This is a genomic window from Desulfoplanes formicivorans (assembly GCF_001748225.1).
GTDB classification, from domain to species: domain Bacteria; phylum Desulfobacterota; class Desulfovibrionia; order Desulfovibrionales; family Desulfomicrobiaceae; genus Desulfoplanes; species Desulfoplanes formicivorans.
Map to the genome: position 1 here is coordinate 1 of NZ_BDFE01000020.1, position 56,778 is coordinate 56,778.

Here is a 56,778-nt window from a genome sequence, read left to right on the forward strand (position 1 = left end):
TTAATTTCGATAATATATACTAAATTTTGTATATTTTGTAAATAGTATAGGTAGTAATTTTTCGTTATTGTAGAGAGTTTTTGCAGTCAAATCTTCAAAGGAGATTTGATCAAAATAATGAAATAAATAGCGGGTTAGAATAATATTTCTTTTCGGTCTAAGGCATGCTACCCGTTGGTTTAATGCCGCAGGCAAGTCATTATTTGAGAGCATTGCCACTCTGCCACAGTTGCCTGTTAATGACATCACTAAGTCATTAGCTTTCAGCAAGTATCGTTCGATTTCTGAGTACAATTCTAAAGGGTAGAATTTGATATTCTTTTCTGAAATTTTACCTTTTTGAACATCAGATATTCGAATTACTCTTATGCCTTCATTGCAGTACATTGAGCTCTTGAATGCGTAGCCATTACGTATGTGTACAACTTCTCGTAAAGGTGTCCACTCCACCTCCACCCCATCCAGCAGTTTTTCCAGAAAGCAGTTGTTGCTCATGCTTTTACCCCCTGCTCGCCTTCAATCTCGGCCACGATGGCATCAATGTCTGCGCGAAGCTGGTCGATGCGGCTGACTGTGGCTTTGAGCTCCGCATTCAACTTGTCGATATCAATGACTTCACGGGTGTCTTTGGCTTTCACATAGCTGCTGACAGAAAGGTTGTAGTTGTTGTCGGCGATCTGTTCATGGGGCACGGACTTGGCAAAGTAGTCGATGTTTTCCTTGCTGTCGAACACGGCCATGATTTTATCGATATGTTCATCCAGCAGCACATTGTTGTTGGTCTCTTTTTTAAAGAGTTCGCTGGCGTCGATAAACTGGGTGTAGGTGTCGGGCTTGTGTTTGGAGAGCACCAGGATATTCACGGCGATGGTGGTGCCGAAAAACAGGTTGGGCGCCAGGGAAATCACCGTTTCTACATAGTTGTTGTCCACCAGATACTGGCGGATTTTTTTTTCTGCTCCGCGTCGGTAGAAGATGCCCGGGAAGCAGACAATGGCGGCGCGTCCTTTGCCGGAAAGGTAACTGAGTGCATGGAGCACAAAGGCAAAGTCGGCCTTGGATTTGGGAGGGAGCACACCTGCCGGGGCAAAGCGATCATCGTTAATCAGGGTGGGATCATCTTTGCCGATCCATTTTACCGAATATGGCGGGTTGGAGACAATGGCATCAAAGGGCTTGTCATCCAGAAAATGCGGGTTGGTCAGGGTATCACCCAGCTGGATATTGAACTTGTCGTAGTTGATGTTGTGCAAAAACATGTTCATCCGCGCCAGGTTGTAGGTGGTGTGATTGATCTCCTGACCAAAGAAACCATCTTCAATGATATGGGCGTCAAAGTGTTTTTTGGCCTGTAGCAGCAGTGATCCTGAGCCGCAGGCCGGGTCATAAATTTTGTTAACGGTTTTCTGTTTGTGCATGGCCAGCCGGGCAATGAGCCTGGAAACATGCTGGGGAGTAAAAATTCACCCCCGGATTTACCCGCATTGGCTGCGTAGTTGGAGATGAGGAACTCGTAGGCATCGCCAAAAAGGTCTATGTGGTTGCCATGGAAATCACCAAAATCCAGCCCGGCCACCCCTTTGAGTACCGCGGCCAGGCGTCTGTTTTTGTCCGCCACGGTGTTGCCCAGGCGATTGCTGGTGGTATCAAAATCGGCAAACAGGCCTTTGATATCATTTTCGGACGGATAGCCGCCGGCAGACGCCTCGATAGCGGTAAAGATTTCGGCTAAATCGGTGTTCAGGCTTTCATTGGTGTTGGCATTTTTGACGACGTTGGCAAACAGCTGGCTGGGGTAGATGAAGTATCCCTTTGTTTTAACGGCGTCGTCTTTAATTTCAGGGGTGATGACGCTGTCGGGCAGTTCAGCGTAATGAATACTTTCATCATCTGCTTCCATGTAACTGGCAAAGTTTTCGCTGATAAATCGGTAAAACAGGGTGCCAAGGACGTATTGTTTGAAATCCCAGCCGTCCACGGCGCCGCGTACATCGTTGGCAATGGCCCAGATCTGGCGCTGCAGGGCGGAACGTTGTTGTGAGCTTGTCATGTGATTTTCTCGCTTTAATTCGATTGGATATGTCATTCAGGTGATCCTGCGGCTGCTACATTTTGTAGCCAGGATCAGTTGCAAAAAAAATCTGGGGATCTCTCAAAAAACTTTTTGGGGATAAACGAGTCTGACTTGTCTCGTCAAACAGTCATTACCCTTGGTGCTGATTTTGACTGACTTCATTGGCCTTGTCTGTTGCAGGATCAATGTTCAGGTATGACCTTGGAGCAGGTGAAGGCGTTGATCGGTCATGTCATCGAACCATGGAAATGACTGAGCGGTATGCTCATTTTGAGCAGCTTCAGGGCTTCGGTGGATTGAAGGAACTTGCAATCCGTTATGAGCGTGGCGAAAGCCACATCCGGAGTGGACTTTAGGATTAAAGGCTAGAAATAGGTTAGAAATAGGCTAGATTTTTTTGAAAGGAAACATGCGTCTATCCTCTCGCTGTTATAGGTTAAAATGTTGGTTGAAATTTTGAAAAGGAATTTCTAGCCCGGTTGGTTGTCAGAATAGTGGATTAACTTCAACTCCTCAAGTCTGTAGCAGGATCACTTCCGAAAAACTCTTGAACAAAATGGCTGCACTCAAAGCATGAGCCGCAAGGGGAACTGCTGGGACAACGCGGTCGCAGAATCATTCCTTTATACCCTGAAAACTCAATTCATCCGGCATCATACATTTCAACCCAAAGAGAGGCCGAATTGGCCATCTTCCAATATATTGAAGCCTATTACAATCGCAGACGACGACACTCCGCAACGGGTGGATGTCGCCATTTGAATACGAAAACCGTCAGGTCACACAGCGAGTGGCTTAACAGGGTCTCCACTAAACTGTTGCAGGATCACCCTCTTTGAGATTTTTTTGAGAAAAAATCGGCAAAAAAAAATGATTTTACGATAATTCCGAGAGGATGATTTCCGCCGAGGCTATCCTCGATTTACTCTTGTCCGCCATATTTTTTTTGATTCCCTTAATTTTTGGTAAACCCCTCTCCCAGGATACCCCCCCCTCAACTTCGACATCGTAGCCGACAACTCTCAGATATTCTTCCGCATCCAACACGCATATTCTTCCGCATGCTAAAAATGCGGAAGAATATGCCCGCTCGATCTACTTGATGAAAATTTTGGATAAACCTGATCATTTTATCCACACATCAACGTATCATTTCTGAGAGCGGGCACAGGGTATCCCTACAACAGGTTTACCCTATGGATGGAAATCCATTTTACAGGCAATCCATATGGAACGATGGAGACATAGATTCATCATGAGATTGCCAATTCCCTTCGGGCCTTGCATTTTGAGATCTATATATTATACTACTAATAGATCTTAAATTTGAGGATATCGATATGGAATTAAAAGAGGCTGTTTCATATGCAAAAAAAATAGTTCGTGATATTGGTATAAAAGACGTAGAGGATAAAACAAAAGATGAGTATCTGAAGATTTTTAAGAGAATAATAACCGACCCAGATAAAATTTTATATGAAGGATCAAAAGGCTACTATTATAAAAAAAAGGCTGCTCTCAGATTTTCAATTGTTCATTATATTCAGATGTGCATCAAAAAGATTAACTCAAAATCTCTGGATCAAGTAGATGCTAACAAGATTTGGGATGAGTTAAGATATTTTATCGATCTCTATAAAAAGCATGCCATAAATACGGGGGTCAGTCCCGTGACGACTAAGAATCCGGGCAAATCAAAAAGGAAATCTTTGCGCAAGATGCCGTATAATTGGCGGGAGATCATGTGGGAACGGTGTGATAATTATGACTATAAGGGTGCTTTGGCCATCCTGCAGTTAACAGGTGCTAGGCCCAGCGAGATCGAGCGAGGAGTGATTGTGGCCGGTGATGAGTCTTCGGATTTTCTCGAAATCACTATTCGGGGATCGAAGCAAGGTAAGGCAAAGCGGAACGGGCAGGCCACGCGCACTATTAAAATTGAAATGCGGACCCGTGTCAGCCACGGCTCAGCAAAGAATTACCTGCTAAGTCAGGTAGCATATGAAGGTCATTTGTTTGTTCAGGTCAATGCGAAACGCCTCAACGACTATGTACGAAGACTCTCTCAAAAGATCTGGCCCCGCAAGAAAAATCATATCTCTCCATATAGCTACAGGCATCAACTTTCAGCGGATTTGAAAGGAGAGGGATGCCTGCCTCCCAAAATTTCGATGATCCTTGGACACCGATCCATCCTTTCCAAGAAAAAATATGGGATTTCAGCCCAAGCTAGGGGGAACAGTCATATCGCAGATGTCACTTGTAGCAGCCCTCTACGCGATCCTCAGCCATCGAGATTGCCGTGGGATCGGCTAGCTTCGACTAAAGGTGCTGACGCTCGGTACCCGATGCTCTGATCCTGCTATAGCCTTTTGACGCAGATCATTCTTCATCAAACAAATCTTTGATTTTGACACCCAATCCTTGCGCGATAATCGCTAGGGTCTCCAATTTGCATTTTTTGATATTCTCTCCCCGTGCCCTTTCAATAATTTTTGTCGAGAGTTTGGTTTTCTCGGCTAATTTGGCAAAGGAAACGCCTTGGCGTTCCATGATGTCCCGAACATTGCTCTTAGGTGCAGGGGTATTCTCCCTAACTTCGTAAATAGACATGGTTGGCTCCCGGATATTTGTGAAACCGGGATGATACCGAAAATTTCTTGACCCTGCATATTGTAATATATTACTATAATAAAAAATGAAGAAAAAGGAGGTGAAGAAGATGAAACTGGACTTGGAAGCCAAGACAAAAGCAGTAGGCGAAGTCTTTTTGGGTACGGGTACCCTCGAGGTCATTGGCCTGAAATATGGTATCAGCTCAAGCTATCTTTCAACTCTGGCATCGCGGGCCAAGCGTACGATGCTCAGGAAGGGAATTGGTGAGGTTGATATGATTGAGCAAAACGAAAAGGGGGATCGTCTTAGTGCTGTGGTTAAGGAAAAAATTTCTGACTTGGAGGAGATTAAAGATAAAATATCAACCATAGGGGCGGAACTCGCAGAGCATTTGGAATAGATCAGCGTATAGGAGGAAGTGAAGGCAAAACGGTCCTCAGCCTGGCAAGGCTTGAGGATCGTTTTGTTTGGGAGAAGTGTCGAGATTCAAATATGTTTCGCGGAAGCACGGTCGCTTTCCAGGTCCTCTGCAGGGATGGTTCTTGGCCTTGGTAGCAATGGTCACGAATGCTTGAGTCCGATTGTTGTAAATGACAACCAATAAAAATGGTCAGAAAGGGGATTTTATGAAAGGGTTGTAGTTTTGAAAACGCTGGGTCAAAAAAATAAAATTATGAGTATACCATAAATTTTTGAACAAAAAAAATCCGGCTTTTTGGGGTATTTTTGAATCAAAAATGGTTCATAAACAAAATAAACCAGCTTGAAAATGCATCATAAGATATTGATTATATTTCAAAAATATCTTTTTTGCAATAAATGCTATTCTTACATTTTTTTATTTTTTTTCTTCAAAAAAAGGGGATTGCGGAGATCCTTGCATGTATGTCGATAGAGCATCTTCGAAGCATTTATGTCGATTAGAGCAAGTTTTTATTGCTGATAAATATAATATCTTGGTAAGCAAAAACAATATTTTTCAATATTAGGTTATTTAAAAACAAAACTCTATAATGGTTTAAAACGCAACCATGGAGTTTTGTATGAGTGTAAAAGAGGAAATATTTGAAACCAACCCGTATGAAATTGAACTTGATCGACCGTTTTATAGCATGAAGCAGTTGGCAGATCTTTTTTCTGTCCATCGTTCGACGATTTCGAGGCTTCTTAGTGATGGCACATTGCCATATTTTTTGGTAAGGGGAACCAAGCGAGTCGCCAGACGGGACATCGCCCTGTTCATTGACAGACAAATAGCGAAGACTGGTTCTCAGAAAAGCTCGACTAAGGAGAACGGCCAATGGCAACAGTTCTGATTAGCGAGCGTGTGAACAAAAATAATAAATCGTTTGTGGTGTATTTTCGCGATCCACTTAGTGGAAAACGTAAGTATTACAAGACATTCAAGATGAGAAAGGATGCCGCAGCCGAAGCTGCCCGTTTGCGGGTGATGCTTGATGGCAGGGAATATGCGGAGCTGGCAAAAATTCAGAAACGCCATACTCCGCTTACGTTCAACGAAGTGGCTGACCTCTGTCGGAAGGAGTGGGATCGCCGGGTTGCCACAGGCGAACTTTCATCGGTTACGGGTGAAGACTATAAAATCGCGCTGAGGCAATTGTGCAGGACGTTCGGAGATAATCTGCTCATGGACATAACTCGGGAGATGATTTTGGAGTATCGTGCCCAGGTGGCCATGGATCTGTCCGTGATCACATCTAACCGACGTTTGTTCATTTTCAAACAAGTACTCAAGCGTGCTTATGCCGAGTCCGCTGTGGTGGAAGATGTTGCGGCTCCGATTAACTATCTGAGCGAAAAGAAGCACGAGCGAAACAAATATCTGAAACCGGAAAAACTCGATGAACTTTTGAAGGCCTGCTGTAAAACCAAAGCCAAGCATTATCTGGTATCAATGATTTTGCTGGGGGCCGAACACGGATGCTCCAAGCAGGAAGTTTTGGATCTAAAGTGGAAAGACATTGATTTCGATACCGATACGATCCGTTTTTTCAGAACGAAGAATGGCATGGAACGCACCATGTGGCTTATGCCGAGAACGAAGTATGCGCTCCTGCATTGGAAAAAACATGTGGAATACGCCCGGCATCGGCGGAAGATTGTTCCCAAGGATGATTCCTGGGTTTATGGGCATCTGGATGGAACCCCCCGGTCGAACTTCAGAAGTGCATGGGAGAAAGTTCGTTTGCTGGCAGGGTTGAAAGGATTTCATTTTCACGACCTCAGGCATACGTTTGCCAGTAATCTGCTCACGTCGGGCGGAGATCTCAAGGACGTGAAAGTTTTGCTCGGACATCGGGATATTAGGAGTACTGACAGATATGCTCATCTTTCGGGCCTGCGGAAACAGGATCGGCAGGTGAAGCTGGCAGGGCACTATGGCCAATGGATGCCTTCCTCAGAAAACAAGGGGGGACTGAGTGATTTTGGTACATAATTGGTACATGAACGCAAAAAAGGCCACTTTCTTGCGAAAGTGACCTTTTGATAAAGCCTTGGGGTTTAAAGCTTTTTTTGGTCGGGATGAGAGGATTTGAACCTCCGACCCCTTGAACCCCATTCAAGTGCGCTCCCAAACTGCGCTACATCCCGACACAGGTGGCTCTTTTATGGATCTGCCCTCTGGTTGTCAAATGGTTTTTTGCAAAACCTGCAATTTTTTTTTCAATTCCATGATGCGAGCAAAGGATCGCGCTATCCGGTCCCGGGAAATTTGTCCGGAGGTGACCAGATTGTTCATGACCTGAATGGCTTTGGCCGTGATGTCCGGATCGTATTCCAGGTTGTTGCCAAAGACGAGGATGTCCGCCCCGGCCTTGAGGGCATGATAAATGGCCTGTTTGAGGCCGTACTCGTTGGCGATGGCGCCCATCTGCATGTCGTCGGTCAGGATCACCCCGTCAAAACCCATATCCCGGCGCAAAAGATCGGTTATGGTTGCCCGGGACAGGGTGGCCGGAAACCGGGCGTCCAGCTGACGGTTGAAAATATGCGCGGTCATGATGGCGTCGCATGTTCCCTTGCTGACCAGTTGTCGGTAGGGGATGAGTTCCTGGGGTGACCATGTGGAAGAGACATCAGTGAAGCCCTGGTGGGAGTCGCTCCTGGCGCTTCCATGGCCGGGAAAGTGTTTGAGGCAGGAAAGAACTCCATACTCGTGCAGGCCCGTGATAAATGCCTCGGCATGGGCAACCACCTGGTGCGGATCGGATGAAAAACTCCGGCCAAGGTTGCCGATGGCCGGAGAACAGGGATTGACGTTCACGTCCACCACCGGGGCAAGATCCCAGTTGATGCCCACGTCTTTCAGGGTTTTTCCCGTTAGTTCACCGGCTTTCCGGGTTCTTTCCGGATCATGATCGCGCCCGAGGTCTTGGGCGCTGGGCAGGGCAGGGAAGCCGTATGCGGGCTTGAGCCTGGCCACACGTCCTCCTTCCTGATCAACCGCCACCAAAAGAGGAATGCTTGCATGATGCTTGAGCGTGCTGACCAGCTTTTGGACCTGTTGGAACGAGGCTATGTTGCGTCCGCTCTGGTGCAGGTTGACGTCGTAATCAAATAAAATGACCGAGCCCAGATGGCGGTCTTTGATATCCCGGACGATGGGCGAGTTTTCGTCCACATTTTGGTCTCTGAACCCCACCATGAGCATCTGGCCCATCATGGTATCAAGATCAGGGGTTCTGGTTCCTGTTGCCGTGGCCTGTCTGGAACAGGCCGGGCAAAGAGACAGGACCAAGGCCAGCATGATGGGAAAAAGATGATTTTGCATGGTTATGAATGGGATATGAAGGAGAAGGCGCACACGGCTCATTGAGATGCATGACGAAAATGTCTTTTATCCCAACGAGGCAACGTACCAGGCCGCGGTTGTGTCCAGCCCCTGGCGCACGCTGTGGGTTGGCTCATACCCGAGAAGGGTCCGGGCCCTGGTGATATCGGCCAGAGAGTGGCGCACATCGCCGGGTCTGAAATCCCTGTACACGGGATCGGCAATGGTCAGATCAGGGCGCAGGTGGGCAACCCGGTCCCTGATGAGGGTAAAGAGTTCGTTCAGGGTTGTGCGTTCTCCAAAGGCCACGTTGTAGACCTGACCGGCTGCGTCGGGATGGTCTGCCGTGGCCGCAAGGATGTTGGCCTGAACACAATTGTCGATGTAGCAGAAATCACGAGATGTCTCGCCGTCGCCGTTGATGTACACAGGCTTGTTGGCCAGCATGCTGGCAAACCATTTGGGCATGACCGCGGCATAGGCGCCGTTGGGGTCCTGACGGCGCCCAAAAATGTTGAAATAGCGCAGGCCAATGGCCTTGAAGCCATACGTTCTGGCAAACACGTCGGCGTAGAGTTCATTGACGTACTTGGTCACGGCATAGGGGGAGAGCGGACGGCCGATGCGATCTTCGACCTTGGGCAGTCCGGGGTGGTCGCCGTAGGTGGAACTTGAGGCCGCATACACAAATCGTTTGATGCCGGCGTCGCGGGCCGCCACAAGCATGTTCAGAAATCCGGAAATATTGTTGGCATTGGTGGTTATCGGATCCTGGATGGACCGGGGCACTGATCCCAGGGCAGCCTGGTGAAGAACGTAGTCCGCATTGGCACAGACCTGCCTGCAGGTGTCCACATCCCGGATATCTCCCGTGACAAGGGAAAAACGGGCCCATTGATCCGCAGTAACCAGGTTGCGGACATCTTCGAGATTGTGGTGGTGGCCGGTGGAAAAATTGTCCAGTCCCACGACCTGTTGATCAAGTTTGAGCAGGCTTTCAAGAAGGTTGGAACCGATGAAGCCGGCAACGCCGGTGATGACCCAGGTTCGGGGATCGCGGGTAAGGTGGTTTGTGATGGTTGAATAATGGCTCATGAAAGAAGGGGTTTGGGTTGGACCAGAGGAAATACTCATCCTCTGGCGTTGGAGAAGTCGTTTATTTTCCAGGAAAACTTTTCCTGGGCCTTGTGCAGGGCAAAGGTTTCAACCTCCTGCTGCCATGTACAGAAATTGTCCACCAGGGTATCGGCCATGTCCGAAAGCACGAACCCCTTGCGCCCGGCAACCTTGACCAGCAAGGGCTTGCCCAGGACTTCTTCGGTGGCCTTGATTTTCCCCCAGGCCGCCCTGTAGGACATGCCCAGTTCCTTGGCCGCCTTGTTCAGGGAGCCGAGTTCCTTGACCTTTTGCAAAAGAAGCACGCGCCCCATACCGAAGAACATGCCTTTGGGAGTCTCGAACCAGAGATGGGTTCTCATTGTGGTGGTAATCATGGTGGGCATTCCTCCTGGAAACGGATCTGTTCGCACTAGCGGGTGCAAGCTGGCATCCCTGCAGCTCAAATATGTAACCAGAATGGGAGAGTCGGTCAATGAAGGAGGCCTTGTTCCTCGTCTTGTACCCTGTGGATGAAATCAGAGCTTGACCCCGTGGCACGCGTCCATCAAAATATATTCTTTGGTGTGGACGATTGTTGCGGTTCGCGGATTGAGTATGAGGAACGGTGCATGGTTGTTGTGAATCCCCTTTTTTCCCTTTGTGTGCCGGCCCTGGATGCGGGCACCGAGAACGAGTTGTCATGATGCGGCGGGTGTGGGTCCGTTTGGGGCGCAGCCTCCGCTTTGCCTACTTGAAGATCCTGCGCATCAAGGCGCCTCCCCATTCCATTGGGTTGGGCATGGCCGTTGGCGTGTTTGTGGGCTGTCTTCCTGTTATCCCCTTTCAGACGGTCATTGCCGTGGCCTTGGCCTTTGTCCTGCGTTGCAGCAAGATTGCTGCGGCGTTGGGTACGTGGATTTCCAATCCCGCCAATGTGGTTTTTATCTATTATTTCCTCTACCAGATAGGCCGGCTGATTGTGCCCGGGGAGGTCCAGGGGTTTGATCCCGGACAGTTGGCCCTGGCCGACATGCTCACCTCGGGCTGGCATCTGGTCATGGTCATGAGCGTGGGCGGTCTGGTGATCGGTGTGCCTGCCGCCATTGGTACCTATTTTCTGACCGTCCGGATGGTCCTTATGTACCATCAGAAACGAGCTGCCCGTCGGATGAAGCGGGCGGCCCTTAAAAAATAGCGGTCGCGATTCCTCAAGCCTTTGGGTCTGACCCCTGGGGCTTGTCGACCCGTAACATCCCAATTGTTCAAGGATTACTCATGACATTTGGCCATGCTGGTGCGGGGACGCATCGGCCCAAAAAGAGCCTGGGGCAGAATTTTCTTGTTGACGGAAATGTCATCCGGAAGATCGTTGATCAGCTTGCCATTGAGGCGGGTGATACGGTTTTTGAAATCGGTCCAGGTCGCGGCGCCTTGACCCGGGTTCTGGCCCAAAAGGCCCAAAGACTCTTTGTGCTGGAAAAGGACCGTGACCTTGTGTACGCCCTCAAGGCGCAACTGCCGGATCTGGGATGCATACTGGGTGATGGGCTTGATTTTGTTTGGGAAACCATTGGTGCTCTGCCATCCCTCAAGGTTGTGGGCAACCTTCCATATAATGTCGCATCGCCCATCATGTGGGAGGTGTTTAGTCGGGTCTGTCCGTTCACCTCATGCTGTTTCATGGTGCAAAAGGAGGTGGCCCTGCGCCTGACAGCCAGGCCGGGCTCCAAAACCTATGGCGGGCTCTCGGTGTGGGTGCAGACCTTTGCTGTGCCGCGCATCCTGTTTCATGTTTCGCCTTCCTGTTTTTATCCCCGTCCCAAGGTCGATTCCACGGTGGTCGGGTTTAAGCAACGTCCTTTTCCCGCGGTTGATCACGCCAAGCTGGCCCAGACAATTCATCTTTTGTTTCAGAAGAGACGCAAGCAACTGGGCAATATCCTTAAACATGTGTGGAGTGAACAACTCGAGGCCTGGTTGGAACACGAAGGTATTGATCGGCGGGCACGCCCCGAGTCGCTCACGCCCGAGCAGTTCGTGACGTTGACCCATTGCCTGTGAAAATGTCTTACAAATGGCGCTATTCCAAAATTTTCCTTGACTTCGAGGATGAAATTTTGTTCTTGGCGGAAAGTCACGCTGTAAGACGTTCATTGTGCCCGCCAGAAGGATGGTGCGTGCAAGTAGACTTTCAGAATCGATTGGCTCTAGACAGAAGAAGCTCTTTGATCTACGAAGCGACCTGACTGTGCTGACGGTATTTAAGGCTGTGGCAGTTTTACGATTTCGCGGCGGATTGCGGTACGGTTTGAATATATATTATTTCCATTCATGATAGTTGTCATGAACATGATCACTTTCTATTCAGGAGGAAGAGACTGATGACAAAGGCTGAACTCGTAGCTAAAATGGCAGAAAAGGCCGAATTGACTAAAGCTCAGGCAGAAAAGGGACTGAACGCCTTTCTGGAATCCGTCCAGGAAACCTTGGTTGCCGAAGGCAAATTGACTCTGACTGGTTTTGGCACTTTTGTTGTCGAAGACCGCAAGGGTCGCAAGGGCCGCAACCCGCGCACGGGTGAAGAGATCGATATTCCGGCAAGCAAGGTTGTCCGTTTTCGGCCTGGCAAACTCCTGAAAGAAGCGGTCAAGTAATCTCTTGGAGGCGTCATGATTCCTGGTGAAACCGTCCACAGCATGCTTCCGCAGGATCTGCCCTGGTGGGCTCCTGATCATGCGGTATTTTTCGGCGTCTTATATATCGTCTTGTTTGTCATTGGTACAGGGCTTGGCGTGGTTTTCCTGCAGTCTTTTATCGAGACCATTAAGGAAGCCCGCAAGGAAGAGGCCGCTGCCAAATAAAATTACCTGTGATCCCTGAAATACAAGGGATTGCATTGGAATAGTTGGACATTGAAGAGGAAACCCCGACAATTGGGGTTTCCTCTTTTTATGCTTGCCAATATTTTCTTTTTTGTATATTTGACATGTTTCCAAATTTGCACGTGGGAGGTGATTCTATTGCCAGGAGTTGTGTTAGGTGACAACGATACCTTTGATTATTCGCTCCGTAAGTTCAAGAAGCAGGTCGAAAAGGCCGGTATTCTCTCCGAACTCAAGAAGCGTCAGCATTACGAGAAGCCCAGCATCCAGAAGAAGAAGAAAGAGGCTGCCGCCCGTAAACGTTTGATGAAAAAGATGCGCAAAATCCAGATGATGTAGGGCATATGCTACGTTTTTTCTTTCTGTGATATTGCTCGACCTGCACCCGTTCCGGCATGTACCGGGGCGGGTGTACTTCATGCTGGATCCGGCCAGTCCTGCCTTGTTTCTGCGCCCAATCCGCATCCCCAGGCCAACGCCGATTGCCATCTCCCCGAATCGGCATGCTCGCAGGTCGACTCTGCCTGCTCAGCGTTTCCGAACCGCGATGATTCCTTTCGCGGATCACATCCAGAATTTCAAAACCCGGTTTTCCCCCATTTTATGGATTCCAGAACACTGACTTTGTTGGATTATCCCAAAGTGCTTGAGCTGCTTTCTCATCACGCCTTTTCCCTGGCCGGGAAGGGGGCCTGCAGGGAGCTTATGCCGTGCACAAGCCAGGATCGTCTGTCCCATGAGGTGGGACTTTTGCAGCAGGCTCTTGCCTGGTTCGGCGAGACCGGGCATGTTTTTCCTGCATTTCCCGAACTCGATGGGGTGCTTGCCTTTGTGGGGCAGCCGGCAGCGATTTTGGACAAGGACGGGCTCTGGGCTGTTTTCAGGATGCTTGAAACCGCCAAGACAGGACGCGATGCCGTTTTGGACGCACCCTCCAAGCGCTTTACCCTGCTTGTGGATGCGGCCGATCAGGTGACGTGGCCTTCCAAAACCTGGTCGGGTCTCAAACGGTGCATGAACAGCGAAGGGGAACTCAAGGACGAAAGTTCTCCGGGGCTCTATTCCGTGCGTCAGGAGATGCGGTCCATTCTGGCTCGGTGTACCCGCAAGGTGCATGATTTTTTCGGGGACAAGGACGTCCTTTCTTTTTTGCAAGACGAATTTCTGACCATTTCCGCAGACAGATATGTCCTTGCGGTCAAATCCAATTTCAAGGGCAAGATCAAGGGTATTGTCCATGATTTTTCCCAGACCGGTGAAACCTGTTACATTGAGCCCCTTTTCCTGGTGGAGCTGAACAATCAGGTCCGGGACCTCAAGCAGGAGGAGCGCGAGGAAGAGCGCAAGGTACTCACCCTGCTCACGGATCTGGTTCGTCAGGAAGCGGCAGGTATTCGGGAGATGTACGACTGGCTGGTCATGATGGATGTGCTGCAGGCCAAGGTTCGTCTGGCGGCATCTCTGGACGGGATCGTGCTGCACATGGAACCAGGCGCGCCCCTTGCCCTCAAGAGCGCTCGTCATCCGCTGCTGGCCTTGCAGGGAAATGCCGTGGTGCCCGTGGACATTGAACTTGAGCCCGATCAAAAGGGACTGATTGTCAGCGGCGGCAATGCCGGGGGCAAGACCGTCAGCCTCAAGACCCTGGGGCTCATTGCCCTCATGGCCCGAACAGCACTGCCCGTTCCCGTGGCCCCGGAAAGCCGGCTGCCCCTTCTTGATCAGGTTTTTGTTTCCATGGGCGACGAGCAGAGTCTTGAGGAAAGCTTGAGTACCTTTACGGCCCAGATTCGACATTTTGCCCGGCTCTGGCCGCATATCGGTCCGGCCACCCTGGTTATTCTGGATGAATTCGGCATGGGCACGGATCCCAGCCAGGGGGCTGCCCTGGCCCAGGCCGTGGTGGACGGGCTGCTCGAGCGGGACAGCTTTGTAGCCGTTGCCACACATTTTCCGGCCCTCAAGGTCTACGGCCTGACCAAACAGCAGGTACGTGCGGCATCGGTCTTGTTCGATCCGAGAACCAAAAAGCCGCTGTACAAGCTTGTCTATGATCAGGTCGGGGCCAGTCAGGCCCTTGATGTGGCCAGGGAGCAGGGCCTGGACGCGTCCATATTGGCCCGGGCCGAGGAATATCTTCTGCTTGAAGGGGGGGATACCCGGGACATCTTCAACCGTCTCAACGCCCTGGCCGAGAGCAAGGAAAAAGAGCTTGACCGTCTGAAAAAGCGCGAGGCCGTGCTGGAAGAAAAATGGGCCCGGCGGCAACAGCGCTTCGAGCGGGAACGTGCCGAGCTCGTCAAGGGGCTGGAGGCCAGATCCCAGGAGATTGTTCGTGCCTGGCGCCAGGGCCGTCTGGGCCGCAAGCAGGCCTTGAGCAAGCTGGCCGAGGCCAGGAAACAGATTGCACCAGCACCTCGGGAATCGACCACCAGAGGGTTTGCATGGGCGGATCTCGCTCCAGGCAAACGGGTTGTTTACACCTCATGGGACAAGTCCGCTGTTGTCGAGGCCCTGGACCAACGCAAAAAACGGGTCAAGATCAATGCCGGAGGTCTGGCGGTCTGGGTCGGTATCGAAGACCTTGCCCCGGACAGGCCCGCAACCGCCAAGAGTCCAGGGTACACGGTGAACAGCGGTCAGGTGGCCGGTTCCCTTATGCGGCTGGATCTGCGGGGAATGCGCGCCGATGAGGCCCAGGCTCGGCTTGAATCCTTTCTGGACAGTGCGATCCTCAAGGGGGGATGTGAACTGGAGATCATCCACGGCAAGGGAACCGGCGTGCTCAAAACCGTGGCTCACGAGGTCCTCCAGGGCTTTCCCGGGGTCCAATCCTTTGCCTTGGCCAATGCGGATGAAGGCGGCGATGGCATGACCCGGGTCGTTCTGGAATAACGCTGATGGGGAGGCTGGATCGGCGCCCCCCCCGGTTGTGCAACACAGGGAGTTTGCAGGAAAGCATGATGGCACGCACGGGCGTGCGGATCTGAAACAGCTGATGATCCGTGATCTATCTGGAGAGGCTGCGGCTTGCAATCTGCGTTGGCCGCTGCTGTTGGTGATCTTCTCCTTTCTTGTTCTGTACACAGGTGCTCATGGCAAAATTTGATTCCAACACCGTGGAGGCCATCAAGGCCAGGATTGACATCCTTGATCTCATTGGTCGCTATGTGGAACTCAAGCCCGTGGGGGAAAACTGGGTTGCTCCCTGTCCCTTTCATCAGGAGACCAAGCCCTCGTTTTCCGTGAGCCCTGCGCGTGGCTTTTACTATTGTTTTGGATGCCAGGCAGCCGGCGACGTGATCGAGTTCTACCGCGCCATCAATGGCCTCAGTTTTCCCGAGGCTGTTGAACAGCTTGCCCGTGAGGCCGGGGTGGAGCTTCGCCCTGAAACACCTGGTGGGTACAAGAGACGTGAGGTCAAGGCCGAATGTTTCGAATTGCACGCACGGGCCCAGCGATTTTTTCAAAACGCCCTTGCTGCCCGGGGTGCGGAAAAGGCCCGGGCCTATCTGGACAGGCGGCATATTTCCCATGACATGAGGGAACGCTTTGGCCTCGGGTGGGGACCTGATTCCTGGAACAGTCTCAAGGATCATTTGCAACAGCTGGGCTATCCCCAAGAGGCCGGTGTCACGGCAGGGCTTCTTTCACACAACAAGGCAGGCCGGGTCTATGACCGCTTTCGGGGGCGGATCATGTTTCCGATCCACAATCTGGCCGGTCAGGTCATTGCCTTTGGCGGTCGGGGGATCGAGGAGGATCAGGAACCCAAATATCTGAATTCCAGCGAGACCCCCATTTATACCAAGGGAGATCATCTCTACGGATTGTTTCAGGCCCGACGATCCATATCCAGTGAAAAATCAGTGCTCCTCACCGAGGGGTACGTGGATGTCATCACCTTGCACCAGCACGGATTTTCCCATGCCTGCGGGGTTCTCGGCACGGCCCTGACGCCCCGTCAGGTGCACCGGCTGGCGGGCTTGGCCAAGGAAATTATCCTGCTTTTTGATGGTGACAGGGCCGGGCGCAAGGCGGCCTTGCGCAGCGCCCTGATGGTGCTTTCCGAAGGGGTTTCCTGTCGGGTGGTCATGTTTCCCGAGGGCGAGGATGCGGATTCCCTGCTGCGGAAAAAGGGCAGGGATGTTTTTGCCGATCTGCTGGCAAATGCCCGTGACGGCCTTGCCTTCTGCCTTGCGGTGGTTAGAGAGAATGAATCGCCCAAGGAAATCATGCGATGGGCTGTTTCTTTTATTCAGGGGTTGAAGGAGGTTTCCTGGCAGGCCTTTTACATCCCCAAGATAGCCGAAGGCCTCGGGGTCTCGGAAAAGGAACTTCGCGAGGCCATTGGTCAACCGGGTACAACCCAAAGTCCCAAGGCGATCCAGCTGCATCTTTGCGGTCCGGCCCAGCGGGACCGGGAACTGTTGTCATTTGCCATCAGGTTCCCCCAGTACCTCGAACGCCTGGAGGAATACCACTTTGCTTCCAGCCTGTGTACCCAGCGTGGCCGGGAATTTTGGGAAAAACTTCTTCAGTATGGTCACGACCATCTGCTCTCCCATCTTGATGAGGGGGAGCGGACTTTTTTTGTCAAATGCCAGATGCAGCAGAAAGCCTCTCCCGAGGCCGAACTTGAGGAGTGGCAGGGGCTCAAGGAATTCATGGCCCGGAATGTGTCCAAAACACGCCGGAAACATCTGAAAATGGCTCTGGCCCGGGCCCAGCAGGACGGTGACATTGGGGAGGTCAAGCGGATTCTCGCGCAATTGCAGGACATTATCGTTCATTAATGACGACAACTCGGCCACCTATCATCAACGCGTGCGGATACCAACAGGGGCGTTGGGGTGCATGGTGGCCGGATACATACGGAACGTTTCGCAAGGGGGAAGGATGAGCAACATCAAGGATGTGCAGCAGATCAAGGCGCTTATTGCCATTGGCAAGCAAAAGGGGTTTCTGACCTTCGAGGAACTCAACAAGGCATTGCCGGCTGAAGTGACCAATAGCGATCAGATCGAAGAAGTTATTTCCATTTTCGATTCCATGAATATCGCTATCGTGGATGAGAAGGTCGGCAAGTCCCTTGAGGCCAAGGGTGAGGTCGTGGAAGATGGGGAAGCCGAAATCGAACTTGCCGAAACGGACGATACCGCGGATTATCCCACCCGGAGCAACGATCCCGTGCGCATGTATCTGCGGGAGATGGGCTCGGTGGGCCTTCTTGACCGGGAAGGGGAAGTGTACATCGCCCGCAAGATCGAGGCGGGCGAATTCGAGGTCATGTACTCCCTGGTGGAGGTTCCCGTGGCAGTCGAGGAACTCATCCAGGTGGGCGAGGATTTGCGCAATGGCCGGATCAAGCTCAAGGACGTGGTCAAGACCATTGAAGAGGATGACCCGTCGGAAGAGGAAATGAACCAGCGGGAGCGGGTCATCAAACTGCTCGAAGAGGTCAAGAATATTTACCGGAAGAAGCGTTCCGTTTACGAAAAGCTGGACGAATGCGCCCGTCTTGATCGACGAGTTTACGGTCTGCAAAACAAGATTGTGGAGTACAAGAGTTCGGTTGTCCAATGTCTGCGCGATATCAAGCTGGACAAGAACCTCCTTGATCGCATTATCGAGACCGTGGGAGACTACGTCCGTCAGATGCACAATTGCCGCCGGGATCTTTCTGCCTACATTCTTTCCATTGGCAAGTCCAAGGAAGAGATTTTTGACTTGTTCGAAAAAATGGAAAAAAGGGAAATCAATCCTGTTGCTGCTGCTGATTCATTGAACATGACGGTTGAGGAACTTTTTTCCTTCAAGGAAATGGTTCATGGAAAAATCGAGATTTTGCAGCGGTTGCAGGAAAACTGCATGCATGACGTGGAAGATCTTGAGGAAATTCTGTGGCGGGTGAAAAAGGGCAACCAGGATGCCCTGAACGCCAAGCAGGAACTCATCCGGGCCAACCTCAGACTGGTGGTCAGCATTGCCAAGAAATACACCAATCGGGGTTTGCAATTCCTTGACCTCATTCAGGAAGGCAATATCGGCCTCATGAAGGCCGTGGATAAATTCGAGTATCAGCGGGGATACAAATTTTCCACCTATGCCACCTGGTGGATCAGACAGGCCATTACCCGGGCCATTGCCGATCAGGCCAGAACCATCCGTATTCCCGTGCACATGATTGAAACCATCAACAAGCTGGTCCGGACTTCCCGGTATCTGGTTCAGGAGCTTGGACGCGATCCCTCGCCCGAAGAAATTGCCGAGCGCATGGATTACCCCCTTGAAAAGGTCAAAAAGGTGCTCAAGATTGCCAAGGAGCCCATTTCCCTGGAAACGCCCATTGGTGATGAGGAAGACAGCAGTCTGGGGGATTTCATTGAAGACAAGAAGGCTGTGGCACCGGCTGAGGAAGTGGTATCCACCAAACTTTCGGAGCAGATCGCTTCGGTCCTTTCGGATCTGACCCCGCGTGAGGAACAGGTGCTTCGCAAGCGGTTCGGCATAGGGGAAAAGTCCGATCATACCCTGGAGGAAGTGGGTAAGTTGTTCAATGTTACCCGTGAACGCATCCGACAGATTGAGGCCAAGGCCTTGCGCAAACTGCGCCATCCCGTGCGCAGTCAGGGGTTGCGTTCCTATTACGAATCCTGATGGACCTTGTTGTCCAGAGACTATCAAAAGGCAGCCACAGGCTGCCTTTTTTTCATGGCCGGCACACCAGGGCCGTGACCCTGGCTGTTGCCAATCCGGGTATCATGAGGCATGCACGTTGCCAGAGCCACCGGCCGACCCGGGGGCGCTTGGTCCGTCAACACGTTCTGGGGATGTGTTGTGAAAGTGTCTTCCGGGCGACCCTACGAATGTCTGTGTTGCCGGCCATCCTGAACAGGGTGGTTCGTGATGCATCCGTAATGCATCCTGGGGATCATCCTCAGCCTTGTGTTTTTTTATGCGCCTTGTATCTCTTGGTTACTGCCTGCACAAAGGGGTCGTTGGGATTATTATCCTGGCGGCGCTGGTTGGTGTTCTGCGGGTTGACCTGACCCTGGCGGCGGACTGGATTGTCCGGGCACGCTATGTTCCTGACGGGGACACGCTTTTTCTGCATTCAGGCGAAAAAATACGCCTTGAGGGGATCGACTGCCCGGAGCTGCGGCATGACGGACGTCCTTCCCAGTATTATGCCAGGGAGGCCCGTCAGTATCTGTGGCGTCTGGTACGGGGCCAGGACCTGTGTGTACATACTCGGGACATCCGGGCTGATCGGTTCGGCCGGATTGTCGCTCCCGTGTATCTGCCCGACGGCAGGTCCATCAGCCTGATATTGGTCGAAAACGGCTATGCCTTTTATTATGCCCATACAAAACATCCGCACAGGCAACAGGCCGTCCTGCTTGAGGCGCAGCAGCGGGCCATGAACGGCCTGCGCGGTATGTGGGCCCGGGTTTTGCGTCTGCCCGCTGCCAGCAAAAGGTATGTGGGGAGCAGGAATTCCCGTCGATTTCATACCCAGACATGTGGATTCGGTCGGCAGATCAGTGCCCGCAATAGAATTGTTTTTGCGGATTTGCGTCAGGCCTTTTATGCCGGGTTTGCCCCTTGCAGGTCGTGTACGCCATGGCCTGACGCAAGATAGCTCGTGGCGCCATGTGCCCGGTTGGGGCATTTGTTTACTGCCTCTTTGGTTGGGGGCAGGACGTGTGTGCGTTCTTTTTGCAGCAGAGGTATGGTTTGAAGATCATCATTGTCGGAGCCGGCGAGGTGGGGTTTCATTGCGCCCGCCGTCTTGCCTCGGAAAACAAGGAAGTGGTTGTTATTGATCGCAACCCCAAGGTGCTTGGGCGGTTGCAGGATGCCGTGGACGTCCAGGTTCTTGAGGGATCGGGCAGCAGTCCCGAGGTCCTCAAACAGGCCGGAATCACCGGGGCTGATATTTTTCTGGCCGTGACCGACAGCGACGAGACCAATCTCACGGCCTGCACCTTTGCCCATCTCCTGGCCCCCGGGATCACCAAACTGGCCCGGATCAGGAACCAGGATGTTCTGTGCTACCAGGATATTCTGAGCCGGGAACTGCATCTTGGCACCATCATCAATCCCGAGCTTGAGGTGGTCAAGACCATTTCAAGCCTGCTGGGTACTCCCGGGGCCACGGATCTGAGTGAATTTGCCGACGGTCGCATCAAGCTTCTGGGGGTATGGATCGGTGGGGACAACGACCTGGCCGATACCCGGCTCATGGACCTGCGCAAAAAGATCGTTGATGTGCGTTTCATTGTTGCGGCCATCATTCGGGGCAATGACCTGATCATTCCCACGGGCATGGACACCATCCGTTCGGGAGACCTCATCTATCTGGCCTGCGAGGACAAGGATGCTGCTTCTCTGCTCAAGGACTTTGCCCCGGCCCGGGCCGGGTGGCATGACGTGCTCATTGTGGGAGGCGGGAATATCGGCTTCAAGCTGGCCATTGCCCTTGAAAAGATGTCCGTGAACGTCAAACTGCTGGACAAGGATAACGACCGGTGCGAGTTTTTGGCCGAGCATCTTGACAAGACCGTGGTGCTGTGCGGTGACGGCACGGACAAGGATATTCTCGAGGAAGAAAATGTCAGCAGCCTGGATGCGGTCATCACGGTCACCGGCAGCGAGGAAACCAATATTCTGGCCTCCCTTTTGGCCAAAAGCATCGGAGTGAACAAATGCATTACCCGCATCAACAAGTCCGAGTACATTCCCCTGGTCCGGGCCATCGGCCTTGAGCATATTGTCAGCCCCAGACTTTCTGCAGTGAACAGTCTGCTCAAGCATGTGCGCAAGGGCAATGTCATTTCATCCGTGGCCATCAAGGACGAGGCCGAGGCCATGGAGGCCATTGCCGAGGACAGATCCGCACTGGTTGGCCGACCCATCAAGGATCTTCCCTTTCCCCGGGGGGCCATTGTCCTGTGCATCATGCGCGGGGACACCGTGATCATTCCCACGGGGGAGGATATCATCAATCCCCGTGATCGGGTCATTCTGCTGGCCACCCGCGAGAGCATCGCCAAGGTGGAAAAGGCCCTTACCGTGACCCTGGAGCAGCTCTGATGCGTTGGGGTCAAACCTTGTATCTCATCGGGGTGATCCTGGTCTTTGTGGGCCTGTCCATGCTCGTCCCCCTGGGATTTTCTCTGTACTACCAGGATGCCGGCATCATTCCCCTTGCCGTCGGTATCCTCATGACCCTTGCCGTGGGCACCGGGCTCATTTTCGGGTTCAAACCCAGACCGCCGCGACCGTTGAACCATCGCGAGGGCATGGCCGTGGTTGCCCTGGGCTGGGCTGCGGCCGGCCTGTTCGGAGCCGTTCCCTTTTGTCTGGGCGGCGTGGGGGGATTGACCGATGCGGTGTTTGAGTCCTTTTCCGGGTTCACCACCACCGGGGCATCCATCCTGAACGATATCGAGGCCGTTCCCAGGGGGCTGCTCATGTGGCGCAGCCTGACCCACTGGCTCGGGGGTATGGGGATCATTGTCCTTTCCCTGGCCATTTTGCCCTTTCTCGGTGTTGGGGGCATGCAGCTTTACAAGGCCGAGGTTCCCGGGCCGGTTCCCGACAAATTGCGGCCACGCATCAAAGATACGGCCGTGACCCTGTGGAAGGTGTATGTCCTGTTCACCCTGGTGGAGACGGCCCTGCTCATGTTCGGGGGCATGGATTTTTTCGACGGGCTGTGCCATTCCTTTGGAACGCTGGCCACCGGAGGGTTTTCCACCAAAAACACGTCCATTGCCTGGTACGACTCCGCCTACATCGACGGGGTGATCACCGTGTTCATGTTTCTGGCCGGAATCAATTTTGCCCTGCATTTCAACCTGCTGCGCGGCAAACCCCTGTTGCTTCTCAAGGATTCGGAATTCAGGTTCTTTGCCTTGATCGTGGGACTGATCATTGCCATCTGCACCCTGGTCAACCAGGGTTCGGTCTATCCCTCATGGGTGGAGTCCTTTCGTTATTCCGCATTCCAGGTCATCTCCATCATCACCACCACCGGATACGGAACGTCGGATTACGAGCTCTGGCTGCCCCTGCCCCAGCTTTTACTCCTTGTGTGCATGTTCATCGGCGGGTGCGCCGGGTCAACAAGCGGAGGCATGAAATGCATGCGCATCATGCTTCTTTTCAAGCAGGGATACAGGGAACTGTTCCGGCTCATTCATCCGCGGGGAGTCAGGAACGTCAAGATCGGGGAACGTTTGGTCAAGCCCGAGGTCTTAAGCGGTGTCTGGGGATTTTTTGTTTTGTTTCTCGGTCTGCAAGTCATCTCGACGTTGCTGGTGGCTGCAACCGGGGTTGATGTGCTCACCTCGGTGAGCGCTGTTCTGGCGTGCATAGGAAATATCGGTCCGGGGCTGGGCAGTGTCGGACCCACGGACAATTTCGCGCACATCCCTGCCCTGGGGAAATGGGTTCTGATCCTGTGCATGCTCCTTGGCCGTTTGGAGGTCTATACGGTCATCGTGCTTTTTGTACCCGAATTCTGGAAAAAATAAGACAACGAGGTTGTACTATGGAAGATTGGATAGAGGTGGAGCGGTTTGAAGCCATGGAAGACAAGCTTCATGAGGAAATGCACCGCCTGGGCGAACTGGCCATGGATCTGGCCCTCAATCCCGGAGCAGTGATCAAGGCGGTGGAGGATGACAAAGGGTTTGCCATCCTGGTGCACAAGGTGTTCTACAAGAGCTTTACCTGAATCGCTCCCCGTGTTCGGTTCCATTGTCACCACCATCGTGCCGGTCTTTCTGGTCATGGGACTCGGCTACGTACTCAGACGCAGAGGGCTGATCAGCGACGCCTTTCTGACTGATGCCAACGGGCTTTTATACCATGTCTGTCTTCCCTGTCTGCTTTTTGTGAAGATTGCCGCGGTTCCTGTGGACATATCGTTCAATGGGCTGTTGGTGGCCGGTTCCACAGGAGTGCTCGTGCTCATGTTTGGCGCGAGTTATGGGCTTGCCAGACTCCTTGGGTATCCGGATCAGGTAGTCGGAGTTGTCAGTCAGGGTGCGGCCAGGGGCAACATGGCCTACATGGGGCTGGCTGTCATCTACTACGCATTGGGTGATGCTGGACTGGTCAGCGCCGGAATTCTGCTTGCCTGTCTGGTCCCGCCCGTGAACCTGGGTTCGATCATGGTCTTGTCCATGGCTAGGTCCTCGTGTGGTGGCAGGGGAGTCGTGTTCTGGATGCGGGAAGTCTTTTCCAACCCTCTCATTCAGGCTGCAGCGGCCGGGATTGTGGTTGCCTTGCTGGGAGTGCACTTGCCCGTGATTCTGGACCGGGGGCTCGGGCTGGTTGCCGAGATGACCCTGCCCCTGGCCCTTGTGGCCATTGGCGGGAGTTTTGCCCCCCAGCCCGTTCGTTTTTCCTGGGATGTTCTTCTGATTGTCGTGTTCAAGAACGTGCTCATGCCTCTGGCAACCCTGCTTGTGCTGACCTGGCTGAAGGTTGGCGGGGTGGATCTTGCTGCTGGTGTACTCATTGCCGCGATGCCCACGGCCATGGTTTCCTATGTCATGGCCAGTGAGCTCGGAGGGGATACCCGGGTGGCAGGATCGGCCATTTTGGTTTCCACCCTGGCCTCGCTGGTTACCGTGTCGGGCTGGTTATATGTTGTGAGGACATGGTTGGGGGTATGACGCGCCATGCGTTCCGGGCGCATTGTTTTTCAGAACTGGTCCAAGGACATTGATCATGGATATACAACACGCCACAGCGTGGTTTCTGGCGTATGCCGGACGGTTTCGGCAACAAGATGCCAGGGATCAGGAAAATATCGATCTCAAGATACACCATTCCCTGCGGGTGCTTGCCGAGGCCGAAAAATTGGCCGAACATGAAGCATTTGAACCGCATATTGCCTTTCTGACGCAGGTAGGCGCCCTGTTGCATGATGTGGGACGGTTCAGGCAGTACGATACCTACAAGACCTATAGTGATCCTCTGTCCGTGGATCACGGGGATCTGGGCCGGGAGGTGCTTGAAGCCGAACAGGTTCTGGAAGATCTGGAAGGGACGGACAGGGCAATCGTTCTTGAGGCAGTCAGGCTGCACAACAAAAAGCAGCTTCCCGACAATCTGGACGAACACCTGGGCATGATCACCCGGGCCATCAGGGATGCGGACAAGCTTGATATCATCCCCGTGGTTCTGGCCAGTGTGGCTCCGGGCGCACCTGACAATCCGGTGATCCGCCTGGGGCTTTCCTGTGAACCGGACAGATTTACCCGGTCCGTGTTGGATCAGGTGGCGGCCCGGGAAATGGTCGAGTACACGTCCATGCGTTTTGTGAACGATTTCAAGTTGCTGCTTATTTCCTGGTCCTACGCGCTGGCATATGGATGGACCAGACAACAGATGCTTGCCCGGGGGTATGTGGATCGGCTTTTCGAGCTATTGCCCGCAACCGAGATATTTGTTCACCTGCGTGAGGGGGTGATACGGGATTTACAGGGCGGTTTCGGCGATGAGAAGCCAGAGTAGCCGGTCCAGGGTGGTCAGGATGTCGCCGTACAGGCCGCCGTATCCGGGAAAACGGCCGAACAGCCGGTGACGTTGGGTTTCCTGCCTCGGGCATCCACTGGTGGCAGGGGAGGATTTGCCTTCGGTGGCCAGGACCAGTCGTTCGTGCATCAGGTAGGCGCAGGCTTCTGTGGCGAACCGCGATGCCAGGGTCACGCATTGGGGGCCTGCCTGGTGCCAATATGATTGCGCCGCAGGCGTTGGACGGCTGGCAAGGGCCTGTCTTGTCATGGCGTAGAGAAAATTGATCTGGGATCCGGGAATGCCTCGTCGCCAGCCAAGCAGCCAGGGCAGCCGCCAGGACATGAGAAAATTGTTCCTGGCCAGGCTGATGATGGTTTCAAGACATTCCTGCAGTTCCAGAAGTTCCCGGTCGGGCCAGAGAACATCCAGGCGGGCAATGTCCCATGTCGGGGACAGCTTTTCCCGGATCACAAGACCGGGGATGCGTTGTTCCAGGAGGACGGCCAGAAGATGATTGGCCTGGCGTGAGGCCGGTGTTTCAAGGTGCACGTAGCTCAACACAAAGGAGCCTTTGCCATAGTCGCCCCCGATGATGCACGGTTCTCCCTTGAGGGGGCCGGGGTCGAGCTTGATTCCGTAGACGGATTCCCATTGGCTCAGGTCTGAAGAGGGGCATTGTCCCAGATTCAGATCTGCTGTCCAGAAGTCCCGGGCCGGTCGTTCGTACCGGGCCAGAACCCGGACCTGATCGTCGTCCTCATGGCCGTCGAATTGGGCGGGCCACCAGGCCGGGAGCTTCAAGGTCCGTTCTCCAGGGGTTGCAGGCGCAAAGACCCTGGTATAAAGGTGGCCGCTGAAATTGGGGACGCGTTCCTTGTAGGGTTTTTTGCCCCAGGTGCACAGTTGCAGATTTTTGTGTTCCCCATCGTGGTCAAGACCGAGGCCGGCTCCGCCGCAGAAACCGATATAGTGCCCTCCCTGGGCCAGGTAGTCTCTGATGGCCTGCCTGCCCGTGTGGCCCAGCTGTTTTGATTTGAGCCGGGCCCATCCTCCCGGGACCATGAGCACCGACGGGGGGGAGGTTGCAAGCAGTCCCTCGCGTATCTGGGACGCCTGGACAATGGTCAGCGGCACCTGCCAGGCCCGAAGGGTGTGCCTGAGCAAAAGCCCCCACAGATGGGATTCGTCCCAGAGCATGAAGATACGGCCATTATTTGTGTGCATGCCGAAGTGATATCAAGAGCCGGGCTGGCGAGCAAGTGAATGGGGGGGTACGGATACAGGTCGGGTCGTCAGGTTGCGGAGCCGGATGGATTGCCCTGTGCCAAGACGAGAGAATGTTTGCTGCAACCAGTTTGTTTTTTTACGTTAATACATGTTGAAACGTGCGATTTTCATGTTGTTTTTTTCGATAACGGAGTGATCATGGCAGAATACGCATTGCCCAAGGGCTACGAGCCCGCTGATGTTGAAGACCGATGGCTCAGATACTGGGAGGAGAACAAGACCTTTACCCCTGATCCCGCGTCTGAGAAAGATCCCTACAGTATCGTCATCCCACCGCCCAACGTCACGGGCAAGTTGCATATGGGGCATGCCCTGAACCTGACCCTGCAGGATATTTTGTGCCGGTTTTACCGTCAGCAGGGGAAGAATGTCCTCTGGGTTCCGGGGACCGATCATGCCGGGATCGCTACCCAGAATGTGGTGGAGAAATCTCTGGCCAGGGAAGGCAAGACCCGGGACGATGTGGGCCGGGAACAATTCATTGAGCGGGTCTGGGAGTGGAAGGAGGAGTATGGCAACGCCATTTTGAACCAGATCCGGCGCATGGGCGCTTCCGTGGACTGGACCCGAACCCGGTTTACCATGGATGAGGGGCTTTCCCGGGCCGTGCGTGAGGTTTTTGTGCGTCTGTATGAGGAGGGGTTGATCTACAAGGGCAACTACATCATCAACTGGTGTCCGCGCTGTCATACCGCCCTGGCCGATATCGAGGTGGAGCACAAGGAGATCCCGGGGGGACTCTATGAGGTCCGTTATCCCCTGGCCGATGGCAGCGGTGATGTGGTCATTGCCACCACACGTCCCGAAACCATCCCCGGCGACACGGCCGTTGCCGTGCATCCCGATGACGAACGTTACACGCATCTGGTGGGCAAAAAGCTCGTTCTGCCCCTTTTGAACCGCGAGATCCCCATTATTGCCGATCCCTATGTGGATCGCGAGTTCGGCACGGCCTGCCTCAAGGTTACTCCGGCCCACGACATGAATGACTTTGCCCTGGGCAGAAAGCACAATTTAGAGACCATTCAGGTTATTGACGACAAGGGGATGATGACCGAGGCCGCAGGGCCCGATTTTGCCGGTCTGGATCGGTTTGCCTGTCGGGAGAAGATCCTGGCCATGCTCGAGGAATCCGGCTTTCTGGTTGCCAGAAAGGAATATGCCCATTCTGTTGGTCATTGCTATCGGTGCAACACGGCCATTGAGCCGTATGTATCCAAGCAGTGGTTTGTCTCCACGGCGCCTCTGGCCAAGGTGGCCCGTCAGGCTGTTGCCGACGGCAGGACCAAAATCTATCCCTCCCACTGGGACAAGACCTATTTCGAATGGCTGGACAATATCAGGGACTGGTGCATTTCCAGGCAGATCTGGTGGGGGCACCGCATCCCGGCCTGGACCTGTCAGGAGTGCGGCAGGCTCATCGTGGCCAAGGAAGATCCCACCTCGTGCCCGCATTGCCAGAGCGCCAATCTGGTGCAGGAAGAAGATGTCCTGGATACCTGGTTTTCTTCGGCCCTGTGGCCTTTTTCCACCCTGGGCTGGCCGGATAAAACCCCGGAGCTTGCCACCTTTTATCCCACCTCCGTTCTGGTCACGGGATTTGACATTCTCTTTTTCTGGGTGGCGCGCATGATGATGATGGGCCTTCATTTCATGGATGAAATCCCCTTTGATGATGTGTACATCCACGCCCTGGTCCGTGACGCCAAGGGGCGCAAAATGAGCAAGTCGACTGGTAATGTCATTGACCCGCTGACAACCATCGACAAGTTCGGCACGGATGCGTTCCGTTTCACCCTGACCTCGTTTGCGGCCATGGGCCGGGATATCAAGCTGGCCGAGGACCGCATCGAAGGGTACCGCCATTTCATCAACAAGATATGGAATGCGGCCAGGTTTTCCCTCATGCATCTTGACGAGACCACACCCGCTCTTGATCCGGGTACGATCAGGGGACTGCATCACGCCTGGATTTTGAACCGTCTCGAAGAGGTCAAGGCGGAAGTCAAAAAGGCCATTGAAGGCTACCAGTTCAACGAGTACGCCGGGACCATGTACCAGTTTGTCTGGCATGAGTTCTGCGACTGGTATCTGGAGATGATCAAGCCCGAGCTGTATGGTGAGGACGAGGAGGCCAAGCAGAAGGCCAGGGGGTGTCTGGGACATGTCCTGCGCGAGACCCTGATTCTGCTTCATCCTGTTGTCCCGTTCGTCAGTCAGGAGATCTGGTCCCACATGCCGGGAACAGATCAGGAGAATCTGGCCGAGGCTCTCTATCCGGTGTCGCATCCGGAACTTGCCAACAAGGAGGCTGCCAAACAGATGGCCTTTTTGCAGCAGCTTGTGGTGGCGGTCAGGAATATACGTTCGGAGCTCGGGGTGGAGCCGGCCAAAAAGGTCAACCTCCTTATCAAGGCTGAAGGCGATGACAGCGCGTTCCTCCTGGATCACGAACAGGAAATCGCCAATCTGGCCCGTCTGGATTCCATCCGTGTGGCAGCCGAGATTGAGCCGCCCAAGGGGTGTGCCACGGCAGTAGTTCAGGGGCACGAGATCTTTGTTCCCCTGGAAGGCATGGTTGATTTTGATGCCGAATTGGCCCGGTTGTCCAAGGAGCTGGTCAAATTGACCAAGGAACTTGATCGGGTGACCAAAAAATTGTCCAACAAGAGCTTTCTGGACAAGGCTCCCCGGGACGTGGTTGCCAAGGAAGAGGCCAAGGCCAGGGAGTTTAGCCAGAAGCGGGAAAAACTCGAAGGCCTGCAGGCCAGACTTCGGGACATTATCGGAGAATAATCATGGCAAACGTTTATCTCATTGGTGCGGGTCCCGGAGATCCCGGTCTGTTGACCATCAAGGGCAGGGAGATTCTTGAAAGGGCTGATGTGGTCATTTACGACTACCTGGCCAACAAGGTGTTTCTCGACTTTTGTCGCGATGATGCCCAGATCATCTATGTGGGCAAAAAGGGCGGGGATCATACCCTGCCCCAGGACAAGATCAACGAACTCATTGTGCAAAAGGCCAGGGAAGGCCATGTGGTGGCCCGCCTCAAGGGAGGAGACCCGTATGTCTTTGGCCGAGGGGCCGAAGAAGGCGAGGAACTGCTTGATGCGGGTATTGATTTCGAGGTGGTTCCCGGAGTTACGTCGGCCGTTGCCGGACCTGCCTATGCGGGTATCCCCCTGACCCACAGAAAGTACGCTTCGTCGGTATCTTTCATCACAGGGCACGAAGATCCCACCAAGGGTGAGAGCGCACACAACTGGGAATCCCTGGCCAAGGGGACCAGCACCCTGGTTTTTTTCATGGGGGTGAAGAACCTGCCCCATATCACGGCCAATCTCATCCAGGCGGGCATGGACCCGGATACGCCGGCGGCTCTGGTGCGATGGGGAACAACCTGTCGTCATTTTTCCATGGTCTCAACCGTTGGGAATATTGCCGAAGATGCGGTCAAACAGGGGATTAAGCCCCCCTCTCTTCTGGTGGTGGGGCATGTGGTGTGCCTGCGGGACCGGTTGAACTTTTTTGAGAAACGTCCCCTGCTGGGCAAGGGGGTTGTGGTTACCCGGGCCAGAAAGCAGGCCAGTGGACTGGTTGCACGTCTTGGCGAGCTTGGGGCGTGCTGCTATGAGTTCCCGACCATCAGGATCAAGCCCCTGGATGATTACGGGCAGGTTCAAGAGGCTCTTGCCGGTTTGGACACCTATGACTGGATCCTGTTTACTTCGGTCAACGGGGTTGTGCATTTCTGGGATCAGCTGAGGCAGACCGGCAGGGACGCCCGGGCCCTGGGAGGCAGGAAGATTGCCGCCATTGGACCGGCAACGGCCAGGGAATTGGAAGCTCGAGGCGTGTTTCCGGATTTTGTGCCTGAAAAATATGTGGCCGAATCCGTGGTGCAAGGACTTCTGAAAAGGGGCATCCAGGGAAAAAATGTCCTTGTTCCTCGAGCGAAAAAGGCCCGAGAGGTGCTTCCCGAGGGATTGCGCAACGCCGGATGCCGGGTCGATGTGCTTCCCGTGTACGAAACCGTGCTTGCCGAGGACGGCCAGCAAGAGGTTCTGGACGGGCTTGCCAGCGGGGATATCCATTGCCTGACCTTTACCAGTTCCTCCACCGTGGAGAATTTTTTTGCCCTGGTGGAGCCGGACGTGGTCAAATCCTTTGTGGACAAGGGACTTGCCATCGCGGTCATTGGACCTGTTACGGCAAAAACCCTTGCAACCTACGGGCTTGCTGCCCGGATTCAGCCGGAGGAGTATACGGTTCCTGCCCTGGCCCAGGCTGTGGCCGAGGTGTTGGGGAACCACCACGCATAATGGATCTTTTTTCCAGACGCGAGCAGGTCCGGTGTCGGAAGTCTGCAGTCCATAAACCGAGGCAGCACACCCTCCCGACGTGATCGACGGCTCATGGGCTGCTCCGGGTTGCAGTTTTGCAGTTCCTCGGGTGGTTCACGATCCCGACCGGTGCCGGGATGGCGGCAACGTCAACTATCCCGCTTGAAAAGGGACAGCTTTTCAGGAATCCACAGCTCAAGGAGGATCCATGACCCTACCCATTGCCGTTTTGATTTCAGGCAGCGGTACCAATCTTGACGCCATCATCCGGGCCATTGAGGCCAAGCGCCTTGATGCCCGGATTACCGTGGTCATCAGCAACAATCCCGATGCCTACGGGCTTGAGCGGGCCAAGGCCCATTGTCTGCCGTACCAGGTTATTGACCATGGGGACTATGCCTCCAGAGAGGCCTTTGATGCCGTTTTGGCCGAGGCCATCCGGGAATCAGGCGCCAAGGCCGTGATCCTGGCGGGGTTCATGCGTATCCTCTCTCCCTCGTTTATTTCGGCTTTTTCCGGGAACGTCCTGAACATTCATCCTGCCATTCTTCCCAGTTTTGCAGGGGCCAACGCCCAACGGCAGCAGGCTGATTTCGGGGTCAGGCTGGCGGGGTGCACGGTTCATTTTGTGGATGAAAAAATGGATAACGGGCCCATTGTCATCCAGGCGGTTGTTCCGGCCTATCCCGATGACAACGGAGACACCCTTGGCCAACGCATTCTCGAGTACGAGCACAGAATCTATCCCCAGGCCATTCAATGGCTTGCCCAGGGACGGCTCAAGATCCAGGGACGCAAGGTTGTTGTTGCCAACGCAGGCAAGGCAAAGGCGTTGCCGGAAAACGGCGTGCTCATCAATCCGCCCCTTGAAGAAGGATTCTAGGCTGCTTGATGGGTGCACAGGCGGGAAAAGACCAGAGAGGCGCGGCATGAACAGATTCCGTTTTGAACTGACCAAAGAGGAAAAAACGTATCTCAAGGACCTGGTTTTTGCGAGCATTGGGCATCGTCTGGGCGTGGGTCCAGCCCCGGACATGACTCCGGTGAGCCGGAAACTGACCCAGCCGTATGGTGCCTTTGTCACTCTGACCAGGAACGGGCAGCTCAGGGGATGTATCGGACATATTGTCGCCCAGGACCCCCTGTACAGGACCGTGGCCGGGATGGCCCGGGCCGCGGCCTTTGGAGATCCCAGATTCCCGCCGGTTTCTCTGGAGGAGTTCGGGGACCTTGAGGTGGAAATTTCCATTTTGAGCCCTCTGGAGCGGGTCAAGGATCTGACAGCCATTATCCCGGGCGTTCATGGCCTGTACGTGCGTCAGGGACAACGATCCGGGCTGCTTTTGCCCCAGGTGGCAGTGGAATGGTCCTGGGATAGGGAAACCTTTCTCGCCCAGACCTGTCACAAGGCCGGCCTGCCCCCGGATGCCTGGAAGGATGATGCCACCGAGGTGTACTGGTTTCAGGCAGAGGTTTTCTGAGCCCCAGGAGAGAAAAAAATTTGGTATGTCCATGCGTTCACGGCCAAGAGGGCCGGACTTTTTTGCTGCACAAGCGCATGGTTGCCCACTAACACACATGCCCACAAGGAGAACAACGTGGTACGAATCGAGACCAACAAGGGAACCATTGTCCTGGAACTGTTCGAAGACAAGGCTCCCAAGACCGTGAAGAATTTTCTGCGCTACGTCAAAGACGGGTTTTATGAAGGAACCATCTTTCACCGGGTGATCAAGAATTTCATGATTCAGGGTGGCGGCATGGATGAGAAGATGCAGGAAAAGAAGACCTTTTCACCGGTGAAGAACGAGGCGGACAACGGCTTGAAGAATGAGGCCTACACCGTGGCCATGGCCAGGACCATGGATCCCCATTCGGCAACGGCCCAGTTTTTCATTAACACCGTGGACAACGCCTTCTTGAACCACACGGCCAAGACCGAGCAGGGTTGGGGATATGCTGTTTTCGGCAAGGTGGTCGAAGGCAAGGACGTTGTGGACGCCATCAAGAATGTGGAAACCGGAGCCTGGGGCTTTTACGAGGACGTTCCCAAGGAAACCGTCATGATCACCAAGGCCGAAATCGTGGATTGATCTTGTGGTCGGTGCGCAAAGGGAGAAGGAACCCGGGGTGGTCACCGGTTCCCGGTTTGAGCTGATGCTGCGGCAAACCCCTTAACGGTGTTTGCCGCAGCATTTTTTGTACTTTTTGCCGCTCCCGCACGGACAGGGGGTGTTTCGGCCGATGCTGCGACCCGTTCCCACGACCTGGTTTTCTGCCAGCAGATGGCCGCCAGCGTAGAGCCAGGCGCCTTCTCTTTTTTCAAAGCGGCTGCGTTCTCGAACAATGTGCTGCCTGTTGTTGTGCTCGTACCGGGCCGAGAAGATCACCGTACCCTGGATATCGTTGGCTGTTCCTGCTTCACGGCCCTCTATCTCGAGACGGGTCCAGCGTACATGCCGGGTTGACCTGGCAAGGTCATCGGGGATGAACTTGTCGTAAAGGCTGGGGATGACGGTTTGCTGCAGATAGGCATACCTGCCGGTTGCAAAGGCCGTGAAGCGCGAGCGCATGAGCGCTTCGGCTGTCTGGGGACGTGAGGTCCCTTCGAGTAGGGGGCCGCAGCAGGAGCCAAAGCTCAGGCCCGAACCACAGGGGCAGGGACGGGGTTTTGCCTGCGCAAGAAGGTGGTGTGTGTTCATTTGCATTACCAGAAGCGTTTGGATAAGAGAACCGCTTCACGAAGTCGTGGAAGCATCGCTTTTCCGTTCTTTATATGAGAGGTCCTCATGATCAACATCGACAAATTGAACGCCGCCATGGACATGGCAGCCATGCCGGCTGATTTCAAATGGCGATCGTTCATGATGCACCTTGCTGGCATGGCAACCTATGATTTTTTGACTGGTGAGCAGAAAAAACAGCTCAAGGCCCTGTTCGACCAGATCCTTGGGGAGCGGAATTATTCCGAGGAATATTTTCGCACGATTTTCATGCGCAAGCAGAGCATTCTGGCCGCGCCCTGGAAGACCGAGCTCAAACTGGCCCTTGACGAGGCCATGGGGCGTGTCCACTCCTTCAAAAAATTGTTGCGCCAACGTACCGATGATATCCGCGATCTCGAGGAGGAGACCGTTCGGACCGTGGAGACCGAGACAAGTCTCGACGCCGTGGTGGCAAGTGTCAAGTCGGGATTTGGCGGGCTGATATCGAAGCTGGAAGACGATGCCAAAGTTCTGGTCGAAATGAGTATGACCGATGTGCTCACGGGCTTACCCAATCGCAGAGCCTTTGATCTGGCCATCCAGCGTTCTTTTAAACGGTGGAAGGACAAAGGGGGAAAACTGGCCCTGATCATGATTGATATCGATTATTTCAAGGCCTTTAACGACAAATACGGTCATCGCATCGGCGATCAGGTTCTGGCAACGGTGGGGGCAGCTGTGAAACAGGCCTGTGGGCCTCGGGATGTTACGACTGAACGTTCTATCCTGGGCGCACGATTTGGGGGAGAAGAGTTTGCCGTTCTCCTGGTTGGCTTTGCCGCCCAAGAGGTCAAGGACCTGGCCAAAGAGCTTTGTCAACGTGTGGCTAGGTACAATTTTGTGATCCGGGATGCCAATGGTCGGATTATTGAGAATCATATCCAACTGACCATTAGCGCGGGCTCGGCCATGGCCGAGCCCGGGTGGGACAGTCCGGCCCGGCTTATTGATGCGGCAGACAGTCTCCTGTACCGGGCCAAACGTTCGGGCCGCAATCAGGTCTGTAGTCAACCCCGGTGATGGACTCGTCTGAGCATTCTGCAGCTTTTGGGCATCAGGCAACGCTGATGCACCGTAGCTGTGCGGCATGCACCTGGCAACAAGGGAATCTACCATCATGAGCATTCTGATAACCGGCGTTCTTCATGAGAACAGGATCCAGGACATCCTGATTAAGGGCAATCACATCGTCTCCATCGGTAACCTTGCTCATGTTCAGGCGGATACGTGCATTGACGGAACAGGCAAGGCCATTTTGCCTTCGTTCATGAACGGACATACTCACGCCGCCATGACCCTGCTTCGGGGATTTGCCGATGACATGCCTCTGGGTGTCTGGCTCAAGGATCATATCTGGCCCATTGAAGCCAAAATGACAGAAGAGGATGTCTATTGGGGGGCCAAGTTCGCTTGTTTGGAGATGATCCGGACCGGGACCACATTTTTTGCAGACATGTACTGGCATTTTCCTGGAACGGCCAGGGCCGTTCAGGAGATGGGGATCCGGGCCGGGCTTTCAGCTGCGTTGTTCGATTTCGGGGACAAGGAACGGGCAAGGCAGGCCAAGGATCAGGTCGAAAAACTGTACGAGAAATACGCCTCCTTGTCCGAGCGCATCATTTTCACCCTTGGTCCTCATGCCATATATACCGTGTCCAAGGATTCCCTGGCCTGGGTGGCCGAGTATGCCGAGGACAAGGATCTGCTTATTCATCTGCATGTGAGCGAGACCAGCACGGAAGTGGAAAATTGCCTCAAGGAGCACGGGATGCGCCCGGTGGAGTATCTGGATTCTGTGGGACTGCTTTCCCCTCGGCTCATGGCCTGTCATTGCGTATGGCTGAGCGACCATGAAATGGATCTGCTCGCCCGCAACCATGTCCAGGTCATTCACAATCCTGCCTCGAACCTCAAGCTCGCCTCGGGAACATTCAGGTATCAACCCCTGGCCGACAGGGGACTCAATATCGGTCTGGGCACGGATGGGTGCGCCTCCAACAATAATCTGGACATGTTCGAGGAAATGAAACTTGCGGCTCTGCTGGCCAAGTCGGCATCAGGTGACGCGACCGTGCTTCCGGCTGTGGATGCCTTTGCTCTGGCCACGAAAAACATGGCCGCCATGTACGGGCTGGAGTGTGGAGAAATCCGTGAGGGCATGCTCGCCGACTGCATGCTCGTGAATTTGAATCACCCCCAGCTCACTCCTGGTCACCATCTTCTCTCCAACGTCGTGTACAGTGCCAACGGGGATTGTGTGGACACGGTTATCTGCAACGGACGTGTGCTCATGGAGGATGGTGTGGTCCCTGGTGAGGAGGAGATCACTGCCGGGTTCAGGGCGTGTGTGGACCGCTTGACGGGTGCCTGATGCGGGCCTTTTTGGCCTTTCCGTGGGGATGACGATGGTTTTTGGGTGGCAAAATGATTTCGGGTGTGATAATGAGCTCTTGGGGAGAAGAGAACGGTTCTGCTTGTTCCCGGTCGGGGCCTATGGACATGATGGCGTCACCTGAAGTCTGGTCCTGACCTATAAACAGCGTGGGCAGGGGGGTGGATGTGGCATTGTGGGCTGAAGCGGTTCCCGTGAGTGCCAGAATCACAAGCAGGTGTACGGCAAGGGATTTCATGATGGTTTCTCCATGCGCTATGGATGAGCCGTTGGTGATTGGTAACACCATGCGTGCGGGGACGTTTCGCATGCAACATGGTATATGTTCTGACAGATACGCGTTATGGGATGTTTTGTCATCCATGCAACATCTTTCAGGTCATCAGGCAGGAGCAACTAAGGAGAAAGGTGGCTATGCAGCAGCGTGACAAGGCCTACAAGGAGGCCGGGGTGGATATAGATGCGGGAAACGCCTTTGTTTCGAGCATCAAATCCATTGTTTCGGAAACGTTTACCAAGGGAGTGATCACGGATATCGGCGGATTTGGAGGATTGTTCAAGCCGGATCTGCACAATCTGCACGAGCCTGTTCTGGTGGCTTCCACTGATGGGGTCGGAACCAAATTAAAACTGGCTTTCCTGTTCGAGCATCATACGACCATCGGAATCGATCTGGTGGCTATGAGCGTGAATGATATTTTGGTTCAGGGTGCTAAACCTCTTTTTTTCCTTGATTATTTTGCAACAGGTAAGCTTGAGCAGGAGCGTGCTCAGGAAGCACTTGCGGGGATAGCTCATGGGTGCAAACTGGCTCAATGTGCTCTTTTGGGCGGTGAAACCGCAGAAATGCCGGATTTTTACGCACCTGGCGAGTATGATCTTTCCGGATTCTGCGTGGGCATCGTGGACAACGACCGTATTGTGGACGGTAGAGGTATTCGTGTCGGGGACAGGATCGTGGGGCTGGCATCGTCGGGCATTCACTCCAATGGGTATTCCCTGGTGCGCAAGATTTACAAGGATAGCGGCCTTGGGGCCAGGGACATTTTTCCGGGGACGGACAAAACCGTGGCCGACGTGCTGCTGGAACCGACCAGAATCTATGTTAAAACAGTACTCAACCTCCTGCGTGATCTCGAGATTCGGGGCATGGTTCATGTAACCGGTGGTGGTTTTTACGACAATATTCCCCGTGTACTGCCCGAATCCCTCAAGGCATCTGTCCAGTTCGGAACCTGGGACATCCCCCCTGTTTTTTCTTGGCTCAGGAAACAGGGCAATTTGTCTTGGGAAGAAATGCTTCAGATTTTCAATTCGGGAATCGGGTACATCCTGGTTATCAGCCCGGATATGGAAGAGGATGTTATGTCCCGTTTGAAGGCTCTAGGGCAGGATGCCTGGGTGATTGGTGAAATAGCCGAACGAACCGGTCAGGATTCCGAGCAGGTGGATATTCTTTTCTAGACTTCCTGATGAATGTGAATACAGAAGGAATCTGGTTGGTCGGGGTCCTGGATCGCATCTGGCACGGCCCTCAATAAACAGGGCGCCAACCCCGAAAAAAGGTCGTCCGGTGGGCAGGCCGCGAGGGAGGGGTGCTTTGAACCCCTTGTGGTGTTTGCCCCTTGGGCAGGCGTAAAGGGTGTCTTCCCGGGCTCCTTTTTCCCGCGTTTGTCGCAGATGCAGAAACCGAGGTGAACAATGGAATTTGAGCAGATAGAAAAGGATAATGCCGTGATTCTCACGGTGCGCGGGCGGATGGATGCTGTGACCGCTCCCCAGTTTGAAGAACAATGCAACGCCATCATTGATGGCGGGGCCACAAATATCTGTGTGCAGATGGCTCAGGTGGAGTACATGAGCAGTGCGGGTTTGCGCAGCGTGCTGCTCATTGGCAAGAAACTCAAGGGGCTTGGTGGGGGACTGGCGTTTTACGATCTTTCCGGCATGGTGAGCGAGGTGTTCAAAATGTCCGGGTTCAGTTCGATCTTTCCTGTGGGGGAGAGCCAAGACGATGCGCTCGCCAAACTCGGTTGATGCCTGCACGCAATGTCTGACGGCAGACGCCGACATGGCTTCTCTTGACGCCCTGCAAACCTTTGCCCGCTCCTGTCTGCACCGCTCGGGCGGGCCGGAGGCCCTGCAGGGTAAGATTGAGCTTGTCCTTGAAGAGCTTCTGGTCAATGTCTTCAATTATGCCTATCCTCGGGATTGTCCCGGGCAGGTCACCCTGTGCTGCCGGTGCGAGGCTGACCGCCTGGCCTTCATCATCAAGGACCGGGGCGCAGCCTTTGATCCCCTGGAGCGAGCCACTGCCGACACCTCTTTGGACATAGAACAGCGTCCCATAGGTGGACTCGGCATCCACCTGGTCAGAAACATGGCTGATTCCATTGTCTATGAACGGCGGGATGGCTTCAATGTCCTGACTGTCACCTTTTCCCTTTCTCAGTAAGACCTTCCCAAACAAACGCTCCGACACCCACAGGGTATCGGAGCGTTTGTGTCCTTTGGCTTGGCGCACCATCTTTCCACGTGTTTCAGTCTGTTTCTGGGGTCACGACCCTGTGGCCGCCACTTTGCTTGCCCTTGTAGAGCAGTTTGTCCACCCGATGGATCAGCTCCTGAATGGGAATGGGCTGCTGGGGACCGATGCACATGGCTCCGGCAGAAATGGACACCTCATGTCCCGATGGCAGGGCCTTGAAAACATGATTGCTGACATCATCCAGGATGCGTTGGGCTATGCATCGGGTCTGCTCGGGACCTGTCTGGGGCAGAAGGATCACGAATTCATCCCCTCCGTAGCGACAGACAATGTCGATGTCCCTGCGTAATCCCTGGGAGATCTTCCCGGCAAATTCCACCAGAACCTGGTCACCGACCACATGGCCGAAGCGATCGTTGATCGTCTTGAACTCATCTATATCCATGAGGATGATGCCGAGATAGTGAGGGGTGCGTTTCATTTTGGCCATTTCTTCATTGGCCCTGATTTCGAAATACCGCCGGACATGCACGCCAGTAAGTCCGTCAACAACAGCCAGTTCAAAAAGGTGCATGTTCTCCAGGGAGAGGGCAAAGATCGATGCCAGGACCCTGAGACGTTGCACGGTTTCAAATTCCAGGGGGTGGTTGTCGATGGTCAGTGTGACCACCGCCATGAGTTGCTTGGAGGATCGGGCCACGGGGATGCACAATCCCTGGGTCAGGTTCGATGTCTGTTGGGACGTGATCCAGGGGAAAACGTTCAGGTCCAGGAAACATTCCCGTATTTCGTGGGACATGATGATTTCGTGTTCCGGGGAACCCTTTTTCAGAGAGCAGGCCCTGGAGGAAAAGGTGGTTTTGCCGTGATCAAAAGACCCTTCCTCGGTGAGATTGAGCTTTTTTTCGTCCACGGTCATGATCCCCACCTGCTGTGTCCTGGAGAAATCGGCAAAGGTTTCCAGTGCCGTCTGGATCAAAGTCTTTTTGTCGGTAATGGCCATGAACAGCCGGGTGGCGTAATTGAGGATGAAGAGTTCTTCATCCCACCCGGGACTTTTGGGGGGGCAATGGTTGCCAGAAGGTGGTGATCCGTTTTTGGTCATGGTAACCTGTTATGTTTCAAGGAGCTTTACAATGGTCTCTGGAGGCGGAATCTTCCCTGTTTGGCGTTTGGAATAGATTGTTTTCCCCTCTTTGACCACCTCGAAATCGCCGGTTTGTCCCGGAGTAAGGGTGACCGTGCAGTCCAGGGCGTCTTGCAGGGCAGCCGCCAGACCGGCGGCCTTGGGATAATAGTTTCAAACCGTGCAATAGAATATTTCGATGTTCATGGCTGATCCTTTTCCGGGGAAGTTCTGCCATTGCTGGCGTGCATGTCCCCATGCTATTTCTTTTTGGCCCAGGAATCCCTTATGGTGACAGTTCGGTTGTAGACCGGCATGCCCTGGTCGTTGTCCCTACTGTCCCGGCAGAAAAATCCCTGACGTTCGAACTGGAATCCCTGCTCGGGACGACCTTGGGCCAGAGCGGGATCGGCCTTGCACCCCGTCAGGATACGCAGGGATTCGGGATTGATGAACTCCTTGAAATCCTTGCCCTTGTCCGCAGTGGGAAAGGGAACCGAGAACATCCGGTCGTAGAGGCGCACTTCGATATCCAGGGCATGGCGGGCCGAAACCCAGTGCAGGGTCCCCTTGACCTTGCGTCCGTCAGGAGCGTCCCCGCCCCGGCTGGCCGGGTCATGGGTGCAATGGATTTCCTTGATGGCGCCGGTTGTTGTATCCCGGATCACCTGGGTACAGGTGACCAGATAGGCACCGCGTAGACGCACTTCCCGTCCGGGAGCAAGGCGGAAGAATTTTTTGGGCGGGTTTTCCAGAAAATCATCCTTTTCAATGTAGATTTCCCGGCAAAAGGGCACCTTTCTCGTTCCCATGGCCGGATTCTTGGGATGCACGGGGAGTTCGAAATATTCTTCCTGGTCGTTGGGATAGTCGGTGAGAACGATTTTCAGGGGCTTGAGCACGGCCATGGTTCTCGGAGCCGTATCATTGAGGGCATCGCGCACGCAGCTTTCCAGCACTCCCATGTCCACGCAGCTGTCCTTGCGGCTCACCCCGATGCGTTCACAAAAGGCACGGATGGCCTCAGGGGGAAAGCCCCGCCTGCGCATTCCTGACAGGGTGGGCATGCGGGGATCGTCCCATCCGTCCACCAGTCCTTCCCGGACCAGTTCATGGAGTTTGCGTTTGCTGGTTACCGTATAATTGATGTTCAGCCGGGCAAATTCGATCTGTACAGGGTGGCAGGGAACGCTCACATGGTCGAGGATCCAGTCGTACAAGGGCTTGTGGTCCGCGAATTCAAGGGTGCACAGGGAATGGGTAATGCCTTCCAGGGCATCGGAAATGCAGTGGGCGAAATCGTACATGGGATAGATGCACCACGTTGTTCCCGTTCGCGGGTGCGGGGTCTTGATGATCCTGTAGATGACGGGATCGCGCATGTTCATGTTGGGGGAGTTCATGTCGATTTTGGCCCTGAGAACATGGGTTCCTTCCTCGAATTCTCCCTGGCGCATCCTGGCGAACAGATCCAGGTTTTCCTCAACCGAGCGGTTGCGAAAGGGGCTTTCCTTGCCGGGCTCGGTCAGAGTACCCCTGTAGGCGCGGATGTCCTCGGCCGAAAGTTCGCACACATAGGCCAGATTTTTTTGGATCAATTCAACAGCCAGGTTGTACAGGGTTTCAAAATAATCCGATGCATGGCACGGTGTATTGCCAAAGGAAAATCCAAGCCATGTGACATCGCGGATGATCGCGTCAATATATGTCTGTTCTTCCTTGGCAGGGTTGCTGTCATCAAAGCGGAGGTTGCAATGGCTGCCTGCATAGGATTCGGCAAGACCGAAATTGAGACAGATGGACTTGGCATGTCCGATGTGCAGGAAACCGTTGGGCTCGGGGGGAAATCGGGTCACGATGTGCGCGTGCTTGCCCTGGGCAAGATCCTTGTCAATGATGGCTTTGATGAAATGGGATGAGGGGGTTGATGCTGGTGTTGTCATGCGTTGATCCTTGATTGATAGGCAGAGTGCAGAAAACAGAAAAAAGATGACGGAACGAAAAGATGTGTCATTCCGGACATGCTCCAGGATATCTCCCCGGCGGGCTTTGCCTGGATGGTGGGGCACAAGGCGGTCTGCCGGTGTTGTGCCGAGGAGCACGGGGAGAGAAGGACGTTCACGAAAGGCAATGGGCTGACGCGATCATTCAGCGCAGTTTATCGTTCCTCAATCCGGTCCCAGAGCAGGCTCTCTTTGGGGTGCCCCTTGGGGGACTCTTTGGGATAGCCCATGGCAATGATCGATTCCACTTCCAGGTGATCTGGCAGGTCGAGCACCTGTTTGATGTAGTCGCTTGCGGGTGCTCCTTGCTCGTGCATCCTTTTTCGTACCTGAATCCAGCAGCTCCCAAGGCCCAGGCTGTGGGCGGTCAGGTGCAGAATGAGCGAGGCGATGGACGCATCCTCCACCCAGACATCGCAAAGGGACGGGTCAGCGCATACAACCACCCCCAGGGGGGCGTTCTTGAGAAATCCGGCCCCGTGCGGTTTGCATGTGGCAAGGGTTGCAAGCAGAGACGTGTTGGTGACGAACAGAAAGTGCCAGGGGTTCAGGCTGCGGGAGGAAGGCGCACGAAGAACCGCTTCCTTGAGGGCGGCCACAAGCTCCGGGGCAACGGGACGGGCATCAAAGGCCCTGATGCTTCGTCTGGTGCGCAAAAGGTCGAGCATGGCAAACTCCTTGGACTGGGATGGATCAAAGGTACCATAAATGTCCTTGCGCCTGGGGTTCTGTCAAGCCGCAATCCGGGTACCAGGACGCTTCCAGCGTTTCCTGGGGCCCAACCTGATCATTTACTTGGCACGGGTTGGAGAGTAAGGACTATGCCTTTGTCGATTACAAACCACGGTGCCGGGAGGACCATGAGGCAAACACGAAGCCAAGGTACATTGAAAAAGGTTTTCATCTGTGCGGGAGAGGCCTCCGGAGACATGTACGGAGCCATGCTGGTTGATGCCCTGCACGCGATTGATCCCGCCCTTTCCTGTGTTGGCATGGGCGGAAGCACCATGCGTGCACGGGGATTCAAGGCATTGATCCATTCCGAAGCCCTTTCGGTCATGGGGCTTACCGAGGTCATAGGACACCTGCCTCGGATTCTGGGGCTGTTTACACGCATGCGCCGGTTTCTGGAAAAAGAACGGCCTGCAGTGGTGGTGCTCATCGACTCCCCGGATTTCAATTTCCGGGTGGCCAAAATGGCCAAAAAACTTTCCATCCCGGTTGTCTATTACATCACCCCGCAGGTCTGGGCTTGGCGGCAGGGCAGGGTCAAATTTCTCAAGCATTATGTAGACCGCCTCGTGTGCATCTTTCCCTTTGAAGAGCCTTTTTTCCGCAAGCATGGACTTGATGCGACCTTTGTGGGTCATCCCCTGCTTGAAACCATGGATCTTGCAACCCGCAGGAAGATTGGTCCCGATGCCAAGCGGATAGGCATCCTGCCCGGCAGCCGGCACAAGGAAATTGCCTCCCTTTTGCCCGTATTTGCCAAGGTCGCCTCCCTTTTGTGGGCAAGGGATCCCGCATTGAGGTTTACCCTTGTTCAGGCTCCCCAGGTGGAGCTGCAGACCATACAATCGTTGTGGCTCCAGGACGTGCCCGTGGATATTGTACCGGCAACAGACAGATACGATGCCTTGAGGCAATGCTCCTTTGTTGTTGCTGCTTCCGGCACGGCCACGTTTGAATGCGCCCTGCTCGGGGTGCCGACCATGCTGGCCTACAAGGTGGCTTTTTTGAGCTATCATATTGGTCGCAGGCTCATCCGGGTGCCTTTTATCGGCATGGTCAACCTGATCCTGGGCAAAAGGGTCTTTCCGGAATTCATCCAGCACGAGGCCACCCCCCAGGCCATGGCCGCCCTGGGGCAATCATGGCTTGAGCATCCCGATCGTCTCGAGCTGATACGCAGCGAACTCGAAACCTTGCCCGCCATGATGGGTCCGGGAAAGGCAACGGATCGGGCCGCTGCCATTGTTGCAGAATACGTATCCGGTACGCGCTGACCATTTTCCTGAATGGCAGCTGCTGTACTAGAGGATACACATACCTTCAATGGAGTTACGCATGAACGCACTTGCTTATGGAATCATCGGTGTCGGTCATCTCGGGGCGATCCATGCCAAGGTGGCCAAGCAGATGACTTCGCTTGATCTGGTTGGCGTCTACGATACGGATGTATCCAGGGGAAGGATGGTGGCCGAGCAGGTCGGTGTTCCCTGTTTCGAGACCATGGAGGAACTCCTCGATCAGGTGGATGCAGTGAGCATTGTTGTGCCCACGGTGCACCATTTCGAGGTGGCCCAAAAGGCTCTGGAGCACGGGTGCCATATTTTCCTGGAAAAGCCGATTACCGCCACGGTGGACGAGGCCAGAAGGATCGTTCATCTGGCCAAACAGGCCGGAAAGAAGTTGCAGGTCGGGCATATCGAGCGGTTCAACCCTGCGGTCTTGGCTCTCAAGGAGTATTCCTTTGAGCCCATGTTCATTGAATCCCACCGTTTGAGTCCCTTTAATCCCCGGGGCACGGATGTGAGCGTGATCCTTGACCTGATGATTCATGATCTGGATATTATTCTGGCGCTGGTGGACCGCCCCCTGGCATCCATAGACGCCTCGGGGGTTGCCGTTGTTTCCGATACCGAAGATATCGCCAATGTCCGGTTGACCTTTGACAACGGGGCCGTGGCCAATATCACCACGAGCAGGATTTCGGTCAAGGCCATGCGCAAAATGCGCATCTTTCAGAAAAACATGTATATTTCCATTGACTTTCTTCAGAAGCAGTCGGAAATTTTTCAGCTTTCAACTGGCGAGGTGTCCGGTGGCAAGGGGTTGCCCGTGGCCACCATAGGCGAGGGTGATCGGGCCAAGCAGGTGCTCTATGAGCGGCCTGAAGTGCCCGAGGTCAATTCCATGGAGCTGGAGCTGGACAAGTTTGCCCAGGCCATCAACAAGGGCGAACATACCCCGGTCACGGGAGAGGACGGTTTGCGGGCCCTGGATGTGGCCGCGACCATTTTGCAGAAAATCCGGCATCCCGAGGACGTGCAGCAGGGGGGACGGTGCCCGAATCACAGGGCGCAGGAAGCAGACTGAAGATCTGTCTCCGGCCTTACGGCCATGTGACAAGGCGGAAAGCCTGCATGGTCGTTGCGAACGGGCACGGCTCAGATCAGGCATTGTTTCTGACCACAAGGATGCAACACCACCAACAAAGCAGAGCTATTTCATGAGCATACCATTTATTGATCTCAAGGCGCAGTACGCCCTTATAGAGGACAAGGTCCGCGCCAACATGGACCAGGTGCTTGGGCATGGGGCCTATATCATGGGGCCGGAAATCAAGGAACTTGAACAACGGCTTGGCGAATACATCGGAAGCAGGTACGCCTTGGGCTGTTCGTCAGGGAGCGATGCCCTGCTCATGGCCCTCATGGCCCTGGATATCGGGCCCGGGGACGCGGTTTTCACCACCCCGTTCACTTTTTTTGCCACGGCCGAAGAGATCGCCATGGTCGGGGCCACGCCCGTGTTCGTGGACATTGATCCCGTGACCTTCAACATGGATCCCGCATGCCTGGAAAAGGCCATCAACGCCCTTGAGGCCCGGGACAACTCCATCTATCCCCTGCCCCGGGGGTACGAGGAACTGACCCCAAGGGCGGTCATCCCGGTCGATCTTTTTGGCCTGGCTGCGGATTATGATCGAATCGAATCCCTGTGTAAGGCGCATCATCTCAGGATCATTGAAGACGCTGCCCAGGCTTTCGGCGCCGTGTACAAAGACAGGTCATCCAGGGCCTGCGGGTTCGGTGACATCGGATGCACCTCCTTTTTTCCGGCCAAGCCCTTGGGGTGTTACGGGGATGGTGGCATGTGCTTTACCAATGACGGGGAACTCGAGGAAAAGTTGCGATCCATAAGGGTGCACGGCATGGGTGCTGATCGCTATGACAATGTGCGCATCGGGATCAATGGCCGGCTCGATTCCCTGCAGGCGGCCGTGCTCCTGGCCAAGTTCGAGCTCTTTCCGGATGAAATCAAGGCCCGCAACAAGGTGGCCGACAGGTACGCCCAGCTTCTGGGCGAGGAGGTCATCACGCCCCGGGTACCAGAAGGGTATGTGTCGGTCTGGGCCCAGTATTCCGTTCTGGCCCGGGATGCATCGCACCGGGAAGCACTTCGTGCCCGGCTGAATGAACACGGAATACCAACGGCCGTGTACTATCCCATACCCCTGCATCTGCAAACTGCCTTCAGGGGACTTGGCTATGAGTCAGGGACCATGCCGGTAAGCGAACGTTCCGGCGAGAGGATTCTCAGCCTGCCCATGCACCCGTATCTGGACGGTGCCACCCAGGAACACATCGCCACTGTCATCCGGGAGATGTAGGCCATGCAGCCATGCCCGGCCTGGTTTGTCCGGGGGGTCGTCTTGCCTGGATCCTCGCGTTGTTGGGTAATTCTTGTTTCCCTGCGTCCTCTTCCGCCGGGCATGGATATCCCGGGGGGTGACAAGATGGCCCATCTGCTTACCTATATGGTTCTGGCGGTCACTTTTCCCTGGAAGTTGACCGGCAAGCAAAACCTTGTGCTTTTTGTTGCCCTTGTGCTAGTCGGAGGTATTCTCGAAGGACTCCAGGACATCATGGCCCTTGGGCGGTCAGGGGAGATAGCCGATGCCGTGGCCAATGGGGGAGAAGTCCTCGCCGGTTGTGCGCTTCGCCGTTTGCACCAACATGCAGTCAAGGATTGACAGAGACATGGAACATACTATTTTCGAATTGGGCTTGTCTGTTGAGGCTGTTTCCCTGTATATTCTGTTGGATCATTTCGAGGGGTCCAAAGGACGTGTTACCAGGGAGATCCTTTTGACCAAATGGAATGCCAGTGCAGACAGCTTTGAAAAAAGTCTGCAGGAGCTTGAAATGCAGGGGGTGGTCACCATCAGTGAACAGGGAATGGTTGCCACGACTCCTGTTTCCAGGTGGAAAGCGGCCAGAGAATCCTGACGGCCGGAACCGGCATGCCCTGCCTTGTGCGACCGCGCGTTTGCGTGGGCGGTCGCTTCGCCCCGAACCTCACGCCCCATTTAAGCGTATCAGGAGGCAACCTGTATGAAATCCAGATTGTGCATCTTTTTGGTTCTTCTTTTTCTGATCCCGGTTTTTGCCTGTGCCCCGACCAGTCCACTTCCCCAGCCGCGTCGAGTGGTGGATCCTTCCCAGGTCCACAATGCCATCAAGACCCCTGAATGGGACATTGCCGCCATCAAATATGAGTATTCCGGACAGGGACTTGATTACAGCAAGGCTGATCTTGAACCCGTCTTTCTGGTGTTCAAGAATATCGGCCAGTCCACGCCCAAGGTGCTGGAAGAAGAGATGCGCGGGGTGGGAACCGATGGAGATTATCTGCCCTATTCCACGGACGAGGCCGTACGGCTAGCCTTTGCCTCGGAAACCTTCAAGCAAACCGCGAAAAACGCTCTCAAGTCCGGAGGGCTGGGGGCTGCCCTGGGTGGTGGTCTCGGTGCGATCATTACCATGTTCACCGGAGACAATGTTCTTGTGGGCGCGGGCATGGGCGCGGCTGTTGGCGGGGCGGCCTTTGCCGCCGGGTCGCTGCCTGAGGCCGAGGCCAAGCTCGAACGGAACATCAAACAGGAGCTGGTCCAGTACGCCTGGAAATCAACTCCGATCCCGCCTTCCTATACCCGCATGGGCTATGTGTATCTTCCCGCCAACAAGGGGATCGACAGAATGTCCATCACGGTTCGGTCCGGTCAACGCCTTGAAACCTATGTGCTGCCTCTGCTTGATTCCCCCGAGGATATGGGAAAAACCGGAAAATAGCCGGAACAGATCACTGGTATGACCACAAGAGCCCCTGGAAGGATTTCCAGGGGCTCTTGTTTTGGCATTGATCATGCTTTCTCGTAATCGGGCAGAACACGTGGAATATTTTTCCCGCTATACAAGGAGCATTGATCATGACAGCGTTTGGCAGTTTGTACACCGCAGCCACAGGACTCCAGGCCTTTGGCCAGGGCATGTCTGTTATCGGCAACAATATTGCCAATGTGAATACCACCGGGTTCAAAAGTACAAGTATCCATTTTGCCGATGTTTTCAACGATACTGTTGTGACCGGGGGTGGGGTCGGACAGGTGGGAAAGGGGGTTCAGCTTGCCGATTTGATCACTGATTTTGACAGTGGCCCCCTTGAGCTGACAACGGAATCCTTGGACCTTGCCCTGGGTGGAAACGGTTTTTTTGTGGTCTCTCCGCCGGATAGCGACAAGCTTTTCTATACCCGAAGCGGGGCCTTCAGGTTTGATAAACAGGGATATCTTAAAGATTCCGGCGGAGCAGCCGTACAGGGGTATGAAGTACAGACCAGAAGAGATCCGACAGCCGTTACCACGGAAGGTGCTTCCGGTGCCGGACTGACGGAAAGCATTGATTTCGGGAATATGGTCGACGTGCGATTGGGGACGAATGCAGAGGACGATCGGTTTGTGTCTTCGCCGGAACGAACGACTCGTATTGAGGTCATGGTCAATCTCGATTCCCAGGCTACCGATTTGGCCAACACGCCTGCCGCAGCCTCGAGCCCGGCCTTTTCTCTGTTCAATGCGTGGGATGCAAGCCAGGACGAGCCCCTTGACTCGGCAAAATATACCTATATGTCTCCGTTGACTGTTTATGATCAGGCAGGCAATGCTCATCGCGTCAGTGCCTATTTTGATCCGGTTTACACCCCGTCCCAGGGTGACGATGTGAACGGAACCATGGTGTGGGAATACCTACTGGCCATGGACCCCTCGGAAGATGGTCGGGCCATTGCCCAGGGAAGCTCGAAATCCGGCGTGCTCATGATGGGCACCATGACCTTTGACGCTTCAGGGGAGTTGGTCAATCAATCCGCATTCACACCAGACACGACCGGCAACATGAGCGATCTTGCCAGCTGGACAGGCGCTTTCATGTCAGATGATGGCTATTTTTTGTGTGATCCCGTGTTTGTCGCTGCAGACGGGCAGGAACTTGAAGGGAGTATTGAGGTCAATTTCGGTCTTGCCGATACGTCTCCCCATGCTCCCGATCCCCTTTTGACGGCTGCCGATATCCCTGCCCTGGATGCCGAAACAGCCCTGCAGATGCTTGGCATGGTCCAGGATCCTTCGCGATTGGCCAACGCTTCCACCAGTTACAACAGGGGTTCGGCTACCTTATATCAGAATCAGAATGGCTATCCCGAAGGTGCGTTACAGGCGCTTTCCGTTGACCGTGACGGGGTGCTCACTGGACATTACTCCAACGGGCAGGAAAGAAGTCTTTTTGTCTTGGCAGTGGCTGATTGTCCCAATCGATTTGCCCTGCACCGGGAGGGGGGAAACCGGTTTGCGGAAACACCTGATTGCGGAGGGATGCAATTCGGGTTGGCAGGTACAGGCAATGCCCGGTTCGATTTGGGCCCGGATGCTCTTGACGGCTTGGGAACTATTGCCTCCAGTACCCTGGAACAATCAAATGTGGATATGGCCACAGCCTTTGTGGACATGATCCTGACCCAAAAGGGATTTCAGGCCAACAGCAAGGTGGTGAGCACCAGCGATGAAATTTTGAAGATGCTCAATGAGATGAAGCGTTGATGGTAGCTTGGCAGCCTTGAACCCTGACATCTTTGCATAAATAAAAGGCCTTCCCGGGAAACCGGAAAGGCCTTTTATTATGGATTGATTGCAGGCGTTAAGGATTAACGTCGGCGGTTGTTGTTCCCACCGTGGCGCTTGTTGCGGTTGTTCCCGCCACCACTGGGCCGTTTGGCCTGGTCCATGGAAAAGGTTTCACCGGCTTCTTCCATGAGCACGGCCTTGCGGCTCAAGCGGATTTTTCCGGATGGATCCACTTCAATGACCTTGACCTTGATGGGATCGCCTTCCCTGACCACGTCTTCCACGCTGTTCACCCGTTCGCGGGCCAGCTGGGAGATGTGGCAAAGGCCTTCAAGGCCGGGAAGAATTTCGATAAAGGCTCCAAAATCCATGATCTTCTTGACAACACCATCATAGTCCTTGCCCGGTTCTGCCTTCTGGTCGTAGAATAGAACCATTTCCTTGGCCCTGTCCAGTGCGTCCTGATTACAGGCAAAGATGGAGATCTTGCCCGAGTCTTCGATATCTATGGAGGCGTCGGTGGCCGCGGTAATGGCCTTGATGTTTTTACCGCCGGGGCCGATGACGTCGCGGATCTTGCTTGTGTCCACATACACGATTTCCATTTGCGGGGCATAGGTGGAAAGTTCGGTCCGCGGTTTGGCAATGGTCTTGGCCATTTCTTCGAGAATGTGAAGCCTGGCTGCGCGGGCCTGTTCCAGTGCCTTGGCCATGACCTGGGAGGGAATACCCGCGATTTTGATGTCCATCTGGATGGCGGTGACGCCTTCGGCCGTACCGGCAACCTTGAAGTCCATGTCACCAAGATGGTCCTCGTCGCCAAGGATATCGGTCAGGATACGGTATTCGTCCCCTTCCTTGATGAGTCCCATGGCAATACCGGCAACAGGGGCGCTGATGGGAACACCCGCATCCATGAGGGCCAGGGTGCCGCCGCACACAGAGGCCATGGACGAGGACCCGTTGCTTTCAAGGATTTCCGAGACGATTCTGGTTGTGTAGGGAAAGTCTTCAAGACTGGGCAGAACAGGTGCAATGGCCCGTTCGGACAAGGCACCATGCCCGATTTCCCGGCGGCCCGGAGCGCGCAGGGGACGGGCCTCACCCACACAAAAGGGCGGAAAATTATAATGGAGCATGAAGGGTTTGACCATCTCGCCGGTCAGGGTTTCGATGCGCTGCTCGTCCCTGCTGCTGCCAAGGGTTGCCGTACAAAGGCTCTTGGTTTCTCCGCGAGTGAAGATAGCTGAACCATGGGCCCTGGGAAGCACGCCCACCTGCATGGTCAACGGCCGGACCGTTGTCATGTCGCGTCCGTCGATACGGATGTTCTTGGTCACGATCTGTTGACGAACGATGGTTTTCTCCATGTCCTGGAGAATGGCCGGGATTTTGGCAAGACGTTCCGGTGTGTCTTCAAGCTGCGCGGCAAGGGCTTCAATGGTCTGCTTCTTGACCTGTCTCTTGGCGGCGTAGCGTTCCATCTTTTTGGGAATGCCAAGGGCCTTTTCAAGATCTTCCCTGGCGATCTCCTCGACCATCTTTTCAAGTTCCACGTCCGGTTCGGGCGTCACAACCTCGAGCTTTTCCTTGCCCACTTTTGAACGGAGTTCTTCCTGGGCATCAATCATGGGCTGCATGGCCTTGTGGCCCCATTGGATGGCTTCGGCCAACAGGTCTTCCTTGAGGAAGTGTGCGCCCCCTTCAACCATGACCACGGCATCACGGGTGCCGGCCAGAAGAAGGTTGAGGGTACTGTTTTTCTGCTGCGCATAGGTGGGGTTGAGAACGAATTCGCCGTCTATGTACCCGATGCGTGCTCCGGCAATGGGCCCGAGAAAGGGGATGTCGGAGATGTGCATGGCGGCCGAGGCACCCACCAGGGAGAGGACGTCAGGATCATGCTTGTCATCGGCCGAGATGACCGTGGCAATGACCTGCACCTCGTCCCGGAATCCCTCGGGAAACAGGGGGCGGATGGGGCGGTCGATAAGCCTGGAAACAAGGGTCTCATGATCACTGGGTCTGCCGATTTCCCGGCGGAAGTACGATCCCGGGATCTTGCCGGCAGCGTACATTTTTTCCACGTAGTTGACCGTCAGGGGCATGAAGTCAGTTGTCCGTTCCATGGGCTGGGTAACGGCGGTGACCATGATGGATGTTTCGCCGCAACTGACCAGTACGGCTCCGTTGGCCTGCAGGGCGATGCGGCCGTGTTCAATGGTAATGGCGTCATTGTTGACGGGAATGGAAACCGAAGTGGTTTCAAATGTGTTTGACATAGATGTTCCTTTGCAGTGCTGATGGTAACGCTTCCATGTTTTGCACATCCCTTGGGGGTTGTTTAGTGTTTTGCCTGTGTCTCCAGGGTCATCCGATTCTGGAACCACGAGCCAAACACCAAACACAAAACATGAAGCACAAAAAAGCAGGACAGAAGGGCCTCCTTCTGTCCTGTCAGATCATGAGCCTACTTGCGCAATCCCAGCTTAGCGATGAGGTCGCGGTAGCGCTGGATGTCCTTTTTCTTGAGGTAATTGAGGAGCTTGCGTCGTTTACCTACGAGCTTGAGCAGACCGGTCCTGGAATGGAAATCCTTCTTGTGAACCTTGAAATGCTCGGTCAGGTAGGTGATACGGTGAGTGAGCAGGGCCACCTGGACTTCCGGTGAACCGGTGTCGCCTTCATGGTGGCTGAATTCTTCGATGATCTTGTTTTTTTCTTCTGGGGTCATGACCACAGCGGTATCCTCCGATGAGAATGATTGGTTTTCAGTGCCATTGCCGATTCGGGTCGGTGCATGAACCGGACAGAATTCACGTTGATGCCGGTGACCAGAGTCCTCGCAGGATGGCCCAGTGCAGGGTGCCTTGACGTATGGTCGCTTGAACCAGGGCAAGGGGGCTGCCTTGGGGGTCAAGGAACATGCGCTGGTCGCCTTCCGCATGGTTCTCCTCCAGAGGAACCGGAAGCCAGGTGCCGTTCATGATCTCCAAGGTCTGCTCGTTGGAGACGACCTCGGTGGACCAGTGGGGCAGGGCCTTGGCCAAGGGGATGATACGGTTGTGCCATCCCTCGGCGTCGGCCACGACATCATCAAGAAGATGTGCCTGGCTCAGGTCAAAAGGGTGACAACGCTCTCGTCGCAGTTTCGTGAGAGTTGCTCCGCACCCTAGACGTTTCCCCAGGCTGTGGGCCAGGGAACGTATGTAAGTGCCTTGGGAGCAGGTGACCCGAAATTGTACCAGGGGAAGATCAATGCCAATGATCTCCACCTGGGAAATATGAATGGGTTTCGTCTTGACAGGTACTTCTTTACCTTGACGGTGCAGTTTGTAAAGGGGTTTGCCCTGGTGCTTGGCGGCCGAGACCGGTGGCACTTCCTGCATGGTCAACGTCTGCCAGTCAAGTACTTCCCTTTGGATTTTCCGGGGGCTCAGGCCGTCAATGGGGTGTTCTTCAATGATCCGGCCTTCAATGTCATAAGTATCCGTGGTCAGGCCCAGCTTGAGTTCGCCCGCGTAGGTCTTGATTCCCGATGTCAGATAGGGCGCCAGTTTGGTTCCCTGACCGAGGAGCACAAGCAGCACCCCCGTGGCCATGGGGTCAAGGGTTCCGGCATGGCCGATTTTTTTCTGACCAAGCTTGCGCTTGATGACGTTCAGGCAGGCAGCCGAAGTGGGACCCTGGGGTTTGTCCAGAACGAGAATGCCGTGTTGTTGGGCGGATTGCATGAATTTATTCGTCCTTTATACCCAAGGTGTCCTGGATCATTTTGACCATCTGGCTTTCAGCCGAATCAAGGGAGGCGTGGATGACCCCGCCCGAGGCATTGATGTGTCCTCCTCCGCCAAAACGGGCAGCCACCTGGCGAACATCCACCTCACCGGTGGACCTGAGGCTGAACTTGATCTTGCGCGACTCTTCCTCCCTGAAGCTCACGGCAACAACCACGCTGCCCACATTGCGCACCATGTCCACGAGCCCTTCGGTATCATCGCCTGTTGCCCCGGTCTTGGCAAAATCCGTGCTGGAAGCGGAAACAACCCCGATTTTTCCCCGGGAGTAGAACCGGGCGCCGGCCATGGCCCTGCCCATGAGACGAATCTTGCTGGGGGTCCAGTTGTAGTTGAGCCTGGGCGTGAAAATATCAGGGCGCAGCCCCTGGCGAATGATGTCGGCAGCCAGTTCCATGGTCTGGGATGATGTGTTGCCGTAGCTGAACCATCCGGTATCGCTGACCAGGGCAAGGTAGATGGCCTCTCCCATGTCCCCGGAAAGGGGAATGCCCAGATGTTGGGCTATGCCGGCAACCATCTCTCCAGTGGAGGAAATCTGGGTATCCACCCAGTTGATCTGTCCGAAAAGCGGGTTGCCCTGGTGATGGTCGATGTTGATCACCCGGGCTTTGCCCAGCCGTTTGGCCAGGTCCTGGCCAACACGGTTGGAGTCTCCGCAATCAAGAACAATGGTCCAACCGGGTTTGTCCGCCGGCAGTTCCGTTTCCACGGGAGCGGGCATGGACAACCAGGCGAATCTGTCCGGCATGCCGGAAACATTGTACATCCTGAAGCGTTTCTCAAGGGAGGTGAGTATCCAGCCCATGGCGGCCATGGAGCCTATGGCGTCCCCATCCGGATTGAAATGGGAGACGATCAGGAACTCGTCTTCCGTTTGGAGGATTTCAGGAATCCTGTCCATCGATGTGGTCATAGACCATCTCCTCCAGGAAATCATCCCATGTGAACCGAAGTTCGGGAACACGACGCATCCTGAGCCGCTGACCAAGGCGGGAACGCAGGAATCCGGCAGCTTGTGCAAATCCTTTTTCCAGCTCGGGAATGCTCCCCTTGCCCTTGATGTGGGTATACATGACCTCGGCGATGCTGAAGTCCCTGTTCAAACGGACGCCGGTGATGGAAACCAGTTCAAGTCGCGGGTCCTGGGACTCTTCGACCATGATCCTGCTCAGCTCGCGCATGAGCTGGTCCGCCATCCTGGTGCCACGTCTTGATGTTGTTCGTTGCATGTTCAGGCTCCAAAGATTTCAAGATGGGTATCCACAAACTCTTCCGACGTGCTTGCTTCGATCATGGAAATGGCCTTGGACAATTGGCTCTGGACCCGCTTGGTCTCGTTGGAGACCGTGACCGCAGCAAGGGCGAGCCATGTGTGGGAATCCTGGTTGTCCACCTCGGAAACCGCCACGTTGAACTTGTTTTTCAGCTTCTGTTTCAGACTGTTGGCGATGCGTCGCTTTTCCTTGAGGGAATGGACGTTGTGCAGTCTGAAATCAAGTCGCAAAATGCCGATGATCATAAGGTCCGTTTTTCTTCGACCTCTTCAAAGGCTTCAATGATGTCGCCTTCCTTGATGTCGTTGAACCTTTCAAGGCCGGTTCCGCACTCAAAGCCCTTTTGGACCTCGCGTACATCGTCCTTGAAGCGTTTCAGGGAATTGAGTTTGCCGGTGTAGATGACCACGCCGTCGCGCAACAGTCTGACCATAGCGTTGCGCACCAGTTTGCCGTCAATGACCGCACACCCGGCAACCGTGCCCACCTTGGGAACGTTGAAAGTCTGTCTGACTTCTGCCTGGCCGATGTACACTTCCTTGATGGTCGGCGCGAGCATGCCGCTCATGGCGTCCTTGATCTCGGCGACCAGCTTGTAAATGATGTTGTAGAACCTGATCTCGACCTTTTCCTGCTCGGCAACATCCTTGACCTTGGCCGTGGGGCGGACATTGAAGCCGATGATGATAGCGTTGGATGCCGAGGCCAGCAAAATATCCGATTCCGTGATGGCGCCTGTTCCGCTATGGATGATTTCAATGCGCACTTCATCACCCGAAAGCTTGTTCAAGGCGTCGATGATCGCTTCCTGGGAACCCTGCACATCGGACTTGACCACCAGGTTGAGTACCTTGACCTTTTCCCCGGCCTTGGCAGCCAGAAACTTGTCCAGGGTGAATTTCGTTTCCTTGGCCAGTTCCTTTTCGCGCTGCTTGCCCTTTCTGGAATCCGAAATCTTGCGGGCCACCTTTTCATCGGCCACAACCACAAATTCGTCACCAGCATCCGGAACACCGTCAAATCCCTGAACCTCGACAGGCATGGCCGGTCCGGCCTCCTTGAGCATCTTGCCCTGGTCGTTCAGGATGGCCCGGATCTTTCCAGCATGCAGGCCGCAGGTAAAGGCGTCACCCTTGTGGATGGTTCCCGCCTGGATGAGCACCGTGGCCACAGCGCCACGCCCCTTGTCCAGACGCGCTTCAACAATATGACCTACGCCCCGTCTGTTGGGGTTGGCCTTGAGTTCAAGAACCTCTGCCTGGAGCAGCACCAGTTCCAGAAGTTCGTCGATCCCGATCTTTTTCTTGGCTGACACATTGGCAAAAATGGTGTCTCCACCCCATTCCTCTGGCACAAGACCGTGTTCGGCCAGCTCGCGCTTGACCCGGTCGGGGTCGGCTCCTTCCTTGTCGATTTTGTTCACCGCCACCACAATGGGCACGCCGGCTGCCTTGGAATGGTTGATGGCCTCTCGGGTCTGGTCCATGACACCGTCGTCAGCAGCAACGACCAGGATGACCAGGTCGGTCACCTGGGCGCCCCGGGCCCGCATGGCCGTGAATGCTTCATGGCCGGGCGTGTCCAGAAAGACGATTTCGCCCCGGGGGGTGGTTACGTGATAGGCACCAATGTGCTGGGTGATCCCACCGGCTTCGCCCGAAGTGATGTGGGACTTGCGGATGACATCAAGCAGTGACGTCTTGCCGTGGTCGACATGCCCCATGATGGTGACAACAGGGGGACGAGGTCGAAGATCCTCTTCCTTGTCCTCGTGAACCGGTGCGAGAAATTCCTTTTCGGAAAAGCCGATTTTTTCCACATCATAGCCAAAGTCGGCGGCAATGATTGCTGCCGTGTCCGCGTCAATGGACTGGTTGATGGTGGCCATGACGCCCATGCCGATCAGATTCTTGATCAGGTCCTGGGCCTTGATGCCCATCTGCTGGGCCAGATCCGCGATCCTGATGGCCTCGTCAATGCGGATCTTGCGTTTGGCCGCCTTGATGGGCTGGGTGGTGACCATGGGTTTGGTCTGGACCTGATCGCGGCCCCTGCGTCCGCGTTTGCCCCGACCCTTGCGACTTCCCACCAGTTCGGGCCTGGAAGTTTCGGCCTGGCGAACCTTGCGGTAGAGTTCATCCGCTTCAACGGTCCGGCGATGCTTTTTCTTGAAGGACTTCTTTTTCTTGTCCTGGGACGTGCTGGCAGGCTGGGGAGCGGGCTGCTCCTTTGCGGGATCCGGTCGGGAAATGATCTTGACCTGGGGAGCAGGCTGCGGCGCTTTTTTCTTCTTGCTCTTCTTGCGTTTGCCCCGTTTCTTTTCCGTTGCCTTTTTCTCGTCGTCCTCACCGGACTCCGGCTGCGACGCTTCCCCGGAAGGTTCCTGGACAGGTGCCTTTGCAACAGAGGCGTCCGCATCCTCGGTCACTTCCCCGGTTACTTCCTCGGTCACGTCCCTGGGCGCATCTGTTGCCGTTTCCGGAGCCGCATCTTCGGGCTGTTCGGTCTCGGCTGTGGGGATGGATGGCGTTGCCTCGTCATCTGCATCAGATACGGGGGCTGCTGTCGAGGGAGTGGGGGACTGGGAGGACGTTGGCTGCACAGGGGGTT

The 56,778-nt window shown here is 54.5% G+C and carries 53 protein-coding genes, 1 tRNA gene and 3 pseudogenes (1 of these 57 only partly in view); 36 read left to right on the forward strand and 21 right to left on the reverse strand.

Annotated elements, in window-relative coordinates; translation table 11 throughout:
* The gene (locus tag DPF_RS11460; protein ID WP_069859831.1) at positions 1 to 495 is read right to left on the reverse strand and encodes a restriction endonuclease subunit S; all 495 of its coding nucleotides are present in this window, start codon (positions 493 to 495) and stop codon (positions 1 to 3) included.
* A pseudogene (locus DPF_RS14460) lies at positions 492 to 2,086 on the reverse strand (type I restriction-modification system subunit M). Before DPF_RS14460 ends, DPF_RS11460 begins: the two are co-directional and overlap by 4 nt.
* Positions 2,087 to 2,608: 522 nt before the next feature.
* Between DPF_RS14460 and DPF_RS13790 the strand changes: the two are divergent.
* A pseudogene (locus DPF_RS13790) lies at positions 2,609 to 2,873 on the forward strand (integrase core domain-containing protein); the annotation flags it as partial.
* Positions 2,874 to 3,414: 541 nt separating this feature from the next.
* Positions 3,415 to 4,431, forward strand: a complete 1,017-nt coding sequence (locus DPF_RS11470; RefSeq protein ID WP_069859832.1) for a tyrosine-type recombinase/integrase — start codon at positions 3,415 to 3,417, stop codon at positions 4,429 to 4,431.
* A 25-nt stretch (positions 4,432 to 4,456) separates the two neighbouring features.
* On the opposite strand, the gene DPF_RS14140 is transcribed toward DPF_RS11470, so the two are convergent.
* Positions 4,457 to 4,687, reverse strand: a complete 231-nt coding sequence (locus DPF_RS14140; protein WP_069859833.1) for a helix-turn-helix domain-containing protein — start codon at positions 4,685 to 4,687, stop codon at positions 4,457 to 4,459.
* 109 nt (positions 4,688 to 4,796) lie between these two features.
* Between DPF_RS14140 and DPF_RS14145 the strand changes: the two genes are divergently transcribed.
* The 3 genes from DPF_RS14145 (at position 4,797) to DPF_RS11490 (ending at position 7,148) form a co-directional block, all read left to right on the forward strand.
* Entirely contained in the window at positions 4,797 to 5,090 is a 294-nt protein-coding gene (locus DPF_RS14145; protein WP_069859834.1) for a hypothetical protein, read from the forward strand.
* A 643-nt stretch (positions 5,091 to 5,733) separates the two neighbouring features.
* Entirely contained in the window at positions 5,734 to 6,006 is a 273-nt protein-coding gene (locus DPF_RS11485) for a helix-turn-helix domain-containing protein (RefSeq protein ID WP_069859835.1), read from the forward strand.
* Entirely contained in the window at positions 5,991 to 7,148 is a 1,158-nt protein-coding gene (locus DPF_RS11490; RefSeq protein ID WP_069859836.1) for a tyrosine-type recombinase/integrase, read from the forward strand. The genes DPF_RS11485 and DPF_RS11490 overlap by 16 nt, the downstream gene beginning before the upstream one ends.
* A 78-nt stretch (positions 7,149 to 7,226) precedes the next feature.
* On the opposite strand, the gene DPF_RS11495 is transcribed toward DPF_RS11490, so the two are convergent.
* The 4 genes from DPF_RS11495 to DPF_RS11510 form a co-directional block, all read right to left on the reverse strand.
* A tRNA-Pro gene (locus tag DPF_RS11495) sits at positions 7,227 to 7,303 on the reverse strand.
* Positions 7,304 to 7,340: 37 nt separating this feature from the next.
* Positions 7,341 to 8,483, reverse strand: coding sequence for a glycoside hydrolase family 3 protein (locus DPF_RS11500; protein WP_069860140.1), 1,143 nt, complete (start codon positions 8,481 to 8,483; stop codon positions 7,341 to 7,343).
* A gap of 66 nt (positions 8,484 to 8,549) precedes the next feature.
* Positions 8,550 to 9,578: an NAD-dependent epimerase/dehydratase family protein gene (locus tag DPF_RS11505; protein WP_069860141.1), complete on the reverse strand. Its 1,029-nt coding sequence runs from the start codon at positions 9,576 to 9,578 to the stop codon at positions 8,550 to 8,552.
* 35 nt (positions 9,579 to 9,613) lie between these two features.
* A complete protein-coding gene (locus DPF_RS11510; RefSeq protein WP_088178347.1) occupies positions 9,614 to 9,976 on the reverse strand; it encodes a winged helix-turn-helix domain-containing protein in 363 nt (120 codons plus the stop codon).
* A 305-nt stretch (positions 9,977 to 10,281) separates the two neighbouring features.
* Here DPF_RS11510 and DPF_RS11515 point away from each other — a divergent pair, with 305 nt between their 5' ends.
* The 14 genes from DPF_RS11515 (at position 10,282) to DPF_RS11580 (ending at position 25,000) form a co-directional block, all read left to right on the forward strand.
* A complete protein-coding gene (locus DPF_RS11515) occupies positions 10,282 to 10,776 on the forward strand; it encodes a DUF2062 domain-containing protein (protein WP_069859838.1) in 495 nt (164 codons plus the stop codon).
* Positions 10,777 to 10,856: 80 nt separating this feature from the next.
* Positions 10,857 to 11,642, forward strand: coding sequence for a 16S rRNA (adenine(1518)-N(6)/adenine(1519)-N(6))-dimethyltransferase RsmA (gene rsmA / locus DPF_RS11520; protein ID WP_069859839.1), 786 nt, complete (start codon positions 10,857 to 10,859; stop codon positions 11,640 to 11,642).
* 320 nt (positions 11,643 to 11,962) lie between these two features.
* Complete coding sequence (locus DPF_RS11525) at positions 11,963 to 12,235, forward strand: HU family DNA-binding protein (protein ID WP_069859840.1); 273 nt, start codon at positions 11,963 to 11,965, stop codon at positions 12,233 to 12,235.
* A 15-nt stretch (positions 12,236 to 12,250) separates the two neighbouring features.
* Complete coding sequence (locus tag DPF_RS11530; protein WP_069859841.1) at positions 12,251 to 12,442, forward strand: hypothetical protein; 192 nt, start codon at positions 12,251 to 12,253, stop codon at positions 12,440 to 12,442.
* A 159-nt stretch (positions 12,443 to 12,601) separates the two neighbouring features.
* Positions 12,602 to 12,802: a 30S ribosomal protein S21 gene (gene rpsU, locus DPF_RS11535; RefSeq protein WP_069860142.1), complete on the forward strand. Its 201-nt coding sequence runs from the start codon at positions 12,602 to 12,604 to the stop codon at positions 12,800 to 12,802.
* A 264-nt stretch (positions 12,803 to 13,066) separates the two neighbouring features.
* Positions 13,067 to 15,358, forward strand: coding sequence for an endonuclease MutS2 (locus DPF_RS11540; protein WP_069859842.1), 2,292 nt, complete (start codon positions 13,067 to 13,069; stop codon positions 15,356 to 15,358).
* A gap of 200 nt (positions 15,359 to 15,558) precedes the next feature.
* Entirely contained in the window at positions 15,559 to 17,259 is a 1,701-nt protein-coding gene (dnaG, locus tag DPF_RS11545; protein ID WP_069859843.1) for a DNA primase, read from the forward strand.
* 103 nt (positions 17,260 to 17,362) lie between these two features.
* Positions 17,363 to 19,123 carry an RNA polymerase sigma factor RpoD gene (gene rpoD / locus DPF_RS11550; RefSeq protein ID WP_069859844.1) on the forward strand — a complete coding sequence of 587 codons (1,761 nt, stop codon included), beginning with the start codon at positions 17,363 to 17,365 and terminating at the stop codon, positions 19,121 to 19,123.
* A 298-nt stretch (positions 19,124 to 19,421) separates the two neighbouring features.
* Complete coding sequence (locus DPF_RS11555) at positions 19,422 to 20,108, forward strand: thermonuclease family protein (RefSeq protein WP_083254678.1); 687 nt, start codon at positions 19,422 to 19,424, stop codon at positions 20,106 to 20,108.
* Positions 20,109 to 20,203: 95 nt separating this feature from the next.
* Entirely contained in the window at positions 20,204 to 21,562 is a 1,359-nt protein-coding gene (gene trkA, locus DPF_RS11560; RefSeq protein ID WP_069860144.1) for a Trk system potassium transporter TrkA, read from the forward strand.
* On the forward strand, positions 21,562 to 23,007 hold the full coding sequence (locus DPF_RS11565) for a TrkH family potassium uptake protein (protein WP_069859845.1): 1,446 nt from the start codon (positions 21,562 to 21,564) through the stop codon (positions 23,005 to 23,007). Before trkA ends, DPF_RS11565 begins: the two co-directional genes overlap by 1 nt.
* A 17-nt stretch (positions 23,008 to 23,024) precedes the next feature.
* On the forward strand, positions 23,025 to 23,210 hold the full coding sequence (locus DPF_RS11570) for a hypothetical protein (RefSeq protein ID WP_069859846.1): 186 nt from the start codon (positions 23,025 to 23,027) through the stop codon (positions 23,208 to 23,210).
* A gap of 10 nt (positions 23,211 to 23,220) precedes the next feature.
* Positions 23,221 to 24,156 carry an AEC family transporter gene (locus DPF_RS11575; RefSeq protein ID WP_176724255.1) on the forward strand — a complete coding sequence of 312 codons (936 nt, stop codon included), beginning with the start codon at positions 23,221 to 23,223 and terminating at the stop codon, positions 24,154 to 24,156.
* A gap of 55 nt (positions 24,157 to 24,211) precedes the next feature.
* The gene (locus tag DPF_RS11580; protein ID WP_069859847.1) at positions 24,212 to 25,000 is read left to right on the forward strand and encodes an HD domain-containing protein; all 789 of its coding nucleotides are present in this window, start codon (positions 24,212 to 24,214) and stop codon (positions 24,998 to 25,000) included.
* Here DPF_RS11580 and DPF_RS11585 read toward each other — a convergent pair.
* Entirely contained in the window at positions 24,965 to 26,227 is a 1,263-nt protein-coding gene (locus DPF_RS11585; protein WP_069859848.1) for a BPL-N domain-containing protein, read from the reverse strand. The two genes, DPF_RS11580 and DPF_RS11585, sit on opposite strands and share 36 nt — an antisense overlap.
* A 201-nt stretch (positions 26,228 to 26,428) precedes the next feature.
* Here DPF_RS11585 and DPF_RS11590 point away from each other — a divergent pair, with 201 nt between their 5' ends.
* From DPF_RS11590 to DPF_RS11610, 5 genes are all read left to right on the forward strand, one after another.
* A complete protein-coding gene (locus DPF_RS11590) occupies positions 26,429 to 29,086 on the forward strand; it encodes a valine--tRNA ligase (RefSeq protein WP_069859849.1) in 2,658 nt (885 codons plus the stop codon).
* Between the two features lie 2 nt (positions 29,087 to 29,088).
* Entirely contained in the window at positions 29,089 to 30,615 is a 1,527-nt protein-coding gene (gene cobA, locus DPF_RS11595) for a uroporphyrinogen-III C-methyltransferase (RefSeq protein ID WP_069859850.1), read from the forward strand.
* A 229-nt stretch (positions 30,616 to 30,844) separates the two neighbouring features.
* On the forward strand, positions 30,845 to 31,519 hold the full coding sequence (gene purN, locus DPF_RS11600; protein ID WP_069859851.1) for a phosphoribosylglycinamide formyltransferase: 675 nt from the start codon (positions 30,845 to 30,847) through the stop codon (positions 31,517 to 31,519).
* Positions 31,520 to 31,565: 46 nt separating this feature from the next.
* Positions 31,566 to 32,117, forward strand: coding sequence for an AmmeMemoRadiSam system protein A (amrA, locus tag DPF_RS11605; RefSeq protein ID WP_069859852.1), 552 nt, complete (start codon positions 31,566 to 31,568; stop codon positions 32,115 to 32,117).
* Positions 32,118 to 32,234: 117 nt separating this feature from the next.
* Positions 32,235 to 32,729, forward strand: a complete 495-nt coding sequence (locus DPF_RS11610; protein WP_069859853.1) for a peptidylprolyl isomerase — start codon at positions 32,235 to 32,237, stop codon at positions 32,727 to 32,729.
* A gap of 81 nt (positions 32,730 to 32,810) precedes the next feature.
* Here the strand turns inward: DPF_RS11610 and DPF_RS11615 are convergent, their stop codons facing one another.
* Positions 32,811 to 33,338, reverse strand: coding sequence for a YchJ family protein (locus DPF_RS11615; protein WP_069859854.1), 528 nt, complete (start codon positions 33,336 to 33,338; stop codon positions 32,811 to 32,813).
* 87 nt (positions 33,339 to 33,425) lie between these two features.
* On the opposite strand from DPF_RS11615, the gene DPF_RS11620 reads away from it, so the two are divergent.
* Together DPF_RS11620 and DPF_RS11625 are read left to right on the forward strand one after the other, a co-directional pair.
* The gene (locus DPF_RS11620; RefSeq protein ID WP_069859855.1) at positions 33,426 to 34,421 is read left to right on the forward strand and encodes a GGDEF domain-containing protein; all 996 of its coding nucleotides are present in this window, start codon (positions 33,426 to 33,428) and stop codon (positions 34,419 to 34,421) included.
* Positions 34,422 to 34,518: 97 nt separating this feature from the next.
* Positions 34,519 to 35,772: an amidohydrolase gene (locus DPF_RS11625; RefSeq protein WP_069859856.1), complete on the forward strand. Its 1,254-nt coding sequence runs from the start codon at positions 34,519 to 34,521 to the stop codon at positions 35,770 to 35,772.
* Here DPF_RS11625 and DPF_RS11630 read toward each other — a convergent pair.
* On the reverse strand, positions 35,738 to 36,031 hold the full coding sequence (locus DPF_RS11630; RefSeq protein WP_069859857.1) for a hypothetical protein: 294 nt from the start codon (positions 36,029 to 36,031) through the stop codon (positions 35,738 to 35,740). The two genes, DPF_RS11625 and DPF_RS11630, sit on opposite strands and share 35 nt — an antisense overlap.
* Positions 36,032 to 36,207: 176 nt before the next feature.
* Here DPF_RS11630 and purM point away from each other — a divergent pair, with 176 nt between their 5' ends.
* The 3 genes from purM to DPF_RS11645 all read left to right on the forward strand — a co-directional run bounded on the left by purM (position 36,208) and on the right by DPF_RS11645 (position 38,248).
* Positions 36,208 to 37,257 carry a phosphoribosylformylglycinamidine cyclo-ligase gene (gene purM / locus DPF_RS11635; protein ID WP_069859858.1) on the forward strand — a complete coding sequence of 350 codons (1,050 nt, stop codon included), beginning with the start codon at positions 36,208 to 36,210 and terminating at the stop codon, positions 37,255 to 37,257.
* A gap of 237 nt (positions 37,258 to 37,494) precedes the next feature.
* The gene (locus DPF_RS11640; protein ID WP_069859859.1) at positions 37,495 to 37,830 is read left to right on the forward strand and encodes an STAS domain-containing protein; all 336 of its coding nucleotides are present in this window, start codon (positions 37,495 to 37,497) and stop codon (positions 37,828 to 37,830) included.
* 34 nt (positions 37,831 to 37,864) lie between these two features.
* Entirely contained in the window at positions 37,865 to 38,248 is a 384-nt protein-coding gene (locus DPF_RS11645) for an ATP-binding protein (protein WP_069859860.1), read from the forward strand.
* 85 nt (positions 38,249 to 38,333) lie between these two features.
* Here DPF_RS11645 and DPF_RS11650 read toward each other — a convergent pair whose 3' ends face one another.
* The 4 genes and pseudogenes from DPF_RS11650 to DPF_RS11660 form a co-directional block, all read right to left on the reverse strand.
* Positions 38,334 to 39,386: a GGDEF domain-containing protein gene (locus tag DPF_RS11650; RefSeq protein WP_069859861.1), complete on the reverse strand. Its 1,053-nt coding sequence runs from the start codon at positions 39,384 to 39,386 to the stop codon at positions 38,334 to 38,336.
* Positions 39,387 to 39,395: 9 nt separating this feature from the next.
* Positions 39,396 to 39,569: pseudogene (locus DPF_RS14465) on the reverse strand (Rdx family protein); the annotation flags it as partial.
* 98 nt (positions 39,570 to 39,667) lie between these two features.
* Positions 39,668 to 41,350 carry a glutamine--tRNA ligase/YqeY domain fusion protein gene (locus tag DPF_RS11655; RefSeq protein WP_069860146.1) on the reverse strand — a complete coding sequence of 561 codons (1,683 nt, stop codon included), beginning with the start codon at positions 41,348 to 41,350 and terminating at the stop codon, positions 39,668 to 39,670.
* Positions 41,351 to 41,565: 215 nt separating this feature from the next.
* Entirely contained in the window at positions 41,566 to 42,078 is a 513-nt protein-coding gene (locus DPF_RS11660) for a nitroreductase family protein (protein ID WP_069859862.1), read from the reverse strand.
* 192 nt (positions 42,079 to 42,270) lie between these two features.
* Between DPF_RS11660 and lpxB the strand changes: the two genes are divergently transcribed.
* From lpxB to DPF_RS11695, 7 genes are all read left to right on the forward strand, one after another.
* Complete coding sequence (gene lpxB / locus DPF_RS11665) at positions 42,271 to 43,416, forward strand: lipid-A-disaccharide synthase (protein ID WP_069859863.1); 1,146 nt, start codon at positions 42,271 to 42,273, stop codon at positions 43,414 to 43,416.
* A gap of 61 nt (positions 43,417 to 43,477) precedes the next feature.
* A complete protein-coding gene (locus DPF_RS11670) occupies positions 43,478 to 44,509 on the forward strand; it encodes a Gfo/Idh/MocA family protein (protein ID WP_069859864.1) in 1,032 nt (343 codons plus the stop codon).
* A 133-nt stretch (positions 44,510 to 44,642) separates the two neighbouring features.
* Positions 44,643 to 45,806, forward strand: coding sequence for a DegT/DnrJ/EryC1/StrS family aminotransferase (locus DPF_RS11675; RefSeq protein ID WP_069859865.1), 1,164 nt, complete (start codon positions 44,643 to 44,645; stop codon positions 45,804 to 45,806).
* Between the two features lie 126 nt (positions 45,807 to 45,932).
* Entirely contained in the window at positions 45,933 to 46,169 is a 237-nt protein-coding gene (locus DPF_RS11680; protein WP_141721123.1) for a hypothetical protein, read from the forward strand.
* 7 nt (positions 46,170 to 46,176) lie between these two features.
* Positions 46,177 to 46,425: a hypothetical protein gene (locus tag DPF_RS11685; protein ID WP_069859867.1), complete on the forward strand. Its 249-nt coding sequence runs from the start codon at positions 46,177 to 46,179 to the stop codon at positions 46,423 to 46,425.
* A gap of 105 nt (positions 46,426 to 46,530) precedes the next feature.
* Positions 46,531 to 47,268 (forward strand): hypothetical protein, encoded by a 738-nt coding sequence (locus tag DPF_RS11690; protein WP_069859868.1) that lies wholly within the window; start codon positions 46,531 to 46,533, stop codon positions 47,266 to 47,268.
* A gap of 137 nt (positions 47,269 to 47,405) precedes the next feature.
* Complete coding sequence (locus DPF_RS11695) at positions 47,406 to 49,070, forward strand: flagellar hook protein FlgE (protein ID WP_069859869.1); 1,665 nt, start codon at positions 47,406 to 47,408, stop codon at positions 49,068 to 49,070.
* Positions 49,071 to 49,174: 104 nt separating this feature from the next.
* Here the strand turns inward: DPF_RS11695 and pnp are convergent, their stop codons facing one another.
* The 7 genes from pnp to infB all read right to left on the reverse strand — a co-directional run.
* Positions 49,175 to 51,376: a polyribonucleotide nucleotidyltransferase gene (gene pnp / locus DPF_RS11700; RefSeq protein ID WP_069859870.1), complete on the reverse strand. Its 2,202-nt coding sequence runs from the start codon at positions 51,374 to 51,376 to the stop codon at positions 49,175 to 49,177.
* Positions 51,377 to 51,564: 188 nt separating this feature from the next.
* Positions 51,565 to 51,834, reverse strand: a complete 270-nt coding sequence (gene rpsO, locus DPF_RS11705) for a 30S ribosomal protein S15 (protein ID WP_069859871.1) — start codon at positions 51,832 to 51,834, stop codon at positions 51,565 to 51,567.
* A gap of 76 nt (positions 51,835 to 51,910) precedes the next feature.
* Positions 51,911 to 52,828, reverse strand: coding sequence for a tRNA pseudouridine(55) synthase TruB (truB, locus tag DPF_RS11710; protein WP_069859872.1), 918 nt, complete (start codon positions 52,826 to 52,828; stop codon positions 51,911 to 51,913).
* A gap of 4 nt (positions 52,829 to 52,832) precedes the next feature.
* Entirely contained in the window at positions 52,833 to 53,807 is a 975-nt protein-coding gene (locus DPF_RS11715) for a DHH family phosphoesterase (protein WP_069859873.1), read from the reverse strand.
* Positions 53,779 to 54,123: a 30S ribosome-binding factor RbfA gene (gene rbfA, locus DPF_RS11720; RefSeq protein WP_069859874.1), complete on the reverse strand. Its 345-nt coding sequence runs from the start codon at positions 54,121 to 54,123 to the stop codon at positions 53,779 to 53,781. Before rbfA ends, DPF_RS11715 begins: the two co-directional genes overlap by 29 nt.
* A 2-nt stretch (positions 54,124 to 54,125) precedes the next feature.
* The gene (locus DPF_RS11725; RefSeq protein WP_069859875.1) at positions 54,126 to 54,413 is read right to left on the reverse strand and encodes a DUF503 domain-containing protein; all 288 of its coding nucleotides are present in this window, start codon (positions 54,411 to 54,413) and stop codon (positions 54,126 to 54,128) included.
* Positions 54,410 to 56,778, reverse strand: partial view of a translation initiation factor IF-2 gene (gene infB / locus DPF_RS11730; protein WP_069859876.1) — the 3' portion only. 277 nt of this gene lie beyond the right edge of the window; only the last 2,369 of its 2,646 coding nucleotides appear in the window; the start codon falls outside the window, past its right edge; it ends in the stop codon at positions 54,410 to 54,412. The genes DPF_RS11725 and infB overlap by 4 nt, the downstream gene beginning before the upstream one ends.

What these genes read in the sequence shown, in the direction of transcription:
- cobA (WP_069859850.1), top strand. Translation starts at nt 29,089, where the DNA reads ATGGCAAACGTTTATCTCATTGGTGCGGGTCCCGGAGATCCCGGTCTG.
- lpxB (WP_069859863.1), top strand. Translation starts at nt 42,271, where the DNA reads ATGAGGCAAACACGAAGCCAAGGTACATTGAAAAAGGTTTTCATCTGT.
- DPF_RS11675 (WP_069859865.1), top strand. Translation starts at nt 44,643, where the DNA reads ATGAGCATACCATTTATTGATCTCAAGGCGCAGTACGCCCTTATAGAG.
- DPF_RS11570 (WP_069859846.1), top strand. Translation starts at nt 23,025, where the DNA reads ATGGAAGATTGGATAGAGGTGGAGCGGTTTGAAGCCATGGAAGACAAG.
- DPF_RS11620 (WP_069859855.1), top strand. Translation starts at nt 33,426, where the DNA reads ATGATCAACATCGACAAATTGAACGCCGCCATGGACATGGCAGCCATG.
- DPF_RS11470 (WP_069859832.1), top strand. Translation starts at nt 3,415, where the DNA reads ATGGAATTAAAAGAGGCTGTTTCATATGCAAAAAAAATAGTTCGTGAT.
- DPF_RS11725 (WP_069859875.1), bottom strand. Translation starts at nt 54,413, where the DNA reads ATGATCATCGGCATTTTGCGACTTGATTTCAGACTGCACAACGTCCAT.
- DPF_RS11695 (WP_069859869.1), top strand. Translation starts at nt 47,406, where the DNA reads ATGACAGCGTTTGGCAGTTTGTACACCGCAGCCACAGGACTCCAGGCC.
- DPF_RS11585 (WP_069859848.1), bottom strand. Translation starts at nt 26,227, where the DNA reads ATGCACACAAATAATGGCCGTATCTTCATGCTCTGGGACGAATCCCAT.
- amrA (WP_069859852.1), top strand. Translation starts at nt 31,566, where the DNA reads ATGAACAGATTCCGTTTTGAACTGACCAAAGAGGAAAAAACGTATCTC.
- DPF_RS11660 (WP_069859862.1), bottom strand. Translation starts at nt 42,078, where the DNA reads ATGCTCGACCTTTTGCGCACCAGACGAAGCATCAGGGCCTTTGATGCC.
- DPF_RS11460 (WP_069859831.1), bottom strand. Translation starts at nt 495, where the DNA reads ATGAGCAACAACTGCTTTCTGGAAAAACTGCTGGATGGGGTGGAGGTG.
- DPF_RS11690 (WP_069859868.1), top strand. Translation starts at nt 46,531, where the DNA reads ATGAAATCCAGATTGTGCATCTTTTTGGTTCTTCTTTTTCTGATCCCG.
- DPF_RS11715 (WP_069859873.1), bottom strand. Translation starts at nt 53,807, where the DNA reads ATGACCACATCGATGGACAGGATTCCTGAAATCCTCCAAACGGAAGAC.
- DPF_RS11490 (WP_069859836.1), top strand. Translation starts at nt 5,991, where the DNA reads ATGGCAACAGTTCTGATTAGCGAGCGTGTGAACAAAAATAATAAATCG.
- DPF_RS11615 (WP_069859854.1), bottom strand. Translation starts at nt 33,338, where the DNA reads ATGAACACACACCACCTTCTTGCGCAGGCAAAACCCCGTCCCTGCCCC.
- DPF_RS11510 (WP_088178347.1), bottom strand. Translation starts at nt 9,976, where the DNA reads ATGATTACCACCACAATGAGAACCCATCTCTGGTTCGAGACTCCCAAA.
- DPF_RS11685 (WP_069859867.1), top strand. Translation starts at nt 46,177, where the DNA reads ATGGAACATACTATTTTCGAATTGGGCTTGTCTGTTGAGGCTGTTTCC.
- truB (WP_069859872.1), bottom strand. Translation starts at nt 52,828, where the DNA reads ATGCAATCCGCCCAACAACACGGCATTCTCGTTCTGGACAAACCCCAG.
- DPF_RS11485 (WP_069859835.1), top strand. Translation starts at nt 5,734, where the DNA reads ATGAGTGTAAAAGAGGAAATATTTGAAACCAACCCGTATGAAATTGAA.
- DPF_RS11670 (WP_069859864.1), top strand. Translation starts at nt 43,478, where the DNA reads ATGAACGCACTTGCTTATGGAATCATCGGTGTCGGTCATCTCGGGGCG.
- DPF_RS11515 (WP_069859838.1), top strand. Translation starts at nt 10,282, where the DNA reads ATGATGCGGCGGGTGTGGGTCCGTTTGGGGCGCAGCCTCCGCTTTGCC.
- DPF_RS11650 (WP_069859861.1), bottom strand. Translation starts at nt 39,386, where the DNA reads ATGACCAAAAACGGATCACCACCTTCTGGCAACCATTGCCCCCCCAAA.
- dnaG (WP_069859843.1), top strand. Translation starts at nt 15,559, where the DNA reads ATGGCAAAATTTGATTCCAACACCGTGGAGGCCATCAAGGCCAGGATT.
- DPF_RS14145 (WP_069859834.1), top strand. Translation starts at nt 4,797, where the DNA reads ATGAAACTGGACTTGGAAGCCAAGACAAAAGCAGTAGGCGAAGTCTTT.
- DPF_RS11655 (WP_069860146.1), bottom strand. Translation starts at nt 41,350, where the DNA reads ATGACAACACCAGCATCAACCCCCTCATCCCATTTCATCAAAGCCATC.
- DPF_RS11640 (WP_069859859.1), top strand. Translation starts at nt 37,495, where the DNA reads ATGGAATTTGAGCAGATAGAAAAGGATAATGCCGTGATTCTCACGGTG.
- purN (WP_069859851.1), top strand. Translation starts at nt 30,845, where the DNA reads ATGACCCTACCCATTGCCGTTTTGATTTCAGGCAGCGGTACCAATCTT.
- DPF_RS11590 (WP_069859849.1), top strand. Translation starts at nt 26,429, where the DNA reads ATGGCAGAATACGCATTGCCCAAGGGCTACGAGCCCGCTGATGTTGAA.
- DPF_RS11680 (WP_141721123.1), top strand. Translation starts at nt 45,933, where the DNA reads ATGGCCCATCTGCTTACCTATATGGTTCTGGCGGTCACTTTTCCCTGG.
- DPF_RS11530 (WP_069859841.1), top strand. Translation starts at nt 12,251, where the DNA reads ATGATTCCTGGTGAAACCGTCCACAGCATGCTTCCGCAGGATCTGCCC.
- DPF_RS11565 (WP_069859845.1), top strand. Translation starts at nt 21,562, where the DNA reads ATGCGTTGGGGTCAAACCTTGTATCTCATCGGGGTGATCCTGGTCTTT.
- DPF_RS11645 (WP_069859860.1), top strand. Translation starts at nt 37,865, where the DNA reads ATGGCTTCTCTTGACGCCCTGCAAACCTTTGCCCGCTCCTGTCTGCAC.
- DPF_RS11625 (WP_069859856.1), top strand. Translation starts at nt 34,519, where the DNA reads ATGAGCATTCTGATAACCGGCGTTCTTCATGAGAACAGGATCCAGGAC.
- DPF_RS11630 (WP_069859857.1), bottom strand. Translation starts at nt 36,031, where the DNA reads ATGAAATCCCTTGCCGTACACCTGCTTGTGATTCTGGCACTCACGGGA.
- pnp (WP_069859870.1), bottom strand. Translation starts at nt 51,376, where the DNA reads ATGTCAAACACATTTGAAACCACTTCGGTTTCCATTCCCGTCAACAAT.
- rbfA (WP_069859874.1), bottom strand. Translation starts at nt 54,123, where the DNA reads ATGCAACGAACAACATCAAGACGTGGCACCAGGATGGCGGACCAGCTC.
- DPF_RS11580 (WP_069859847.1), top strand. Translation starts at nt 24,212, where the DNA reads ATGGATATACAACACGCCACAGCGTGGTTTCTGGCGTATGCCGGACGG.
- DPF_RS14140 (WP_069859833.1), bottom strand. Translation starts at nt 4,687, where the DNA reads ATGTCTATTTACGAAGTTAGGGAGAATACCCCTGCACCTAAGAGCAAT.
- rpoD (WP_069859844.1), top strand. Translation starts at nt 17,363, where the DNA reads ATGAGCAACATCAAGGATGTGCAGCAGATCAAGGCGCTTATTGCCATT.
- DPF_RS11525 (WP_069859840.1), top strand. Translation starts at nt 11,963, where the DNA reads ATGACAAAGGCTGAACTCGTAGCTAAAATGGCAGAAAAGGCCGAATTG.
- DPF_RS11500 (WP_069860140.1), bottom strand. Translation starts at nt 8,483, where the DNA reads ATGCAAAATCATCTTTTTCCCATCATGCTGGCCTTGGTCCTGTCTCTT.
- DPF_RS11555 (WP_083254678.1), top strand. Translation starts at nt 19,422, where the DNA reads ATGCGCCTTGTATCTCTTGGTTACTGCCTGCACAAAGGGGTCGTTGGG.
- purM (WP_069859858.1), top strand. Translation starts at nt 36,208, where the DNA reads ATGCAGCAGCGTGACAAGGCCTACAAGGAGGCCGGGGTGGATATAGAT.
- rsmA (WP_069859839.1), top strand. Translation starts at nt 10,857, where the DNA reads ATGACATTTGGCCATGCTGGTGCGGGGACGCATCGGCCCAAAAAGAGC.
- DPF_RS11505 (WP_069860141.1), bottom strand. Translation starts at nt 9,578, where the DNA reads ATGAGCCATTATTCAACCATCACAAACCACCTTACCCGCGATCCCCGA.
- DPF_RS11540 (WP_069859842.1), top strand. Translation starts at nt 13,067, where the DNA reads ATGGATTCCAGAACACTGACTTTGTTGGATTATCCCAAAGTGCTTGAG.